This is a genomic window from Frankia canadensis (assembly GCF_900197875.1).
Taxonomy (GTDB): Bacteria; Actinomycetota; Actinomycetes; order Frankiales; family Frankiaceae; genus Frankia; species Frankia canadensis.
Genome location: NZ_FZMO01000290.1, coordinates 1 through 42,401 on the forward strand (window position 1 = coordinate 1; position 42,401 = coordinate 42,401).

Here is a 42,401-nt window from a genome sequence, read left to right on the forward strand (position 1 = left end):
GCCCGGAACTCACCCGCAGGTGATGAGTCGGCGGCGTGGCCCGCCGGAGCGCGGCGCCCGCCGGCCGCGCGACCGGCGGGCGGGCGAGGCTCAGCTCAGGCCGGGGAAGAACAGGTCGATCTCGCGCTTGGCGGACTCGGGCGAGTCCGACCCGTGCACGAGGTTCTGGCCGATCTCCAGCGCGTAGTCCCCGCGCAGCGAGCCCGGCGCGGCCTTGACCGGGTCGGTGGCGCCGATCAGCCCGCGGGACGCCTCGACCGCGCGCGGCCCCTCGGCGACCAGCGCCACCAGGGGGCCCGAGGTGATGAAGTCGACCAGCTCACCGAAGAACGGCTTGGACGCGTGCTCGCCGTAGTGCGTCTCGGCGACCGAGCGCTCCAGCGTGCGCAGCTCGAGCGCGACCAGGGTGAGCCCCTTGCGTTCGAGCCGGCCGATCACCTCTCCGACGAGGCCACGGCTGACGCCGTCCGGCTTGACCAGGATGAGGGTGCGCTCGGCGGACACGGTTCTCCTTCTCGATCAGTGACGTCGTCGTCCTCGGGAACCCGCGGGCCCCTCGTCAACTTACAGGGTGCCCGCGTCATCTCCATGGCCGAACCGGGCCTCCTCAGGAGCGCAGCAACACCCGGGCGCGACCCACAACGGGTGCCGAACCCGTCACCAGGACACCCGCGCCGCCCAGGTCCCCGTCCTCCTCCGCGAGGCGGACGGCGTCGTCGATCGCGTCGTCGAGGCGCACGGCGACCTCCACCCGGTCCGCCCCGAACACCCCCGCCGCGACCGCCGCGAGATCGTCGACGGGCAGCGCCGCGGGCGTCACGCCCGTCGTGACGACAACCGTGGACAGAACCGGTTCGAGGGCGGCGAGCAGGTGGGCGGCGAGCGCCTCGTCGCCCTCGACGGCCAGCACGCCGACGAGGACCTCGAAGGTGAACGCCTCGTCGAGGGCGCTCGCGAGGGCCGCGGCCGCGACCGGATCGCCGGCGACGTCCAGCACGATGGACGGGCTGCGGCGCACGACCTCGAGACGGCCCCGGCCGTCCACCTGGGCGAGCCCCGAGCGGAGCGCGTCGATGTCGAGCTGGTTGCGCCCGCCGCCGAGGAACGCCTCGACGGTGGCGAGCGCGACGGCGGCGTTGTGCGCCTGGTGCGCGCCGTGCAGCGGGAGGAACAGCTCCTCGTAGGTACCGCCGAGTCCCTTCAAGGTGATCATCTGGCCGCCGACGGCGACCCGGCGGCCCACCACGCCGAACTCCAGGCCCTCGCGGGCGACGGTCGCCCCGACCGCGGCCGCCCGGCGCAGCAGCGCCCGCGCGGCCGGCAGCGACTGCTGCGCGAGCACGACCAGCACGTCGGCGCGGATCGCCCCGCCGACCGGAGCCGCGATCCGCTCCAGCGCCGCCGCCTCGCCATCCCCACCGCCGCGGGCGTCCCCATCGGCGGGAGACCCTCCCCCAGGGCGGACATCCCCGTCGGCGCCGAGGGACCCACCGTCGCCAGCGGCAGCGCGCCGCATCGGCTCCGTGCCGTCCGCGAGTACGCCGGCCTCGTCTGCGTCCGCCTCGGACACGGCCAGCGGCGTGATCGCGGCGACCGGCCCGTCGAGCAGGTCGGCCAGGTCACCGAGCTCGGTCGCGCCGTCCCAGCCGGACTCGACGACGGCCAGGTCGACCGGGGCGTCCGCGAAGGCCGCGAAGGTGACCGCGGCGAGCAGCTCGAAGGCGCACAGGCGCCCGTCGTCCTCGATCAGCGGCAGGTAGGGGGCGATGTCGTCATAGGCGCGGTCGAGCACGTCCGCCGGGATCTGCGCGCCAGCGAGCCCCACCCGCGCGGCGGCGCCGAGCCAGTCGGGCGAGCGCAGCGAACCGGCGCGGATGCCGAAGCCGTCGAGGAGCGCGGTGATCGCCGCGACGGTCGAGCTCTTGCCCACCGACCCGGCGACGACGATGCTCGGGAACGCACGCTGGGGATGGCCGAGCAGGTCCAGCAGCCGGCGCAGCCGGGGCATCCCGGCCGGCCGCGCCACCCCCAGCCGGCTCGCGTACGCGGCGGCGAAGGTGGGCACGCCCTCCCCCGCCGAATCGGTCGGCCCGGCCGTGATGCCGGCGTTCGCGGCGGCGCCTGTCACAACCCTGATCCTACGAGTCCGGACGACCCCGCCTCCGCGGGCGGGCGGCCGACCGTGTCACCTGCCTCATTCGCCTCCGCGAGCAGATCAACCGACTCGTCCGGGTTGCGCGAGTCGCTACTGTCGTGCGGGGTGAAGGAGGCGGGAACAGCTGGTGACGTGGACGTACGAGGCGGCGTGCGCCGCGCTGGCCAGGTCGGTGGACCTGGAGAAGCAGGCGATCACGAGCGAGCCGCCGGTGCCGAGCCTGGCGCGGATGCGGGAGCTGGCCCGCCGGCTCGGTGACCCGCAGCGCCGGTTCGACCTGATCCACCTGACCGGCACGAACGGCAAGACGTCCACGGCACGCATCGCGGCCGCGCTGCTCGGCGCCGCTGGGCTGCGCGTCGGGCTCTACACCAGCCCGCACCTGGAGCGTGTCAACGAGCGCCTGGTCGGCGACGGGGTGCCGATCGACGACGACGCCTTCGCCGCCTGCGTCGGCGCGGCCGTCGACGCCGCGGCGCCGATGGCCGAGCGGCCGACCTTCTTCGAGCTGCTCACCGCGGCCGCCTACCACTGGTTCGCCGAACGCGGTGTCGACGCGGCGGTCGTCGAGGTGGGCCTGCTCGGGCGCTGGGACGCCACCAACATCGCCGACGGCCGGGTCGCGGTGATCACCGGGATCGGCGCTGACCACCTGGACTACGCCGGCAGCCTCGCGGGTGTGGCGCGGGAGAAGGCCGGCATCGTCAAGCCGGGCGCGCGCCTCGTGCTCGGCGAGATCGAGGCCCGCTTCGACGACGTGTTCGCCGCCGCCCCGGCGTCGCGGGTGCGCCGCGGCGGTCACGACTTCGCGATGGACGACGCCCACCCCGATCCGGCGGGTCGGCGGGGGGACCTGCGTACGCCGCTGGCCCGCTACGACGGCGTGCTGCTGTCGCTGCATGGCGCCTACCAGGACATGAACGCGGCCTGCGCGCTCACGGCGGTGGAGGAGTTCCTCGACCGGCCGCTGCCCGACGCCGTGGTGCGGGAGGGCCTGGGCGCGGTGCGGGCGCCGGGCCGGCTGGAGATCGTCGGCGATCGGCCGCTGGCCGTGCTGGACGGGGCGCACAATCCGGCGGCGGCGGCGGCACTCGCCCGCTCGCTCGCCGAGGAGTTCCCCGACCGGCGGTGGACCGTCGTCTACGGGGCGCTGCGCGGGCACGACTTCGAGGGCACCCTGGCGGAGCTGCCCGCGGACCGGATCGCCGCCCTGGTGTGCTGTGAGCCGGACTCGCCCCGGGCGATCCCGGCCGAGCAGGTCACGGCGGCGGCCCGGCGGCGGGGAATCGTCGCGGACGCCGTGCCGCCCGTCGCCGACGCGGTCCGGCTTGCCATGGAACGGGCGGCGAGCAGCGGAGCGATCCTCGTGACCGGGTCCTTCTACCACCTCAGCGAGGCCCGCAGGGTCCTGGCTGCCGTCACGCGGCCCTGACACTCCCCAGCGGGCACGCGACCCCGGCTCTCCAGCGACGCGGCCCCGTCACCACGACGGACAGCGGCCGTCTGCCGTGCCGCCGGCGCTCGCCGCTCAGGCAGGCGCCGCCGCGCGGCCTGGGCAGGCCTCGCCGCGCCCCGGGCAGGCCTGCCGTCCGCTCAGGCGGACTTCTCCTGGCGGGGAGCCCGCTTGGAGGCGACATCGCGGGGCACGATGGTCGGGTTGACGTGCTCGAGAACGACCTCCCGGGTGACGACCACCCGGGCGACATCCTTGCGGCTCGGGATGTCGTACATCACCGAGAGCAGCACCTCCTCCATGATCGCCCGCAGGCCGCGGGCGCCGGTGCCGCGCAGGATCGCCTGGTCGGCGATGGCCTCCAGGGCGTCGGAGGTGAAGTCGAGGTCGACGTTGTCGAGCTCGAACAGGCGCTTGTACTGGCGGACCAGCGCGTTCTTCGGCTCGGTGAGGATGCGGATCAGCGCCTCGCGGTCGAGGTTCGACACGCTCGTGATGACCGGCAGCCGGCCGATGAACTCGGGGATCATGCCGTACTTCAGCAGGTCCTCGGGCATGATGTCACCGAAGACGTCCGAGGAGTCCGGGTCGTCCTTGCCGTGCAGCACCGCGCGGAAGCCCAGCGACTTCTTGCCGATCCGCGACTCGATGATCCGGTCGAGCCCGGCGAAGGCACCACCCACGATGAACAGGACGTTCGTCGTGTCGATCTGGATGAACTCCTGGTGCGGGTGCTTGCGCCCGCCCTGCGGCGGCACGCTGGCCGTCGTGCCCTCGAGAATCTTCAGGAGGGCCTGCTGGACACCCTCACCCGACACATCTCGGGTGATACTGGGATTTTCGGACTTCCGGGCTATCTTGTCGACCTCGTCGATATAGATGATCCCGGTTTCAGCCTTCTTGACGTCATAGTCCGCGGCCTGGATGAGCTTGAGCAGTATGTTCTCGACGTCCTCGCCGACATACCCGGCCTCGGTCAGCGCGGTGGCATCGGCGATGGCGAACGGCACGTTGAGCATCCGGGCCAGCGTCTGGGCCAGCAGGGTCTTGCCGCAGCCGGTCGGGCCGAGCAGCAGGATGTTGCTCTTCGCGAGCTCGACCTCGCCCTTGGCGCCCTCACCGCCCGCGGTTCCGCCGGCCTGCACCCGCTTGTAGTGGTTGTAGACGGCGACGGACAGCGTCTTCTTCGCCGTCTCCTGGCCGACCACGTAGCCGTCGAGGAACTCGTAGATCTCCCGCGGCTTGGGGAGCTCATCCCACTTGAGCTCGGAGGACTCGGAGAGCTCCTCCTCGATGATCTCGTTGCACAGATCGATGCACTCGTCGCAGATATAGACGCCAGGGCCGGCGATGAGCTTTTTCACCTGCTTCTGCGATTTGCCGCAGAACGAGCACTTGAGCAGGTCACCGCCATCACCGATGCGTGCCACCGAGGACTCAGTCCCTTCGTCCAGACGATGGTGTCGCCTGCGTGTCAGGGGCGGTTGACACCGCCCGGTCGTCGCGTGTCTGCCTGCAACCATCCCCGTGGGGACGGTACCCCGCCGAGCGACCCGGTGAGTGCCCTATCGCTCGGCTCATACCGGTCAGCCTACGGTCACCTCGGCCGTCCTCGCGCGTCCACGCCGTCCTGTTAGGCCAACGCGTCACGCGAGTGGTCGCGCTGGCCGAATTCGCACCCGTCGGCGCGTCGCACATGATATTTGCCCGTGATGACCGGGGTTGGGCGGAGTCGTCACGTCGCCCAGGTGCCCCTGGCAGGGCGGCGGCGCCACAGTGGACGCCGCAGCGGACCGGCCCGCCGCGGCGCACGGTCCGCCGGGGCCCCGGGCGGGTAGCCGTGTCCCGGGGCCGGCACCTGTACACGGCCGGCCCCGGAGCACGCGTACCGCCGCCCGGTCATCCGCCCCTGCGGGCGGCTCAGTTCGTGGTGGCGAGCCGCGAGGACTTGCGGGTCTTGATCACCTCGTCGATGAGACCGTAGTCCTTGGCCTCATCGGCGCTGAAGATCTTGTCGCGCTCGATGTCCTTGCGGATGTCCTCTTCCTTGCGGCCGGTGTGCGTCGCGAGCATCCGCTCCAGCAACGAGCGCATCCGCAGGATCTCGCGGGCCTGGATCTCGATGTCGCTGGACTGGCCCTCGCCCGACGCGGACGGCTGGTGGATGAGGATCCGGCTGTTCTCCAGCGCGAACCGCTTGCCCGGGGTACCCGCCGCCAGCAACACCGCCGCCGCCGACGCCGCCTGGCCCATGCAGATCGTCGAGATGTCCGGCCGCACGAACTGCATCGTGTCGTAGATCGCCGTCAACGACGTGAACGACCCACCCGGCGAGTTGATGTAGATCGAGATGTCCCGATCCGGATCCTCCGACTCCAGGAACAACAACTGCGCCATCACGTCGTTCGCCGACACGTCGTCGATCTGCACACCCAGGAAGACGATCCGCTCCTTGAGCAGCTTCGAGTACGGGTCCATGCCGTACTCGCCGCGCGACGTCTTCTCGATGATGTTCGGCAGGACGTACCGGCCCTGCGGCGGAGTCGCGGCGGCGGCCTGGCGGGCCTGCTCAAACCGCAGCTGCTGGTAGAGCGTCTCGTGGAACATGGTGGCTGCCTCCGGAAACGGATGACGACGGTGCGATCCGGGGTGAGCGGACGGAGCCGCTCAGCTCACCGGGCCTTCGCTGGGGACCTGGCGGGCCTGCTGGACGACGTGGTCGACGAAGCCGTAGTCCTTGGCCTCCTCGGCGGTGAACCACCGGTCCCGGTCGGAGTCGCGCTCGATCTGCTCGATCGGCTGGCCGGTGTGGAACGCGATCCGCTCCTGCATCATCCGCTTGGTGTAGAGCATCTGCTCCGCCTGGATGGCGATGTCGGAGGCGGTGCCGCCGATGCCACCGGAGGGCTGGTGCATCATGATCCGCGCGTGCGGCAGCGAGTACCGCTTGCCGGGCGCGCCCGCGCACAGCAGGAACTGGCCCATCGACGCGGCGAGCCCGAGCGACACGGTGGCGACGTCGTTCTCGACGAACTGCATCGTGTCGTAGATCGCCATACCGGCGCTCACCGAGCCACCGGGCGAGTTGATGTAGAGGAAGATGTCGCGGGTCGGGTCCTCCGCGTTGAGCAGCAGCAGCTGCGCACAGAGGGCGTTGGCGATCGCATCCTCGACCACGGACCCGAGGAAGACGATCCGGTTGGCCAGCAGACGGTTGAACACCTGATCGTCGAAGGCTGGTCCACCCTGGCCAGGCGAACGGAGCTCCGGACCCGGAACGGGCAGGCGCGGAACTGCGAGGTTACTCACGGTCAGCTCCTCGGCTTCCTCACATGGGGCGGCTGATTGACCGGCTCGACACTATCTGTGACACGCGCGAGTTCCGGCCGTTCAGGCTCGATGTTCGCGCTGGGCGTGAGGACCGGCCGGTTCGGACGGACGGCCGGCGACGGCCCGCGACCTTCGGCGACGGATCGTCGCCGCGGCGCGGCCGCAGGATCCCCCTGCCCAGCCATCCCGTACCCCGGGGAGCACACCGGCCCTCGGACCAGGTCCGAGGGCCGGTGGCCCGGATGACGGGAACGATCAGATGTCGCGGTCCCCGGCGTCGCCCGTGGCGGCCTCGGCCGCTCCCGGCTCCGCCTGCGCGGTGGCGGGCTGCGCGGTGGCGGGCTGCGCGGTGGCGGGCTGCGCGGCCTCGGCGGCCTCCTCGGTGCCGGCCGGCGCGTCCTCGGCGGCCTCGTCCACGTCGTCGGCCTCGGCGGCCTCGTCCGTGTCGGGCGCGGGCCGGGCCGGCAACGCGAGCTCCACCGGCGCGCCGGAGCCGTCGACGACGGTGGCGTTCTCCAGCAGGAGGAACAGTGCCTTCGTCCGCAGCACGTCGGCCATCAGCGCCTGCAGGCCCTCGCCCTGGGCGAGCTGCTGCGCGAAGACGTCGGGCTGCATCCCCGACCGCTGGGCGCGCATGATGACCTGCTCCATCAGCTCACCCTGGTCGATCCCGATCGACTCCACGTCGATGACCGCGTCGAGGATGAACTGCGAACGGATCGCCTTGCCCGCCGACTCGCGGACCTCGGCGTCAAACTCCTCGGCGGACTGGCCGAGGGTCTCCAGGTAGGCGGCGCGGTCGGTGCCGATGTGCTCCAGCTCGTGGGACAGCCGGTGCTCGCGGGCCTCGATCTCGCCGGTGAGCAGTGAGTCGGGCACCGGCACGTCGACCCGCTCGAGCAGACCCTCCAGCAGCTTCTCCCGCGCCTGGCCGACCTGCTCGGCGCGCCGGGACTGCTCGAGCCGCTGGCGCACGTCCGCGCGCAGCTCGCCCAGGGTGTCGAACTCGCTGGCGGTGGTGGCGAAGTCGTCGTCGAGGGCGGGCAGCTCCTTCTCCTTGACCCCGCGGACCGTCGCGGTGACCTCGGCCGGCTGGCCGGCCTGGTCACCGGCGAGCAGCTCGGTGGTGAAGGTGCGCGACTCGCCGTCGGCGGCGCCGATGATCGCCTCGTCCAGACCCTCGACCAGGTTCCCGCTGCCGACCTCGTAGGACAGCCCGGTGGCCTCGGCACCCTCGACGGGCTTGCCGTCCGCCTCCGCGGACAGGTCCAGCGAGACGAAGTCACCCGACTGGACGGGCCGCTCGACCGGCGTGAGCTGGGCGAAGCGGTCACGCAGCGCGCCGAGCTGCTCCTCTACCTGCTCGTCGGTGACCTCGACCGCGTCCACCGTGACCGTCAGGTCGGAGAACTCGGGCAGGGTCAGCTCGGGGCGGACGTCGACCTCGGCGGTGAACACGAGGTGACCGCCGTCAGCGAACTCGGTGATGTCCACCTCGGGCCGCGAAAGGACGTCGACCTCCTCGGCCTGCACGGCCTCGGAGTACAGCTGCGGCAGCGCCTCCTGGACCGCCTCGTCGAGGATCACTCCCCGACCGAGCCGCTGGTCGAGGATGCGCGGCGGAACCTTGCCCGGCCGGAAACCCGAGACCCGTACCTGGCGGGCGAGCTTGCGATAGGTGGCATCGAGCGAGGGCTTGAGCTCGTCGAAGGGCACCTCGACGGTGAGCTTGACCCGGGTCGGGCTGAGGGTCTCCTTGGTGGCCTTCACGGCGCGGCGGTCTCCTGGTACGACGTTGGACGGGGTGACACGCCGAGGCTATCGGTCGGGGCGGGGAGACTCGAACTCCCGATCTCCTGCACCCAAAGCAGGCGCGCTAGCCACTACGCTACGCCCCGAGGCGTCGCACGCTTATCCTACGGGGTAAGCTCGCACCGATCACCCCGCGGGTGTAGCTCAATGGCAGAGCCCCAGCCTTCCAAGCTGGCCATGCCGGTTCGATCCCGGTCACCCGCTCCATCGCCGGACGCCATCCGGCCGCGGTTTCGCCGCGGCCGGCGGCGTTCCGCCCCCGCGTGTCCTTCCGCGCCGCCTCATGCGCCAGACGTCCCGCCCGTGCCGCGTGACCTGGGCCGCATCCGGGTCGGCCGCGTGTCGACATCCGCCTCCCGTCCCGTCCCGCGGGCCCTCGGACGCGGACGCCCGCGTGGACACCGGCGGACGGGCATCGGCCGCCCGGTCTCGCACCGCGGAACCCGGGGGCACCCCCATCGACATGCCCCGCTGGCATGCCTGCCGCGCGTGTCGTGGCCACCGATCCGGCACAGCCCGCGCGACCAGCGGGACGCACCCACCGCATCCCGCCTCCCATGCGCTGAGTCACAGTCGACGGCGGTACTTTCGGGGCTCCCCCGTCCGTTTCCACGTCCCACCCGGTGCCCGAGGAGTGCGTTGCATATGGCCCTGAATCGCCGTGGCTGGCTCCCCGTGGTCGTCGGGGTCGGCATCGGGCTGAACACGGCCCGCCTGCGCGGTCGTCTGCACGCCATCGACGTGGTCCCCACCGAGGTGAGCGGTGCGGCGGCGGTCGGGCCCGCCGGGACCGCCCCCACCCGTCCGGAGGAGGCGCGCGAGCGGTCCCGCTACGTGCTGCTCTCCGCCGCGGGCACCCGCCTCACCGCGGGCCAGCGGCGCGCGGCCGAGGAGCACGCCCGGCGCAACGGCCTCGACGTGCTCGACCTCGTCCCGGCGAACCTGCCGGCACACCGCGTCCTCGACCTGGCCCGCATGGTCGATCCCGCCACCTACCGCGCCCAGCCGCTCACCCGCGGGCGCGGCGCCGGGCTGGCCGTGCTGATCGACCAGGAGGTGCTGGCCCGCATCGGGCTGGCCACAGCCGACCAGCCGCGCTTCCACGGCCGATCCGAGGTGGGCGACCTCACCGAGGCCGAGCTGGTCGCGATCGTGCAGCTGGGCAAGCGGCACGCCGCCGCCAGCACCGACCTCGCGGTGCTGCCCGGCCTGCGCGGGCCGGGCGCCGGTGCCGGTGCCGGCGACGCTCGGCTGTCCGTGCAGCAGACCGCCTATGCCTGGGAGCCGGCCCGGCGGGTACTGCCGGCGCTGCGCGACGGCGCCCTTCTGCTCGGCGCGGCGAGCAATCCGTCGGCGACGCTGGGGGCGCTCGCCCTGTCCTGGGTGCAGCCCGCGCTGGTCGGGGGCGGGCATGTGCGGGTGGATCCCGCCGCGCTCGGCCGCAGCCTGCTCGCCCGCCGCCAGATCGCCGTCGCGCAGGTCCGCCACGCCCGCGCCCGCGCGCGGGAGTTCCTGGGCGAGCCACAGCCCACCGTCACCGAGGCGGCGGGGACGAGCCGGCTGGTCGTGTCGGTCCGCCCGGCGGCCGCCGACGTCGACCGCGCCCGGCCCGGCTATCAGGCTGATCTGGCCGTCGGCGTCGAGCGTTTCCTCGAGGACCGCCGCGACAGCTGCCCCTGGTGCGGCGGCCGCGACCTCACCCTGCGGCTGCGCGGGCGCGACGTCGCCCAGCGCAAGCCCGGCGAGTTCCAGTACGACCGGTGCGGGGACTGCGGCCATATCTTCCAGAATCCGCGGCTTTCACCCGACGGCCTGGAGTTCTACTACCGCGACTTCTACGACGGCCTCGGCGGTGCGGCCCTGGAGGAGGTCTTTGGCTACAGCGTCGACCCCTACCTGCAGCGGGCCCGCCAGCCCATTGCGACGCCGCGGCGGTGGCTGGACGTCGGCGGAGGTCACGGGCATTTCTGCGCCATGGCGAGAACCGTCTGGCCGGCGACGAGCTTCGACGCGCTGGACATCGGCGCCGGCATCGAGGAGGCGGCCCGACGACGCTGGGTGGACCATGCCTACCGCGGTTTCTTCCCCGACCTCGTCGCCGAGGTCAAGGGCCGCTACGACATCATCAGCATGTTCCACTACCTCGAGCACACCCGAGACCCACTGACCGAACTGGACGCCGCCGCGGCGGCGCTGGAGCCGGGCGGCCATCTGCTCATCGAGGTCCCCAATCCGGACAGCCCGGCCGCCCGCTGGTACCGCAGCCTGTGGCCCGGCTGGCTGGTCCCGCAGCATCAGCACCTGATACCCGCCGCGAACCTCGTGGCCGCGCTGGAACGGCGTGGATTCGCGGTGCCCGAGCCCGTCTTCGGCGAGGTGCACCAGAAGGGCGATCCCGTGATGGCCGTCTACGGCCTGCTGCAGACGCTCGCGCCGTCACCCTCAGTCGCCTGGCGGGCCCCCGCCAGTCCCGGCCGTGGCCGGGCCGCACGCGCCCTGACGGCCGGGGCCCTCGTCCCCGCCTTCGTGGCCGCGCTGGTCACCGACGAGGCGACCCGCCCCTACCTGACCACCGGCACGCGCGCGAACGCCTACCGCATCCTCGCCCGCCGCCTCTAGCCCACGTCGCGAGTCCAGATCGTCGCCGTCGGTCGCTGCGGCGGGCCGTGGCAGCGTTCTGGCGACGTCGCGGCGGCCCGTGTCGCGCATTCGGCGACAAGACGGCTCAGTCCCAGCCCCAGTCGTCCTTGCGGTCCTTCGATCCGCGATCGGGGTGCCCGTGGCCGGATGCCCCGTCCCTGTCCCGCGGGCCCTTGTCATCCCAGGAGTCCTTGCCGTGCCAGGAGTCCTTGCCGTCCCAGGAGTCCTTGCCGTCCCAGTCGTCCTTGCTCCAGGAATCCCTGCCGCGCGCGTCCTTGTCCCGGGAATCCCTGTCCCGGGAATCCCTGTCCCGGGAATCCCTGTCCCGGGAATCCCTGTCCCGGTCGTCCCTGTCCCGGTCGTCCTTCTTCCAGGCGTCCTTCCAGTGTTTCCACCAGTCGTCCTTCGACCAGTCGTCGCCGGACCCGCCGTCCTTGTCCGGCCCGCCGGAGACGCGATTCCACCAGTCGTCCTTCGACCAGCTCGACGGCCACCAGTCCTTTCTCGACCAGTCGTCCGACCAGCTTCGGGGCTGCCTGGCCGGCGCCTCGGAATCGTCCGCGCGGGCGCTCGGCGCCACCGGTCCGAGAGTCACGAAAAGGGTCGCCACGGTCGACATCGTCATGATGAAGACCCGCGTCACACCAGGTCTGGACACAGTTCCCCCGTCTGTTCGCCGGATTTCCCGTCTCACCGCCGGACACCCGCCGGCCGAAACCGTGGCCGAGCCTAACCGCGCCGCCGCGCCACGCCCACACGATCACCGGGCCCCGTCCGACGATCGACAGCCATGCGGGGCAGGCAGGCCACGGCGACCGTCGGTCACCTGAAGTAGCCTGTCGGCGACGGAGGGGGTTCGGATGGTCAGCACCATGGCGACGCGCCGAACGGCCGTCCACCTGCCGGACGCCGATCCAGACCGCGCGACACGACGAACGCGACCACGCGGAACCGGCCGCCACCGATGCGCCTGCGGTCCGCTCGCCGCAGGCCTGCTCGCCGTCGAGATGATCGCCGTCGGGATGCTCTCGGCCTGCGCGGGCGGCGACCCACCCGCTCCTCGCCCGCCCACGACGACGACGCCCGCCGCCCACGCGCCCCGCCCCACGGCGGCTCCGGCCGCGGGGCGCCATCTCGTCGCCTGGGCGGTGAACCCCGAGATCACCTGGTACGCGGACCCGAACCAGGACACGGCACGCGGCCGGCTGGCCAACCCGAACGAGCAGGGTGCCCCGCTGGTCTTCGCGGTCGTGCGGCGGTGGGCCGACTGGCTCCAGGTCCTGCTGCCGGTGCGGCCGAACGGCTCGCGAGGCTGGCTGCGCGCGGCCGACGTCCGCCTGAGCGAGACGCCGTACGCGCTGCGGGTCGATCGCGCGGCGCATCGCCTGACCGTGCTGCGTGACGGTGCCGTCCTCGCCCGGCTTCCGGTCGGCATCGGTACGGGCACCACACCCACGCCATCCGGTGAGTTCTACCTGACCGAACTGCTCCGCCCGTCGGATCCGGCCGGGCCGTGGGGGCCGCTCGCCTTCGGCCTGTCCGGCTTCTCCGACGTCATTACCAGCTTCAACGGCGCGGATGGCATCATCGGCCTGCACGGCACGAACCGTCCGGACCTGGTCGGGACCGATGCCAGCCTGGGCTGTGTCCGTCTTCGTAACGAGGACATCATAAAACTGGCGGGAATGGTGCCGGTCGGCACCCCGGTGGCCATCAGCCCGTGATTGCGCGTCGTTCCTGGCGGATGGCGGGGGACATCTCTAGGCTGCTTTCATGACGGGTTACCATCTGGCCCAGGTGAACATCGCCCGAGTACGCGCCCCGCTCGACTCCTCCGCGCCGGATGACCTCGTCGCCGGGCTCGCGCCGGCGGCCGACACCGGCGACGGCCAGCCCGGATTCGTCTGGCGGCGCACGCCCGGTCCCAGCGCGACGGCCGTGCACACCTTCCGTCTCGGTTCGGCCGCCCAGCTGACCGCCATCGTGAACCTGACGGTGTGGGAGTCGGTGGACGCGCTCGCCGACTTCGTGCTTCGCCAGGGGCATGGCGCGTTCCTGCGCCACCGCCGGGACTGGTTCCATCCGACCGACCGGGCGACGAACGCGCTGTGGTGGGTGCCCGTCGGGCACGAGCCGGGTGCCGAGGAGGCCGAGGAGCGGGTCCGGCACCTGCGCACCCACGGGCCGACGGCCACCGCGTTCACCCTGCGGCTCACCTTCCCGCCGCCTGATCGGCGGATCTCCCTGGTACCGGGCGGGGGCGCGCGGGTCGCCGCTGCCCCGGCCGGGGGTGAGCCGGCAGGCCCGCCGGCCGCACGCAGCCTGGCCACGGGCGGCTGACCGCCGGCGGCCCGGGGCGCCCTCACGACACGGGCAGGTCGTCCCGTGCGCCGAGGTCGGCGACGTCGAGGTCGGCCCAGCCGGACAGGATCGTTCCGAACACGGACGGATCCTCGCCCCGGTTCCAGAAGGCGGTGGCGGCCTGCACGGCGACCGCGCCGGCCCGCAGGTACTCGGCGACGTGCCATCCCTCGCCGATGCCGCCGACACCGACGACGTCGACGGTGTCCGGCAGCAGGCGGCGCAGCTGGCGGACCTGGCCGAGGCCGATCGGCCGCAGTGCCGGGCCGCTGAGCCCAGCCAGTTCCACGTCGATGACGGGCCGGTGACCGGCGTCCAGGACGAGGGCGTTCGGGAACGTGTTCACCGCGGTGACGAACCGCGGCCCGGCAGACCCGACCAGCCCGGCAGACCCGACCGGCCCGGCCGCCGCGAGGTCACCGAGCAGCGCCGCGAGCTCGCCGAGCGCCGCCGGATCGGAGAACGGCGAGATCTTCACCCCGTACGGGACGGCCGGGGCGCCCTCGGCGGCGCGGGCACTCAGCGCGTCCCCGACGGCCGCGCAGATCGCGGCCGTCTGGTTCGGGTCGAAGCAGGCGATCCGCTTCTGCGCGCCGCCGTCCCAGACGTTCGGGCAGGCGAGGTTCACCTCGATGAGGTCGACGCCGGTCGGTGCCACGGCCTCGACGAGCTGGCGGTACTCGGCGACGTCGAACCCGGCGACGCTCACGACGAGCGGCTTGCCGGCGGCGTGCGCGGTCGACACCATCCGCGGCAGGTGCTCGGCGTAGTAGTCCAGCCCACGGTTGGGCAGGCCGAGGGCGTTCACCGAGTACGACGGGCCGGGCCAGTAGACGTTGCCGGTGTTGCCGGCCCGTGCGTGCACCGTGATGGACCCGACCATGACCGCCGCGACCGCGCTGCGCGCGAAGGCCTCGACGTCGGCCATCGACTTGCAGGTGCCGGCCGCGTTCATGACCGGATGTTCGAGGTCGATGCCGGCGAGCCCGGCCAGCGCAGTCATGCCGCCGAGCCTAGGCGGCGCGGCACCGGAGCGGGGATGATGATCAGTGCCGGGCCAGCGGCCGGCGGGCCCGCCGCGCGCGATGCCGGTCGACGGCCTTCTGGTAGACGGCGACCCGCAGCTCGGCGATGCGCCGCGGCTCCAGCTCCGCGGTCCCCGCCCGGCCGCGGGCGCCGACGGCGGCGGCGAGCTCCGGGTCGGTGAGGTAGGGCTCGAGCGCGTCCGCGAGTGCCTGCGCGTCCTCCGGCGGCACGACCGCGCCGCCCTCCCACTTCGCCACCCAGGTCGCGACGCCGGTGGTGGCGGTGGCCACGACCGGGCGGCCCGAGGCCATGCCCTCCAGGCCGGCGATGGAGAAGCTCTCGAATCGGCTCGGCACGACGACGACCCGTGCCTCCTCGTAGGCCTTGACCAGCTCGGGCCGGCTGAGGTGGCCGGCGAAGCGGCAGGGGACGCCGAGCTCGACCGCGCGCCGCTCCAGCCAGGTGCCGGTCGCGACGCCGTCGATGGTCCCCGACGACTGACCGGCGAAGACCACGGTCGGGGACACTCCCCGCTCCCGCAGCCGCGACGCCGCGTCGAGCAGGACGTCGAGGCCCTTGCGCCACTCCAGCCGACCGACGACGAGCAGTGTCCGGTCCGTGCCCTGGGGCGGCACCGACTCCAGGTACGGCGAGCGGTCGAACGGGTAGGGGATGACGTCCGCGTCGGTCTTCTTCTTCAGCCAGCCGAAGTCACGCAGCGTGGTGACGATCAGTTCGGATGGTGCGGTCCGCGCGTCGGCGCGCAGCGCGGAGAAGCGGTCGATCCGATCGGCGAGCGCGCCCCGGCCGTGCAGCCGGCCCTCACGCAGCCGGACGTCCATCATCGTCGGCGTGTGCAGATGGATGACGAGCGGCACGTCGCGGCGCACCGCGGTGCGCAGCCCCCGGGTCTCGCCGTCCTGCGTCTCGATGACGTCGGGCCGAAGCCCGAGGCGGCGCAGCCAGAACGCGTAGGAGACGGCGAGGACGAACCGCAGCATCAACGAGTCGCGCGGATGGTTCGCCCCCTGGACGGACCGCCCCAGCGGGCCCAGGTAACGACTGACCGGAAGGCGCAGCAGCGGCCGCCGGTGGACCTGGACACCGTCATGATCCTCGTCGGTCCGATGCCGCCCCTGGGCGCACAGGATATGAACCCTGTGACCGAGTGCGACCAACGCGTGAGCGATGTCGTGCGTGTAGACACCCGCGCCATCCCAGATGATCGGCGGGTACTGCTCGCACAAGAAGACGATCTCCATACCCATCCCCCACGGCGGCGAACTCCGGTCGGCTCACCATAGCGCCAGCCTATCGAGGCACCACGCCGGGTTTCGGGCATTGCGAGCACCCCGACAACATAACCCTCACGTAAACGTAGCGACACCCAAATGACACCACTGACCTGCGCTTTTGCAACACCCGGGCAACCGGCCGACGGCATTGCGGCCATCTTCACGCCATCGCCAACGCACACCCGACGGACATCCAGGCCACACCAGTAGGGCAATACCCCGCGTCATGGTGCTTCCCAGTGGTATCAGATGACCGATTCACGGTCCGGCGAGTGCCTCCGGCGTGCCCGCGCCCACCGCCCGGGCGCCGGCGCCGGACCGCCCGCGGTCCGTCCGGCGGGCACCGCGGACCCGCCCAGCGCCACTCCGGCGACCTGGCGAAACAGCGTCGGCAGGGTCGCGACGGTGGCCAGCAGCGCGGCGGCGGCGAGCACGAACGGCAGCCGCGGGTCGGCGGCGAACAACGCCCCGGAGAGCAGGGCGGCGAGCACGGTCCAGGCGGTCTGCGTCGTCGCGAACACCCCCTGGCCGCGGCCCACCGAACCGGTGCGCGCGCTCTCCTGCGCCAGCAGCGCCTGGCTGGCTGGATAGATGACGGCCAGCACGATCCCCTCCAGGCAGCCGATCACCAGGATGAGGGGCCGGGAGTGCAGGAACGGGTAGGCCGCGACGGCCGCGCCCCGCAGCGTGATCGTCACCATCAGCAGCCGGCGGCGGTCCAGCCGGTCGACAAGCCAGCCGGCGGGCCAGGCGAACACGAGATAGGGCAGCCCGAACAGGGCGAAGGTGACGCCGATGAACGCCGTCGACTCGCCCTCCCGGCGCATCAGCAGGCTCCAGCACGTCTCGTAGACGCCGGTGGCGAACCCGCCGCACGCCGCGATGAGCAGCAGCCCGGCGAGGCCACGCGCGTGCCGCCGCCCGAACGCCGGGCGGTCGACGCGGGTCAGGGCATCCAGCTGAGTCACCGCGGGTGACGGGTGGGACGGGGACCGGGCGGGCAGCAGCCAGACCACCGGCAGCGAGGCCAGCACGGCCGCCGCGCCGCTGGTCAGGAACATCGCGTCCATGTGCCGCTCGCCGGCGAGCCCGCCGAGCAGCGGGCCGACCGTCAGTCCGAGCAGCTGGCCGGTGAACACGGCGCTGAACGCCCGGCCCCGCATGCCCGGCGCGACGGTGGCGGCGACGGCGGTCAGCGTGGCGACCTCGAAGGCCCCTGCGCCGGCGCCCTGCAGCACCCGCATCGCCGCCGTCGCCGCCACCCCGCCGACCGCGACCAGCCCCAGGCAGCCCGCCGCGTACCCGGCCAGTCCGGCCAGCAGGACCGGCCGCGGACCGTGGCGCGCGGCGGCCCGGCCCGCCAGGTACTGCGACAGCAGGGCACCGAGGAAGAACGCCGCCATCACCACGCCGACGGCGGCGGCGGAGACGTGCCGGTCCCGCAGGTACAGCGGCAGCAGCGGGGCGATGGCGAACGACCCGCACCACTGCAGCAGCGTCGCGGCGGTCAGCGCCACGAGCAGCCGCGCGACGGCGGCCCGCGGCGCTCCCGCGGATGCCACCCGCGCAACCGCGCGCCCCCCGTCCACGCGTGGGTCATATCCCGCGAACCGGGTACCTGGCAACGTGGAGCCGCACACCGGGCATGCACCGCGGGACCGGGCAGACCCGGCCCAGGACCGGGCAGCCCGGGCGGACCGGCCGCAGCAGAGGATGCCGACAGATGCCACATGAGGACACCCACCCGGCCCCCGGCCCGAGCGCCGCGACCCGCGCACCTGCGGCTGGCCCGCCGGAGCGAGGAGCTCCGTTCGCCGCGAAGATGGCGTACTACCGCTCGCAGCACACCAGCCGGGGCATCCGGCTGACCCACCTGGTGGGCATCCCCGGCGTGGCGTTCTCGCTGCCGCTGTTGGCGGCGCGGCCCCGGGTCGGCCTGCCGGTGTTCGCCGCGAGCTGGGCGGTGCAGGTCGCCGGGCATCTGCTGGCCGAGCACAACCGGCCGGCGCTGGCCGAGGGGCCGCTCACCTACCAGCTGTGCGGCCTGGCCTTCTGGTGCGAGGAGGTCGTCGACCTGCTCGCCGGCCGCGGCCTGGCGGGCGCCGGGAGCAACCCCGAGCGTTGACGGTGACGGGCGCCGCTCGACCGGGCCGGCGGGCGGCTCAGCCCTGCTGGAGCGGCAGGCGGCCGGTAGGCGGCTGGGCCTGGGCGGACGGCGGGGCGCCACCGCCGGGTCCGCCGGACCCGCCCGCCGGAGCCGGCGCGGCGACCCGGGTGACCTTGGGTTCGATCCGGCGCAGCATCAGCGTGGTCAGCGCGAGCGCGACGACGCCGATGACGATCCCGAGCGTGATGTCGAGCGCCCAGATGCTCGCCCTGTGTTCCCAGAACCGGTCCGGCGGGTCGCTGCGCAGCGCCTTGTTGCCGAGCTTGCCGACGACGTTGAGATCGTCGGTGCTGGCGAGCGCGGCGAACCCCCACCGGGCCGGGGCCAGGTAGCTGATCTGTTCCAGGCCGATCCTGCCCGTCATGGACGTCAGGCCGCCGGAGAAGACCAGCTGACCCATGGTGACCAGGACCAGGATCGGCATCGCCTTGTCGGCGTTGTCGATCAGGGTGGACACGAACAGGCCGATCATCATCGACGCGAGCGCCGCGACGATCACCGCGACCAGGCATTCGAGCAGCGGCGAGCCGATCGCGACGGCCTCGGGCGGCGTGCGGCCGGTCACCGCGATGAGGGTGAACACCACGCACTGCGCGGTGGTGATCGCCGTCAACAGAATGATCTTCGAGCCGAGGTAGGCCGTGCGGGACAGGCCGATCGTCCGTTCTCGCCGGTAGATCGCGCGTTCCTTGACGATCTCGCGGACGGCGTTCGCCATGCCCATGAAGCACGCGCACAGCACGAGCACGACGAGGACCTTCGTCGCGTCCGCGTTCGGTGTCTGGGCCAGCGCGCCGAGGCCGTCCGGTGCTTTGAGCACCCGTGGGACGATGCCGAGAATGAACGGGTAGGCGATGATCAGCCGTAGGTAGGAGCGGTCGGCGAGGACGACCCGCCAGTAGCGCCTGGTCAGTGTCGCGAGCTGGGCGAGCACCGGTTGCTGGCGGACGCTGGGCAGCTCCGGTGGCGCCCTGCGCACGGCGGGCGCCACGACCGCCGAGGGTACGAAGAACTCCGACGCCCGGAAGCGGGCGGCCATCTGCGCGCCCGGGGTCGCCTCCAGCTCACGGAACACCGCGGCGAACTCGCGGAAGTCCTGCTTGCCGAAGAACCGCAGCGCGCCGTCGGCCGGCCCGAAGTAGGCGACATGGCCGCCGGGCGCGAGCACGAGGATGAAGTCGCACAGGTCCAGGAACAGCACGCTGTGGGTGACGACGATGACCGTGCGGCCGCTCTCGTCGGTGGACCCGGCGCCGCCGCCCTTGGCGAGGCCCTGCAGCGTCTCCATCACCGACTGGTCGTTGGCCGGGTCGAGGCCGGACGTCGGCTCGTCGAGGAAGAGCAGCGACGGGCGGGTGAGCAGCTCCAGCGCCACGCTGGTGCGCTTCTTCTGGCCGCCGGACAGGCGCGAGACGCGGGTGTCGGCGTGCGCGGACAGCCCGAGCTGCTGGATGACCTCCTCGACCCGGGCGCGCCGCTCGGCCGACGTGGTGTCGGCGGGGAAGCGCAGCTCCGAGCCGTACAGCAGCGCCTCGCGCACGGTGAGCTGGTCGTGCAGCGGGTCGGCCTGCGGGACGTAGCCGATGCGGCGGCGCAGTTCGTCGAATTCGCCGTAGAGGTCCCGCCCGGCGTAGCGGACCGAGCCGCGGTCAGCGGGGCGGAAACCGGTGAGCGCGTTGAGCAGCGTCGACTTGCCCGCGCCGCTGGGGCCGACGACGCCGAGCAGCGAGCGGCCGGGCAGCCGGAAGGTGATGTCGTGCATGAGCTGCTTGGCGCCGGCGATCACCGACAGATCCTGCACCTCGAAGGCGACGTCGCCAGAGTCGACGTACTCGACGAGCGAGCTGCCCTCGAGCTGGAACAGATGGTGCCCGATCGCGACGACGTCCCGCTGCATCACCGGCGCGCGGCCGACCCGGTGACCGTTGACGAACGTGCCGTTCGCGGACGCCAGGTCCACGAGCTCGACGCCACCGAGGGAGATGTGCAGCTCGGCGTGGTGCCGGGAGGCGAGCAGATCACCCACGGTGATCTCGTTGTCGCGGGAGCGGCCCAGCCGCATCCGGCCCGGTACCAGCGGGTGCACGCGGCGGCGGGCGTGCACGATCGCGCTCTGCGCCGTTGCCGGATCCAGCGCCATCGCGCCGGACGCGGGACCACCCGGCCCCTGCCCCGGCAGGGCGGCGCCCAGCGCGGTCGAGGGGTTCGCCGGCGAGGCTCCGGTCGGCGGCGAGGCGTAGGCGGCGAGGCCGTCGATGTCGATCGGCGCCGAGTCCGGGCCACGGGTGGGCGCCGTCGGCGGGATCGCCGGGCGGGCCGGCAGCAGTACCACCTCCGGGCCGTCGGCCGCGCCGAGGCGCAGCCGCAGCTCGCCCGCGACCTCCAGGCCGCCGACCCGGCGGCCGTCGCGCCACAGTCCGTTCGCGCTGATGTCCTCGACCCGCCAGCCGACCGGGGCGGGATGCAGCACCAGGTGCCGGCGGGACACCCGGCCGTCGTTGATGACGATGTCGGCGGAGCGGGCCCGGCCGATGACGGCAGGGGCGTCGCCGGTGAGCGTCACCTCCCCGGCCGGGGTGCGGACGTGGAGCGGGGTGCCAGGCACGAACAGTCTCCCTAGGTCGCCAGACGCACCATAGTGTGCCCGGCCACGGGCCATATTCCCGGCCCCTTCAGCCACATGTCCGGAACCCGACCGCTCACGCGGCGGTCCGCGACCCCCGGTCGATCAGCGCAACGCGCGCCCCCCGAAGCCGCGCTCGTCGCCTCGCGGCCCGTAGCCGGCATCGTCCCCCGCGTCATACCGGGCGCCCCCGCGGGCGGCATCGCCCGTCGTCATCGAGCCGTAGCCGGACGGCCGCGGGCCGGTGCGTCCCGCGGCCGGCGCCGCAGCGGAGGAATCCGTCGCCCCGCCGACCGCGGTCGCCTCCCGGTCGGCCCCACCGCCGGGGCCGGCCGCCGCGCCGGTGGCGATCTCGATGTGGCGGGGCTGGCTGCGGTGCGCCTTCGGCAGCGTCACCGTGAGCACGCCGTCGGTCAGCGTCGCCTCGACGCGGTCCGGGTCGACGTCGCCCGGCAGGGTGACGCGGTGCTCGAAGCTCCCGGTCCGCCGGGATCGGCGGCGCACGATCCCCGTCCGCTCCCGCTCGCGGACCTCGCCGGCGACGTGCAGCTCGCGCTCACGCAGATCGATGGACAGGTCGTCACGGCGCACCCCGGGCAGCTCCAGCTCGACGATGAAGGCGTCGTCGGTCTCCTCGACATCGACCGCCAGGCTCGTCCCGGCCAGCACCCCCAGCGGCCGACCCGCACCGCCGGCGACGTCCCCGAGCAGGCTGCCCATCCGGCTCCACACCTCTTCGATCTCCCGGAACGGGTCCCAGCGGGCGGGCGGGGCCGATCCCGCGGCGCCCTCGTGCATGGACAGCGTCATGTCGCCACCTCCATCATCACGGTCAACCATCAGCGCAAAGCGTGATTCTCTGCCTACACTGTGGTCAGTACCCGGGCGCTGTGGGACGGCAAACCGGTGGTATCCGTCACCATGGAGCGATGCATCCAGCGGGCGTGAGGCGGGCGTGAGGCAGCCTGGGAGGTCCGGCGCGACGCGCGCCGCCGCTGCCGACGGGCGCCCGGGCACGCCCCATGGGCGTCGCTTCCAGCCGCACAGCCTGCCGACCAGGATCGGCGACGACCCGCACCAGGCCCGCTGGGCGGACGCGATGAAGACGGTGCTCAACCGGGAGCAGATCAGTCTGCCGATGCTCGCCGAACGGGTGGCGGCCGTCCTCGACCTGCGGGGCACGCACAAGCTGCGCCGCTGGCTCGGAAACGAGACGACGGTGCCGGCGCACGCGATCGGTGCGCTCGCGCGGGCGGTCGGCGCGCACGAGAGCGAGATGCTCGCCGCCTACGGACTGCACAGCCCGTCGATCGGGCGGCTGGTGCGCCGGGTGGAGGCGGCGCAGGAGCGGGAGCGGGCACTGCGGGCGCGCGCCGCCCAGGCGGACCGGGCCACCGGCGGCGCCCTGTTCGCGGTGGCGGCGGCGCGCGAGGGCCGGTGGGCGGTGACCGTGCGGCCGCACTGGCGAGGCCGGCGCCACCGCTGCCACTTCGCCGACCACGTGCTGCTCGAACGGGTCGACGCGATCAGCCTGCAGGCGGACGCCGAACGGGACTTCGCCGAGGAGTTCGAGCGCACCGGGGGCAGCTGGGACGTCGCGCCGGTGTCCGTGCGCGGGCTGCCCACCGGCCCGCTGCCGCCGGTGATCGTTCACCGGTTCACCGCGCCGCACGAGCCGACCGCCCACCACGCGCCGACCGACGCCTGCGGGGTCGGCGCGCAGGGGATCGTGGTCACCGGCCTGCAGTGGACCGGCTCCTACACCGTGGCGGCGCTGCTGGCCAGGGCGCTCGGCTGGGGCCTGGGCAGCTTCGCGCGCGACGCGCGGGCGGTGCACGGCGGCGCCCGGCTCGACTTCGCCCTGGCGGACGAGATCATGCGGGACTGGCTGCGCGCCCCCGACGAGACGCCCCGGCGGGTCTGGGCGCACGTGCTCACCGACCCGCCGACGCCGACCGCGCCGAGTGCCCGCCTGCTCGGAACGGCGCATCCGGACGTCCTCGTCATCGTGGTCGTGCCCGAGCCGGAACTCGTCGAGACCATCGCGGGCCTGTCGGCGAATTCGCCGGCCGAGTTCGCCGCCCGCGCGGCCCGCTGGGGCGAGCTGCTCGCGCCGCGTTCCCGTCTGCTGCACGTGACCGCCCGGGCCCCGCGCGCCGCGGACGGCTCGGTGCTCGGGGGCGGCGATCCCCGCTTCCTCGACGCCTACTTCGACTCGTCCGTCGACGCGGCGATGGACGCCCTGCGGCTGCTCGCCGGCGATCGCCCGCTGGGCGTGCTGGTCCCCGAGCAGGCGCGCCGGGAGGACCCGTTCGCCGCCCTCGTCGTCGCCGACGGTCAGGCCGCCAGTACGAGCAGATCGCCCAGCGCCGCTGACGCCTGCCCACCGGCGGCACCCGCGTCCCCGCGTTGATCGCCACCGCCACCCGCACCGCCCCTGCCATCGCCATCGCCATCGCCATCGCCATCGGCATCGGCATCGGCATCGGCACAGGCACCGCCGCCGGCACCGACAGCGGGACCGGCACCGGAACGCGGTCCGGTGGGTGCGGCGGCGTGGCACAGCACGGCGGCGAGGTCGGTGTCGCCGACGCCGGCCGCCGCCGGCCCGAACGCGCCGACCAGCGCGGCGCGCAGCGCGTGCACGCCGGCCTGACCCGTGCCGTGTAGACCGGCGGCCTGCGCCGCGAGCGCGGCCAGCCGGTAGGCGGCGATCCGCCGGTCGGCGCCCGCGCCGTCCGCCGCCGCGGAGAGGTCCGCCGCCGCGGAGGACGGCGGCGTGGGCGCCCACAGCGGCCGGGCCGGCTCCCGGCGCCCGCCACCCGACGCCGCGGCGCGGGCACCGGCCCCGACTCTCTCACCGGCGACGGGCCGCCCAGGGCCGTCGACGGGCACGTCCGCGCCGCGCAGGGCGCTGAACGGCAGCACCACGGGCGCCTTGTCGGCCAGCGGCCGGGCCAGGTAGCGCCGGTACCGCTCGGGCGAGGCAGCTTCGACGGCCCGGGTCACCCGCCGGATCCGGTCGGCCATCCGCGCCGGGGTGGTGCCGTACCGCTCGGCCCAGGCGCGCAGCGGCCACCCGGTGCCGGGCACGGCCGGAACGTCGCTGCCCAGCCACGTCATCAGGTGCGCCAGCAGCGCGCGGTCGGCCGGGTCCGGCAGGGCCCGACGCGCCCAGGCGGCGTCGGGAACGCGCTCGGGCCGCTGCTGCATGCCACTATCCCGCCGGCGCTCGCGGTGCAGATCGCCCAGGCTCGAGCGGACCACCCGGGTGAGGTAGCCGTGCGGGACCGCGCCACCGGCGCCCGGGCGGGTGCCGGGGCCCACCTCGACCAGCCGGGAGAGGACCCGTTCCAGCAGGGTGATGGCGTCGTCCAGGCAGCCCAGGTCACAGCAGCCCAGGACGCCGCCGCGGACCGCGCGGGCACCCTCGGGGCAGGGCAGGCCGCCATGGTGGGCCGAGCGGCGGGCCAGGGTGTCGTTGACGGCACGCACGGCCGCCGCGAACATCATCTGTTCCATATGCCCTCAGCGTGCCGGCCGCGGCGGGCCGGCGGACTCCCGCGGACTGCCGAGTTGGCCGGGTCGGACTGCAGAATCTGCCAGCCTGCCGACGGGCGCCCAGGGCCGCCGCCCGCACGCCCTACGCTGGAGCGGTGTCCAGCGTGCCGGGCGAGCAGGCCCTCGAACGGGTCATCGCCGCCCGGGTCCGCGAGTACCGGCTGGCCGCGGCGCTGTCGGTGGCGGAGCTCGCGCGCCGCTCGAAGCTGTCCAAGGCGATGCTCTCGAAGATCGAGAATGCCCAGACGTCCTGCAGTCTGTCCACCCTGAGCCGGCTCGCCGGCGGGCTCGGCGTGCCGGTCACGGCGCTGTTCCGCGGCGTCGACGACGAGCGGGAGGCGGTGTTCGTGCCCGCCGGGCACGGCGCGCGCATCCTGCGCCACGGCAACCGGGTCGGGCATCTCTACGAGCTGCTGGGCACGCTGCGCGGCGGGCACCGGCGGATGGAGCCGATGCTCGTCACCCTCAGCGAGCCCGCCGAGGTGTTCCCCCTGTTCCAGCACGAGGGCACCGAGTTCCTCTACCTGCTCGAGGGCGTGCTGGAGTACGGCCATGGGGAGGCCCGCTATCTGCTGCGCCCGGGTGACGCGCTGATGTTCGACGGCCTCGGGCCGCACGGGCCCGTCCGCCTGATCGAGCTGCCGATCCGGTTCCTGTCCATCACCGCCTACGGCTCCCACGACGGGCCGTGACGACGCACGGCTCGTCCTCTCGACCCGTCCGGTTGGTCGGCTAGCGCATCTGGCCGGCGCCGACGTAGGGGTGCGGGCTGACCAGCGGGTCGTTCTCCGCGAAGCGGGACAGCCGGAAGTCCGCGGCGGGGATCAGCGGATGGCTCGACTCCCCGTCGACGACGAGGTCGGCGACGAGCTCCCCGACCGCCACCGAGATCTTGAAGCCGTGCCCGCTGAACCCGGCCGCGACGACGAGCCCGTCGACCGACGTCGTCGAGATGATCGGGTTGTAGTCGGGGGTGACGTCGTAGCAGCCCGCGTAGGACGACGACAGCGCCACGTCCGGCAGGCCGGGGAAGCGGTGGGCGAAGCGGCCGACGGCCAGCTCGGTGTACTCGGGATCGGCGCTCTGGCGGAACGCGTCGGGGTCCACCCACTGGGGCCGGCTGTGATCGCTGTTGCCGACGAGCAGCTCGCCGGACCGTTCCGGGCGCACGTACTGCAGGGAGACCAGATCGGACAGCACTGGCCGGCCGATGATCGGCGCGCCGGGCGAGACCAGCAGGATCTGTTCGCGCTGCGCCCGCACCGGCAGCTCGACGCCGACCCCGGCGGCCAGCGCCGCCGACCAGACGCCGGCCGCGAGCACCACCGTGCCGGCCGCGACCTGGCCGCCGTCGGCGAGTTCCACCCCGACGGCCCGGTCCCCGGCGGTGACGATGCGGGTGACGGCCGCGCCCTGGCGGACCCGGACACCGCCGCGGCGGGCGGCGGCCAGGTAGGCGTGGCAGGTCCGGTAGGCGTCGCCGTAGCCGCCGCGCGGCTCGTAGGCGAACGCGGCGAAGTCACCGAGTTCCGCCTCCGGCCACAGCTGCGCGACCTCCTCCGGGTCGGCGAGGCGGGTGTCGACGCCCACCTCGGCGGCGGCCGCGACGTTGGCCGCGAGCGCCGCCGCGTCCCGTGGCCCCACCCCGACCAGGTAGCCGACCGGCTCGAAGCCGACCCCGCCGGCGACGCCGAGAATCTCCGCGGCGTGGGTGAACAGCTGGACGCCGCACCAGGCCATCGCCGCGAGCGAGCGCACCCCGTAGTGGCAGCGGACGATGCCGCTGGAGCGGCCCGTCCCGCCGGAGCCCACCGACGCCCGCTCCAGCACCAGGACGTCGCAGACGCCCCGGCAGGTCAGTGCCCAGGCCGTCGCGGCCCCTTCGATGCCGCCGCCGACGATGACCACCTCGGCGGTCGTGGTCCCGCTCACCGGCCCGGGATCCAGTCGGTTCCGGCGAGCGGCACGCGGGCCATGGCGGCCGCCTCGACGGTGAGCGCGACGAGGTCCTCGGGTTCGAGCCGGTGCACGTCGCTCTTGCCGCAGGCCCGGGCGAGCATCGTCGTCTCCATCGCCAGTGCCCGCAGGTAGTTGGCCACCCGGGTGGCGCCGAGGACCGGGTCGAGCCGGGCGGCGAGCGTGTCGTCCTGGGTGGTGACGCCGACCGGGCAGCGTCCGGTGTGGCAGTGCACGCAGTGGCCGGGTGCCGTGCCGAGGGCCGCGTACTCCGCGGACACGTCGACCTCGACGTATGCGCTGTCGCTGGCGCCGGTGGGGGCGGAGTCCGGAGGTGGGACGGGTCGGCGGCGGTAGGTGGGGGCGTTGCAGCCGAGCGCGACGAGGGGTGCGACGCCGAGGGAGACGGCGTCCGCGCCGAGGGCGAGCGCCTTGGCGACGTCGGCGCCGGTGCGGATGCCCCCGGAGACGATCAGGCCGACGTCGGTGGTGAGCCCGAGGTCGGCCAGCGCGTCGCCGGCGAGGCGGACGGCGGCCAGCGTCGGGATGCCGGTGTGCTCGATGAACGCGTCCTGGGTGGCGCCGGTGCCGCCCTGCATGCCGTCGACGACGACGACGTCCGCCCCGGCGGCGACGGCCAGGCGCACGTCGTGGTCCACCCGGGTGGCGCCGACCTTGACGTACACCGGGATCTGCCAGTCAGTGACCTCGCGGATCTCCTCGATCTTGATCTTCAGGTCGTCGGGGCCGGTCCAGTCGGGGTGGCGGCTCGCCGAGCGCTGGTCGACGCCCTCGGGCAGGGTGCGCATCCCCGCCACCCGCGCGCCGACCTTCTGCCCGAGCAGCATCCCCCCGCCGCCGGGCTTCGCGCCCTGCCCCAGCACGATCTCCACCGCGTCGGCGGCGCGCAGGTCGGTCGGGTTGAAGCCGTAGCGCGACGGCAGGCACTGGTAGACGAGGGTGCGCGACGCCGAGCGCTCCTCCGGCGTCATCCCGCCGTCGCCGGTCGTCGTGGACGTGCCGACCATCGACGCGGCCCGGCCGAGCGCCTCCTTCGCGTTCGCCGACAGCGAGCCGAACGACATGCCGGCGATGGTGATCGGGATGTCGAGCACCACCGGGCGGGCGGCGCGGCGTGCCCCGAACACCGTCCGCGTGTCGCAGCGTTCCCGGTAGCCCTCCAGCGGGTAGCGCGAGGCGCTGGCGGTCAGCAGTAGCAGGTCGTCGAAGTCGGGGACGGCGCGGCGCGCTCCCCAGCCACGAATCGGGTAGCGGCCCAGCTCCGCCCGTTCCCGGATGCCGGCGAGCACGTCCGGGCCGAAGGTGTGGTGGGCGGGGGGCGCCTCGGCGGCGAGCCGGCCGGGGTCGATCAGGTCGGGGCGGTGCGTCATCGTCGGCTCCCGTCAGTAGGCGCCGTCAGTAGGCGCCGTGGTGGGCGGTGTCGAAGTGGTAGAGGGAGCGGACGGAGGCGACCCGGGTGACGTTCTGCGGGTCGACGTGGTCGAAGCCGGCGGCCGCGGCCAGCGCGCCCGCGGCCGCCACGTCGGCCTCGGTGAGGTCCTCGACCCGGGCGTCGGTGCCGAGGCCGCGGATCCGGCCGGCGACGTAGATCACCGCCTCGTACAGGGAGTCGCCGAGCGCCTCGCCGGCGTCGCCGCCGACGAGGATCGTCCCGGCCTGGGCGAGGAACGCGCACGAGCGCCCCACGTCACCGGCGACGGCGAGCTGCCCGCCCTTGAGCGAGATCCCGGCGCGCAGCGACGCGTCCCCCTCGACGACGACGAGACCGCCGTGCGCCGACGCGGCGGCGCTCTGGCTCGCCGCGCCGCGCACCCGCACCGTGCCGGACATCAGGTTCTCCCCGACGCCCCAGCCGGCCGGGCCGTCGACGTCGACCTCGGCGGCGGCGCCGAGCCCACCGACGTAGTAGCCGGCGGGCCCCGCGATGCGCACGTGCACCGCCCGGGTGAGGCCGACGGCCAGGTTGTGCCGCCCGGCCGGGTTGTCGAGGCGGGCACGGGCGCCGTCCGGCAGGGAGCGCAGGGCGGCGTTCGCCTCGCGTGTCGACATCGCGGCCAGGTCGAGCACGATCTCGTCGCGGGCCTCGTCCACCACGGCGGTGGTGCCGCTCAGCTCGCCCACAGGTAGACCTCCTCGGGCTCGGGTTCGAAGACGACGGCGTCGGCGAGGCCGGGCAGGCCGAGCAGCGCCTGGTACTCGGACACGACGGCCACCCAGTGGTCGGTCTCCGCGATGATCGCCGGCTTGCAGGCGATCGGGTCGCGCACGACGGCGAAGCTGTCCGCGGTGGTGACCGCGAGGGTGAAGAAGCCGTCGAAGGTGGTGGTGAGGCGGCGCAGCGCGGTGGTGAGGTCGTCGCCGGCGGCGCGGCGCGCGGCGAGCCAGTGCGCGGCGACCTCGGAGTCGTTGTCGGTCTCGGTGATGATGCCCAGGCCCGCGAGGCGGCGACGGATCGTCGCGTGGTTCGCGAACGACCCGTTGTGGACGAGGCAGAGCCGCTCCTCGCCGGCCACGAACGGGTGGCAGTGCGCGGCGGTGACCGCGGACTCGGTCGCCATCCGGGTGTGGGCGAGGGCGCGCACCCCCGCCCGGCCCGCCAGGCCGATCCGCGCGGCGAACTCCTCCGGGTCACCGACCTCCCTGAACACCGTGAGGCCGGCCCCCGGTGCCGCCGGAACGCCCGGGACCGCCTGACCGGGAACGCCGGGAACGCCGGGAACGCCGGGAACGCCGGGAACATCGGGAACATCGGGAACATCGGGAACATCGTCGTGGATCGCGACGCCCGCCGAGTCCGGGCCGCGCCGCGCGACGCCGCGCAGCATGCCAGCCACCATGGCGCCAAGCCGCTCCCGATAGGTGTGGTCCTTCAGGTGCAGGCCCGCGATGCCGCACATGACGCCTCCCCTCGCCTCGCTTCCGTGCCGCCGGATCCCGTCCGCGCCCGCCGTCGCCGCCTCGATGCGGGACCCGGATCAGAACGCGGTCAGGTAGCGGTCGATCTCCCAGCCGCCCACCTGGCTGTGCCAGTCGAGGAACTCGGCGCGGCGGCGGGCGGCGTAGTAGGCGGGCACGTCGCCGCCCGCGCCCGCGGCCGCGAGCGCCCCGGTGATCACCGGATCGGCGACGAACGCCTCGACCGCGTGCAGCAGCGTCGGCGGCAGCTCGCCGCCGGCCGCTCCCGGCACGGGAGTCGTACCGATCCCCCCAGGCCGGCCCGGGCCGCCGACGGGACCGGGGTCGAGCTTCGCGTCGACGCCGTCCAGCCCGGCCGCGATCAGCCCGGCGATCGCCAGGTAGGGGTTGGCCGCCCCGTCGACGACGCGGATCTCCACCCGGTCGCCGTCGGGTACCCGCACCAGATGGGTGCGGTCGTTGCCGCCGTAGGTGGCGCGGGTCGGCGTCCAGGTGGCGCCGGAGCTCGGCGTGGCCGCGCCCGTCCGCTTGAAGGAGTTCACCGTCGGGGTGAGCAGGGCGAGCAGCGCCGGCGCGTGGCCGAGCACGCCGCCGACGAAGCCGTAGGCCAGCTCCGACAGGCCGAGCCCGCGCGGATCGTCCGGGTCGGGGAACAGCGCCCGCTCCCCCGCCCACAGCGAGACGTGCAGGTGCATGCCGCTGCCGGTCAGGCCACTGAACGGCTTGGGCATGAAGGTGGCGACCATGCCGCGCCGCTCGGCGATCATCCGGACGAGGTAGCGGAAGGCGATGACCCGGTCGGCGGTGGTGAGCGCGTCGGCATGGGCGAAGTTCTGCTCGAACTGGCCGTTGCCGTCCTCGTGGTCGTTGGCGTAGTTGTCCCAGCCGAGCGTGTTGAGCGCCGTGGAGACGTCGGTGAGATGTTCGTACATGCGGGTCAGGTCGCGGGCGTCGTAGCAGGGCCTGGCGGAGCGGTCCGCAGCGTCCGCGGGGACGATCGTGCCGTCGTCGCGCCGCTCGACGAGGAAGTACTCGCACTCGGCGCCCACCCGCAGCGACCTTCCCTCGGTCGCGAGCCGCTCGCACATCCGGCGCAGGATGATCCGCGGCGCGTACGGCCACGGTTCACCCTCGACATGCGGGTCGCACTGCACCATCGCCAGTCCCGGGCGGACGAACGGCAGCGCGACGTAGGAGTCCGGATCGGGCCTCGCGATGAGGTCCGGGTCGCTCGGGACCTGCCCGGTGCCGCCGGCCGCGAACCCTGCGAAGCCGACGCCGTCGGTCTGGGCGCGGTCGAGCGCCGCTGCCGGGACGAGCTTCGCGCACGGCTTGCCGTCCAGGTCGACGAAGGTCGCCAGCACGAACGACGTGCCGTCGGCCGCCGCCCGCTCGGCCAGCGACGCGCCCGACGCCGTCTCGGTCACGGTGCTCTCGATCACGGTCCGCCACCCCCGCCCGCGAGGTCTCACCACAGGAGCCATCGTCAACTGGCATTCGACGAGAACCCGATGACGCCGGAACGGCACCGCCGTAACGATCCAGTAACGACCGGTTCGGGCTGCCCGGCCCACGTCCTTGGCCACCCCCGCCGCTGCCCGCCCCGTCCACCGGCGCCCCGTCCGGCGGGACCTCGCGACGACCCGCCGATTCCGCTCAGACGGGTCGGTCCTCGATGGACTGGGCCGGCGAGCCCTCCTCGGCGGACAGCGCGCGCGGTTCCCGTGCTTCGGGCACGACCGCGGTGGATGCGCCGCCGTCCTGGTCGCCCGCGGGCGAGCCCTCCCGTTCCCGCTCCCGTTCCCGCTCCCTTTCGTGGGCGCGGGTGAGCGCGGCGCGGGCGTCGTAGCGGACCAGCGCCGGCACCGCCACGCACGAGACGGCCAGCGCGCCGATGCAGGCCAGGCCACCGCTGACCACGGAGAAACCCGGCGAGACCGCGGCCGCGGCACCGCCGGCCTCCAGGTCGCCGAGCCGTGGGCCACCCGTGACCACCACCAGGAACACGCCCTGCAGGCGGCCGCGCATCTCGTCGGGGGTGGTGACGTTGAGGATCGCGTTGCGCAGGATCGCACTGACCATGTCGGCGGCCCCGGCCAGCGCGAGCAGCAGCAGGCCGGCGGCCAGGGTGTGCACCAGCCCGAACCCGGCGATCGCCCCGCCCCACAGGGCGATCGCGACGACGACGGCGACGCCCTGCCGGCGGATCTCGCCGAGGGGGCGCGACAGCCCGGCGGCGATCAGCGAGCCGACCGCGACCGCGGAGAACATGGCGCCCGCGGTGGTACTGCCGCCGTGGAAGTGGGTCTCGGCGAGTTCCGGGAACAGTGCCCGCGGCATCCCGAAGACCATCGCGATGATGTCGACGACGAACGTCATCAGCAGCACCTTCTGACCGCGCAGGAACCGCAGCCCCTCCCCCACGCTGGCCACGCCGGCGGCACGCCCACCGCCCGCCGGCGGCATCGCCGCGAGCCGGGCCAGCCCGTACAGCGGGGCGGCGAAGGTCGCGAGGTCCACCGTGTAGGCGCAGGAGAAGCCGCCGACGGCCACCGCGAGGCCGGCGATCATCGGCCCGCCGACCTGGGCGATCGTCCCGCCGATCTGGGACAGCGCGGACGCGGCCGGCAGGCTCTCCAGCGGGACGAGGCTCGGGGCCATCGCGCGCCGCGCCGGCTGGTCGATGGCGACCAGCGCGGACTGGGCGGCGACAAGGCAGAACAGCGGCCAGACGACGGTGTCGACGCCGCCCGTCGCCGTCAGCGCGAGAAACGCCAGTGAGATGGCCGCGAGTCCGCCGGAGGTGAGGATCGCGAGACGCCGGCGGTCGACCGCGTCCACGATCGCCCCGCCGAACAGACCGCCGACGACCAGCGGGACCAGGCCGACCACGCCGACGAGGCCGACCTGGAACGACGAGCGGGTGACGGCGAAGACCTGCAGCAGCACCGCGGTGGCGGTGATCTGGGAGCCGAGGGACGAGATCGTCTCCCCCAGCCACAGCCGGCGGTAGGCCGGATGGTCCCGCAGCGGCGAGACGTCGGCGAGCAGCCGGGCCGCTCGGGACGGCCGCGCGGCCTGGGCCTCCTGCGACGGGCGGGCGCTGACCGACCGCCGCATCGTGCCCCCTCCGCGCTGGCCGCCGACGCCCGTTCACCCGAGGCCCGGGCGTGCCCCAGCACGACGGGCAGGGTGCACGCTACCCGCGGATGGCCGCCCGGGCGGGGCTTCGCCGGTCAGAGCCGGCGATAACGGGCCTCGAAGAAGGAGTAGACGCCGAACAGCGCCAGGCCGAGCGCGCACAGGGCGAGCAGCCACTGGCCGTACGCCTGCCCGGCGAGTGTCCTGAGCGTGCCGTCGAGGCCCTTGGCCTCCTGCGGATCGAACTCGATCGCGGCCTTGGTCACGAACACGCCGACCAGCCCGAACACGACGCCCCGCACGACATACCCGACCGTGCCCGCGGGCTTCGCGATCCGCCGCGCGAACGGGCCCATCCGCCCGGTCTTCAGCTTCTCCTCGAACTTGCGCTTCACCCCGCGGACGATCATCCCGACGCCGATCCCGATGACGACGAGGCCGACGAAGCCGACCAGAACGCGGCCGGTGTCGTTGCGCATGACCCGCGCGGTCCACGGCGCCGGCTCACTGGAGCCCCCGCCGCCGGAGGTGAGGAAGCTGATGGTGCTGCCGGCGATCGCCAGGTAGACCACGCCGCGTCCGGCGGAGACCAGCCGCTTGGCGGTGCGCTTCTTCTGGTCCGACTCGCCCTGCTCGCCGACGGCCGCGTCCAGCAGCCGCCAGATCGCGTAGCCGAGGAAGCCGACGACAAGGATCACGAGCACCACGGACCCGAACGGCTTGTCCTTGATCTGGCCGAGAGCGCCCGACCGGTTCGTCTGCGCGTTGCTCAGCCCGAAGGCGACCTCGACGGCGAGCACGCCGATGAGGAGGTAGACCAGGCCGCGCCCGGCCAGCCCGATCCGGGCGGCGATGTCGAGCGACCTGCTGTGCCGCGCCTCGCGGGCGGCACCCTTGGCCCCGCCCGCGCTCGGCCCGCGCCCGCCGCTCACGGCGTGCCGAAACCGGCCGCCCGTCTGCACCGTCACTGCCATCAACTCCTCGCCGTCACCGGACCGGATTGATCCGGATGAGGCGATGCCCGTGATGGCGGTGAGAAAACCCGGTCGCTCCTGGTTCGGCCGGGCCTGTGACCCGCAGGTCAGGTCCCTGATTCGGCCAGCAGGTATCGGAGCAGGACCACGTCGTCGAGCTGGCGGACCTCCGCGAGCCGCAGGGGCGCGCGGACTCCCTGCGGGTAGTCGCCGGGCGCCACGAAGGTGGGCGCCTCGGCCACGCCGACGAAGAACGGAGCGACGACGAGGTGCAGCTCGTCGACAACGCCGGCGGTGAGAAACGCGGTGTGCACGGAGGTGCCGCCCTCCACGAGCAGCCGGCGCACACCCCGGCGGGCGAGGTCGGCGAGCACGTCGGCCACGGCGAGCCGCGGCCGGGCTGGCAGGTCGACGACGGTCACCGACGCCCTGCCGCCGGCGGTCGCCACAGCGCCCCGGCCCGCCCAGGGACTCTCCGCCGGTCCGCCGACGGCATGCCGGTAGAGGAGCACCTCACCCGGGTCGGCGGTGAACAGCCGCGCGGCCGGATCGAGGTCGGCCGCGCCGGAGAGCACGACCCGCAGCGGGGTCGGCGGCCTGCCGGCGGCCACCCGGGCGGCGCGGCGATGCTCGGCACGCACCACGAGGCGCGGGTCGTCGCGGCGCACCGTGGCCGCCCCGACGAGGATCGCGTCGCAGCCGGCGCGCACCTCGTCGACCCGGTCGAGGTCGGCCGGGCCGGACAGCATCAGCCGCTCGTCGGAACAGTCGTCGATCCGTCCGTCGAGCGACATCGCGCAGCTGCACAGGACGTAGGGGCGCTCCGCTACCGCTGGGGTCCGCACGGCGGCCCGCAGGCGTGGGTCCACAGCTCGCAGCATCGCATGTCGGGTCCTCTCGGTACCTCGTGGTGTCCTCGGCGCGGGCCTGTCGGAGCGCGGTACTACCGTCACACCTGTGCGGATCGCGACCTGGAACATCAACTCCGCGAAGGCCCGCCAGGCCCGGCTGATCGAGTGGCTGGACCGGGCGGCGCCGGACGTGGTGTGCCTGCAGGAGACCAAGCTCTCGGACGACGCGTTCCTCGAGCTGTTCGACGAGGATCTGTTCCGCCGTGGCTACCGGATCGCCCACCATGGCGACGGGCGGTGGAACGGGGTCGCGATCCTGTCGCGCGGCAGCCTCGACAACGTCGTGCGCGGCCTGCCCGGCGGGCCGGGATTCCCGGGGCCGGAGCCACGCGCCATCGCCGCGACGTGTGACGGCATCCGGGTGTGGTCCCTGTACGTGCCGAACGGCCGCACGGTGGACGACCCGCACTACGCCTACAAGCTGACCTGGCTGGCGGCTCTGCGCGATGTGGTCGTGGCGGAGTCGGCCCGGGGACCGCTGATGACGCTGGGCGACTTCAACATCGCTCCCACCGATGCGGACGTGTGGGACGTCGCCCAGTTCGAGGGAGCCACCCACGTCACCCCGGCGGAACGCTCCGCCCTCGCGGCACTGGTCGACGCCGGCCTCACCGACGTCCTTCGGGCTCGCTGGCCCGACGACGTCGTCTACACGTACTGGGACTACCGGCAGCTCTGCTTCCCGAAGAACTACGGGATGCGCATCGACCTCACGCTGGCGACGGCGGACGTGGCGGAACGGGTTTGTGCCGTGTGGGTGGACCGGGCGGCTCGCAAGGGCACCGGCACCAGCGACCACGCCCCGGTCGTCGTCGACCTGGACACGGCTCCCGACGGCGACGTCGGCCCCATGGTGCCGCCGCCGTCCAGTCGTGGTTCCTCCAGCCGGGGATCGTCGGGCCGCTCGACATCCAGCGACTCACTGCGCCAGCGCTGAACCGGCATCAGGTCCGGGCCGGCTGTCGGGTCCAGGCCGCGGCCGGCCCGGACCCGATCCGCCGGATGCCCGTCGGAACGCCCCGCCGACGTCCCGATCCGCGGGCTCACGCGGAGGGAGTGGCCTCGGCGGAGCTTGCGGCGTCGTTGCGCCCAGGCGCCGACTCCGTGGCCGCGGGCGCCGGGGCGTCGCCAGACCGCACAGGCGCGACCTCGGGGATCGCGCCGTCACGCGCGGGGGTCACGGCGATCCTGGTGGCCTTGGGCTCCACCGCCGCGCCCGCGAGCCGGACGCTTAGCACGCCCCGCTCGTAGCCGGCGGAGATCCGCGCGGCGTCGACCCGCTCGGGGAGCCGGAACTCGCGACGGAAGCCGCCGCTCCACCGCTCGCGGTGCACCCGCCCGCCGCGCGCCTCCTCACGCTGCCCGCCGCGCTGACCGCGGACCACCAGACGGCCCCGGTCGATCTCCACGACGACGTCACGCTCGACGTCGACGCCGGGCAGCTCCAGGTTGATCACCACGTCCTCGCCGTCGGCCACGACGTCGGCGGACGGGACGGCGAGCTCCGCGTCCTGCGCACGAGTGGCGAGCGCCGGGCGGCGCGTCCCCCACGCACGTCGGACGATCTCGTCGAACTCCCGGTCCATCCGGCCCAGCGCGGCGAACGGGTCCCACAGGTAGGTAGCCACAGCGATCTCCCTCTATGTGCTCAGTAGTTCGGAACTCCGACCGGACGCGCCACCCACAGGGCCCGCAGGTCGACCTGCGCCGACCACCCTGTGGCTTGCAACCTCCTGTCGTTCACAGTTCATGAGTCTAGGCCACTCAACCTTGCGAAGGCAAGTCGCCTCAGCAGTCGTGCGGACAGGAGACGGCGATCACGCGGCGGCGAGGCAGGCGGCGCGTCCACGGCGACGCCTGGCGGAGGAGATAGTCGCGGGCACGACACGCGGGCGGGGGGTGCGTACGCCGGACACGAGCCCGGCCAGGCCGGAATGGCACCGTTCGGACCTCGAAGTCGGCGGCCGATCACGGTAAAAGACGCCGTACCCAGGTAATCATCGGCGGGGATACCCGCCGATGATTACCGGCCGACAAACCGGCATGCCGGGCGGGCTACAAGGGGTGGCGATAAGTCAGCCACACCATCGTGGTATAAAGTTCCACGCTACACGGAACTGGATGCTGGGGAGGCAGTTCGTGTACATCGAGCGAACGGTCGCCGCGCCGCGCCCGCCGTCGGTAAGAGGAGATCACCTCGCCCGGCCCACTTCTGCCAGGCGGCGACCCGCCCGCGGTCGCGCCTGCCCGTCGCCTCGCCGGCGACCCAGCAGAGCGTGCCGGGTGCTTCGCTGCCTGGTCGCGCACGACTGACGAGCCGACGACCGGCGCGCCTCGTGACCGCCTGTCGCGGAGCGTCGCGCCGACAGCGCCGGCAGCACAGAGGACGAAGGAGCGGCATTGAACGAAAGCGATCGGCGCGCGGCTGTGGCGGTCGAGGCCCCCGCGGGCGGTGTTCCCCTTCCCGCGCTGGATCTCGACGATCTGCCCGCGTCCGTGGTCAGCCGGTTCCGCGAGGTGGCGACCCGGCTGCCGGACACCCCCGCGCTGGTGTCCCCGGGGGTGGCTATGACGTTCGCCGAGGCCGACCGGCGCACCGACGCCATCGCCGTGGCCATCCTGGGCCGCCTCGACGCGAGCGAGCTCGGCCCGGTCGCGACGCTGCTCCCGCACGGGGTCGCCGGGCTGCTGGGCCTGCTGGCCGCGATGAAGACGGGACGGCCCGTCGTCCCGCTCGACCCGATGGTGCCGGCGGAGCGGATGGCGCAGATCGTCCGCCAGGCCGGCTGCGTCGCCCTGCTCACCGACCTCGGGGACGCCGCCGTCGCCCGCTCCACGGTGGGCCTGCGCGCCGTCGGCGCCCAGGGTGCCGACGCCTCCGCGGTGGCCGAGATCAACCCCCGGCCGGTGCTCGACGCGCTCGGCGACGACGCCCCGCGCCTCGTCCTGGACCTGGCCTGCGCCGCCGGCGACGGAGCCGAGTGGATCGCGGCGAACGGGGCGGACGCCGTGTGGTGGCCGGAACCACGGCTCGACGAGCCGGCCTGCGTCGTGTTCACCTCGGGGTCCACCGGCACGCCCAAGGGCGTGGTCTGGAACCACGGGACCTTCCTCTGCGAGGCGTTCGCCGGCGCCGAGCGGCTCGGCTTCGCCCCGGGCGACCGGCTGGCGCTGGTGCTGCCGTACTCGTTCGCCGCCGGGATCACCGTGGTCGTGTTCGGGCTGCTCAACGGGGCGGGGCTGTACGCCTACGACCCGCGCGCGGCCGGTCTGCGCGGCCTCGGCGACTGGATCATCACGCAGAACCTCACCGCCCTGCAGACCACGCCGAGCCTGCTGCGGGCCCTCGTCGGCGCGCTCGAGGTGGACGAGGTACTGCCCGACCTGCGGCTCGTCACCACCTGCGGCGAGGCCGCGTACGGCCGCGACGTCGCCGCGCTGCGCGCGCACGTGCCCGCGACCTGCACCTACGTCAACTGGTCGGGCGCGTCGGAGATCGCCTCGCTGGGCTTCCACGAGATCGGGCCGAGAGCGCCGATCCCGCACGGCACGGTGCCCGCGGGCCTGCCCGCGCCCGGCAAGGAGGTGCTGCTGCGTCGGGAGGACGGCAGGGTGGCCGGGCCCGGTGAGTCCGGGGACGTCGAGGTGATCTCGGAGTTCCTGTCCGCCGGCTACTGGGACAACCCCGAGCTCACCGCGGAGCGGTTCCTCCCGCTGGCCGACGGGCGGACCAGCTGCCGCACCGGCGACCTCGGCCGGATCGAGCCGGACGGCACAGTCATCCTGCTCGGCCGCCGCGACGCCGCCGTGAAGATCCGCGGCTACCTCGTGGAGCCGAGCGAGGTCGAGGCGGCGCTGCTGCGCTCCCCGGAGATCGCGGAGGCCGTGGTCACCGCCGTCGCCGACGAGGACACCGCACAGCACCGTCTGATCGCCTACGTCGTGCCGGCCGTGAACGGGAACACGCTGTCCCCCGTGCGGATCCGGCGGGCGCTGCGCGAACGGCTACCGGTCTGGATGGTGCCCACCATGGTCGTCCCGCTGGCGGAGCTGCCCCGCAACGAGCGGGGCAAGATCGACCGGCGGGCCCTGCCTCCCCCGCCGGCGCGCACCATCTCGAAGCGTCCCCGGACGCAGTGGGAGATCGTCGTCGCCGACATCTGGACCCGCGTCCTGGACGTCGAGGAGGTCTTCGTCGGCGACGACTTCATGGAGCTCGGCGGCGACTCGCTGGCCGCGAACGAGCTGCTCACGCTCGTGCAGGAGAAGCTCGGCGTGTCGATGCCGTCGTCCGCGCTGGTGGACGCGCCCACGCTCGGCGCGTTCTCGCACGCGGTGTCGGTGGCCCAGCAGTCCGGGCCGCGCCACCCCACGGTCGTCCCGTTGCGCACCACGGGGTCGCGCCCGCCGCTGTTCTGCTTCGCGGGGGCCGGGGCGCTCGCCCTCGGCTTCCACTCGCTGGCCCGCCGGCTCGGCGACGACCAGCCCGTCTACGCGTTCCAGGCGCATGGCCTGGAACGGCGCGGCTTCCCGGACTGGAGCGTCGAGAAGACGGCGCGGCGCCACCTCGAGGTGATCCGGGTCCTCGCCCCGCGGGGCCCGTATCTGCTCGCCGGGCACTCGCTGGGTGGCCTGATCGCGATGGAGATCGCGCAGCAGCTCGCGGCGGTCGGCGAGGAGGTGGGCTTTCTGTCGATCATGGACACCTACCTGCCGTCCTCCCTGCGCATCGGCCCGAACGAGGACGGTGAGAACGCCCCCGCCGCCCAGGGTGTCGACGGCAGCGCCGTCACCGGCAGTGGCAGTGGCAGTGGGACCGGCAGTGGCAGTGGGACCGCGGGCGACAGCGCGCAGGAACACGCCCGCGGCTACCGCGGGCGGCTCGCCCGGTTCACCCAGCGGCTGCTGCCGGAGCAGCGGGCCAACTTCACCAACATGGCAACTCTCAAGAAAATGGTGCAGATTCCCCTGACCGGCGTGGTGCAGTTCGGGGGACTGGAGCAGTTCGATGTCTTCTTCAATCACGGCCGACTGCTCGAACGGTTTTACCGGCCCCGCCCGTGGGCCGGGCGCACGATTGTCTACCGCTCCGCGGAGAATCCCGACTCCGAGAATGCCTGGTCGACGTATCTGACCGGTAGCCATGACACCCACTACGTCCCGTGTGAGCATTTTTATCTGCTTCGCGAGCCGCATGTCATCAAGATCTCGGAGCATTTCCGGACCGAGATCGACAGGGTCGTCGCCGAGCAGGCGTCGCGAGGCTGAGCGTCGATGCCTCCGGTCCCGGCGGGGTGTGCTGAGCACACCCCGCCGGGAGGCACGTGCGGCCGAGGAGACGCCACGCCGCCCCGGCCGTGGGCCTGGCGCGCCGGCCCTGGGCCTGGGCCTGGACCGGCGTCGCGGGCGGGAGGGCCGGGTCAGCGGCGGTCGGCGGCGTAGGTGACCTGGACGTTGGTGAAGCCCAGGGCCCCGAGCAGGCCGCGCAGCATCGCGGTGGTGTTCTTCTTGCCCAGCTCGAGGACCTGGCCGTCGGTCTGGGCGGCCTGGGCCATCTTCGTCGAGGCCTTCTGGTAGAGCGCCTTGTCACTGCTGACGCCGCCGACCAGGCCGCCGACCCGGTCCAGCACCCCGCGCTGGCGGGCGACTACATAGCTGTGGTCGAGGTCGAGCTGCGGCTTGGACAGGGTCGGGTTCGGCAGCTCGATGCTCACCGAGCGGCGGTCCGGCGACACCTTGACGGCGCCGGCGTCCAGATGACCGAAGTCGACCATCGCGTCGACCGTGCCGACCCCGACGAACAGGGTGCGCTCACCCTTCAGCGCCGACGGCAGCCACTTCGTGTCCTGCTCCAGGTCGACGACGACCTCGAAGTGGGCGCCCGCGGCGTGGTACTGGCTGAGATCCTCCAGCGAGCGCAGCACCGCCGGGGAGCTGCGGTCGATCGTGCGCTGCGTGAACGGGTTGAGACTGGGTCGCCAGCCGGCCACCACCGCGACGAGGCCGACGACGAGCACGGCGAGCAGGATGGTGGCGATCAGCCGCAGCGGGCTGAAGCGGGAGACCAGGGCACGCGGGGACCGCGTGGAGCGGGTGGGCCGGTCCGTGCCGGACTCGTCGTTCATGGTGGGCGATGTACCCGAAAATCCCTGTGACCACGCTAGTAGTCGCCATCACGACGAACCGTCCGCGCTCTGGGGCGGCTGATCGGTGCGGGCGAGGATGATGGCCGTCCGGTCGTCGCCCTGCCGCCCCGGCGCGTGCCGGCGCACGGCGTCGAAGGCGTCGTCGAGCAGGGCCAGCGGAGTGCGGCCCGGGTCGCGCAGGATCTCCGCGATCAGCCGGTGCACACCGAACTGGCGGCCGTCGCCGTCGCGGGCCTCGACCAGCCCGTCGGTGTAGGCGATGAGCACGTCACCAGGGTCGAGGCGCAGGGTGCGGCTCTCCCAGGCACCAGGGCCGGTCAGCAGGCTGGACATCAACGGGCCCGTCGGCGGCAGCCGGACGATCTGCGCGGCCGCCGGCGCGGACGTGGATGGCGGCGCGGACGACGGCTCGGCGGGAGAAACCGGCCCGGACGGGGACTCCGACACGGGCGCCGACGCGGACGGGGATGGGGACGCTGGAACTGCGGGAGGCTCCGGCGCGGGCGACGGCCTCGGCGCCGACGGAGCCTCGGAGGCGGACGTGGACGCGGGCTCAGGCGCGGACGTGGACGCGGGCTCAGGCGCGGACGCGGGCGTGGCGGGAGGGGCGGCCGCGGAGGTCGTCCGCTCAGGCCACGCCGCACCGGCCCGGCGCAGCAGCAGGACGTCGGGGTGGCCCGCGTTGACGTAGGTGAGTTCGCCGCTGCCGGGGTCGACGATGGAGATGATCGCGGTGGCGAACATCTCCTCGGTGTCGCCGAGGTTCTCGACGACCCATTCCACGGCGATGGCGGGCGTGGCACCGGTGGACAGCGCGGCGTCTAGGAGCTGCTTGAGCCGCAGGGCGAACACGCCGGCGGTGGCACCGTGGCCGGAGACGTCGCCGACGATCACCGCGACCCGGCCGTCCGGCAGGTCAAGGGCGTCGTACCAGTCACCGGCGAGCTCGCCCTGGGCGGGATCGACCCGGCCGTGCAGCATCACGCCCCGGGCGCGCAGTACCGAGGGGGTCAGCGCGTCGCGCAGCGCGATCACGGCCGGCCCCTGTTGGGCGAGCGCTTCCCAGGACCGCTCGTTCTGCCGGACGAGCCGGACGAGCTGGGCGCGCATCGTCTCGACGTCGGTGGCCAGGGCGACGATCTCGGCCGGGCCGACCGAGGGGATGCGCGTGTCGTAGCGCCCGGCGGCGACCGCGTTGACGGAGCGCTGCAGGGCGCCGATCGGGCGCAGCAGCCAGCGCCGGGACACGATCATGACCGTCACGAGCACGCCGAGGATGACGGCCATCGCGCTGACCAGCGAGCTCAGCAGCAGCACCGCGGCGTTCTCGACCCGGTTGGACGCCTCGGTCTGCTCGCGGTCGATCTGGCCGGCGAGCCCGGCGACCTGGCGGCGCAGCTCGTCGAAGTCCTCGCGGGCGCTGGAGCGGACGATCGACGAGGCGCGGGCGACGTCCCCGCGGGCCATCGCGGCGAGTTCCGGCTGGACGACCTCGCTGCGCCAGGTGCGATACGCCTCGCCGACCTTGTCGTGCTGTGCACGCAGGTCGGGGAACTGGGCCAGCAGGTCGGCGAGGCGGGCGTCCAGGCCCGGCAGCTCCCGGTCGGAGGCATGAAAGGGGGCGAGGAAGCCGCGGTCGCGGGTGACGATGTAGCCGCGCAGGGCGCTTTCCTGGTCCACGTAGGCGGCGAGGAGCAGCGCCGTGGTGGTCGCCGCCGGGTCGAGATGGCGGCCCCGCTCGCCCGCGGCATGCCGCGATCGCAGCGCCGAGAAGACGGCGAGCACCAGCATCAGGATGACCGCGAGCCCGGCGAACAGGGTCAGCACCCGGATGCCTCGCCGGAGGCCAGCCGTCTCACCCACGTCAGGATTGTCGTCCACGACCTGCGGCGGACCAGGGGCGGGGGCGGGGG

At 73.7% G+C, this 42,401-nt stretch carries 33 protein-coding genes and 2 tRNA genes; 10 read left to right on the plus strand and 25 right to left on the minus strand.

Translation table 11 applies throughout. From position 1 onward, the window contains the following. Window positions 1–90: 90 nt before the first annotated feature. Window positions 91–504 carry a nucleoside-diphosphate kinase gene (ndk, locus tag C1A33_RS20815; protein ID WP_101833100.1) on the minus strand — a complete coding sequence of 138 codons (414 nt, stop codon included), beginning with the start codon at window positions 502–504 and terminating at the stop codon, window positions 91–93. Window positions 505–607: 103 nt separating this feature from the next. Further along, complete coding sequence (locus C1A33_RS20820; protein ID WP_101833101.1) at window positions 608–2,128, minus strand: glutamate ligase domain-containing protein; 1,521 nt, start codon at window positions 2,126–2,128, stop codon at window positions 608–610. Between the two features lie 154 nt (window positions 2,129–2,282). On the opposite strand from C1A33_RS20820, the gene C1A33_RS20825 reads away from it, so the two are divergent. Next, window positions 2,283–3,587, plus strand: a complete 1,305-nt coding sequence (locus C1A33_RS20825; protein ID WP_101833102.1) for a bifunctional folylpolyglutamate synthase/dihydrofolate synthase — start codon at window positions 2,283–2,285, stop codon at window positions 3,585–3,587. A 161-nt stretch (window positions 3,588–3,748) separates the two neighbouring features. Here the strand turns inward: C1A33_RS20825 and clpX are convergent, their stop codons facing one another. From clpX to C1A33_RS20850, 5 genes are all read right to left on the minus strand, one after another. Further along, window positions 3,749–5,038: an ATP-dependent Clp protease ATP-binding subunit ClpX gene (gene clpX / locus C1A33_RS20830; RefSeq protein ID WP_101833103.1), complete on the minus strand. Its 1,290-nt coding sequence runs from the start codon at window positions 5,036–5,038 to the stop codon at window positions 3,749–3,751. A 490-nt stretch (window positions 5,039–5,528) separates the two neighbouring features. Next, window positions 5,529–6,215 (minus strand): ATP-dependent Clp protease proteolytic subunit, encoded by a 687-nt coding sequence (locus tag C1A33_RS20835; protein WP_101833104.1) that lies wholly within the window; start codon window positions 6,213–6,215, stop codon window positions 5,529–5,531. Window positions 6,216–6,275: 60 nt separating this feature from the next. Continuing rightward, window positions 6,276–6,917, minus strand: coding sequence for an ATP-dependent Clp protease proteolytic subunit (locus C1A33_RS20840; RefSeq protein ID WP_101833105.1), 642 nt, complete (start codon window positions 6,915–6,917; stop codon window positions 6,276–6,278). A gap of 276 nt (window positions 6,918–7,193) precedes the next feature. Then, on the minus strand, window positions 7,194–8,708 hold the full coding sequence (tig, locus tag C1A33_RS20845; protein WP_101833106.1) for a trigger factor: 1,515 nt from the start codon (window positions 8,706–8,708) through the stop codon (window positions 7,194–7,196). A gap of 55 nt (window positions 8,709–8,763) precedes the next feature. Beyond that, window positions 8,764–8,836: transfer RNA gene (locus C1A33_RS20850), tRNA-Pro, on the minus strand. Window positions 8,837–8,883: 47 nt separating this feature from the next. Here C1A33_RS20850 and C1A33_RS20855 point away from each other — a divergent pair. Beyond that, window positions 8,884–8,957, plus strand: a tRNA-Gly gene (locus C1A33_RS20855). 438 nt (window positions 8,958–9,395) lie between these two features. After that, entirely contained in the window at window positions 9,396–11,369 is a 1,974-nt protein-coding gene (locus C1A33_RS20860; RefSeq protein WP_207770406.1) for a class I SAM-dependent methyltransferase, read from the plus strand. Window positions 11,370–11,475: 106 nt separating this feature from the next. Here C1A33_RS20860 and C1A33_RS35875 read toward each other — a convergent pair whose 3' ends face one another. Then, window positions 11,476–12,000 carry a hypothetical protein gene (locus tag C1A33_RS35875; RefSeq protein ID WP_207770407.1) on the minus strand — a complete coding sequence of 175 codons (525 nt, stop codon included), beginning with the start codon at window positions 11,998–12,000 and terminating at the stop codon, window positions 11,476–11,478. 250 nt (window positions 12,001–12,250) lie between these two features. Between C1A33_RS35875 and C1A33_RS20870 the strand changes: the two genes are divergently transcribed. After that, complete coding sequence (locus C1A33_RS20870; RefSeq protein WP_101833107.1) at window positions 12,251–13,114, plus strand: L,D-transpeptidase; 864 nt, start codon at window positions 12,251–12,253, stop codon at window positions 13,112–13,114. A gap of 49 nt (window positions 13,115–13,163) precedes the next feature. Further along, a complete protein-coding gene (locus C1A33_RS20875; RefSeq protein WP_101833108.1) occupies window positions 13,164–13,730 on the plus strand; it encodes a DUF3291 domain-containing protein in 567 nt (188 codons plus the stop codon). A 22-nt stretch (window positions 13,731–13,752) separates the two neighbouring features. Here the strand turns inward: C1A33_RS20875 and C1A33_RS20880 are convergent, their stop codons facing one another. The 3 genes from C1A33_RS20880 to C1A33_RS20890 all read right to left on the minus strand — a co-directional run bounded on the left by C1A33_RS20880 (window position 13,753) and on the right by C1A33_RS20890 (window position 17,634). Continuing rightward, on the minus strand, window positions 13,753–14,754 hold the full coding sequence (locus tag C1A33_RS20880) for a beta/alpha barrel domain-containing protein (RefSeq protein WP_423748114.1): 1,002 nt from the start codon (window positions 14,752–14,754) through the stop codon (window positions 13,753–13,755). A 43-nt stretch (window positions 14,755–14,797) separates the two neighbouring features. After that, complete coding sequence (locus C1A33_RS20885) at window positions 14,798–16,039, minus strand: glycosyltransferase family 4 protein (RefSeq protein WP_101833109.1); 1,242 nt, start codon at window positions 16,037–16,039, stop codon at window positions 14,798–14,800. Between the two features lie 278 nt (window positions 16,040–16,317). Beyond that, window positions 16,318–17,634: an MFS transporter gene (locus C1A33_RS20890; protein WP_101833110.1), complete on the minus strand. Its 1,317-nt coding sequence runs from the start codon at window positions 17,632–17,634 to the stop codon at window positions 16,318–16,320. Between the two features lie 161 nt (window positions 17,635–17,795). Here C1A33_RS20890 and C1A33_RS20895 point away from each other — a divergent pair, with 161 nt between their 5' ends. After that, the gene (locus tag C1A33_RS20895; RefSeq protein ID WP_101833111.1) at window positions 17,796–18,197 is read left to right on the plus strand and encodes a DUF962 domain-containing protein; all 402 of its coding nucleotides are present in this window, start codon (window positions 17,796–17,798) and stop codon (window positions 18,195–18,197) included. 37 nt (window positions 18,198–18,234) lie between these two features. Here C1A33_RS20895 and C1A33_RS20900 read toward each other — a convergent pair whose 3' ends face one another. After that, window positions 18,235–20,844, minus strand: coding sequence for an ATP-binding cassette domain-containing protein (locus C1A33_RS20900; RefSeq protein ID WP_101833112.1), 2,610 nt, complete (start codon window positions 20,842–20,844; stop codon window positions 18,235–18,237). 123 nt (window positions 20,845–20,967) lie between these two features. Further along, the gene (locus C1A33_RS20905) at window positions 20,968–21,672 is read right to left on the minus strand and encodes an Hsp20/alpha crystallin family protein (RefSeq protein ID WP_243407772.1); all 705 of its coding nucleotides are present in this window, start codon (window positions 21,670–21,672) and stop codon (window positions 20,968–20,970) included. A 145-nt stretch (window positions 21,673–21,817) separates the two neighbouring features. On the opposite strand from C1A33_RS20905, the gene C1A33_RS20910 reads away from it, so the two are divergent. Beyond that, window positions 21,818–23,275 (plus strand): hypothetical protein, encoded by a 1,458-nt coding sequence (locus C1A33_RS20910; RefSeq protein WP_207770408.1) that lies wholly within the window; start codon window positions 21,818–21,820, stop codon window positions 23,273–23,275. Here the strand turns inward: C1A33_RS20910 and C1A33_RS33810 are convergent. Continuing rightward, the gene (locus tag C1A33_RS33810; RefSeq protein WP_207770409.1) at window positions 23,200–24,384 is read right to left on the minus strand and encodes a hypothetical protein; all 1,185 of its coding nucleotides are present in this window, start codon (window positions 24,382–24,384) and stop codon (window positions 23,200–23,202) included. The two genes, C1A33_RS20910 and C1A33_RS33810, sit on opposite strands and share 76 nt — an antisense overlap. A gap of 134 nt (window positions 24,385–24,518) precedes the next feature. On the opposite strand from C1A33_RS33810, the gene C1A33_RS20915 reads away from it, so the two are divergent. Further along, window positions 24,519–25,115 (plus strand): helix-turn-helix domain-containing protein, encoded by a 597-nt coding sequence (locus C1A33_RS20915; RefSeq protein ID WP_101833113.1) that lies wholly within the window; start codon window positions 24,519–24,521, stop codon window positions 25,113–25,115. Between the two features lie 40 nt (window positions 25,116–25,155). Here C1A33_RS20915 and C1A33_RS20920 read toward each other — a convergent pair whose 3' ends face one another. From C1A33_RS20920 to C1A33_RS20955, 8 genes are all read right to left on the minus strand, one after another. After that, window positions 25,156–26,355, minus strand: a complete 1,200-nt coding sequence (locus C1A33_RS20920) for an NAD(P)/FAD-dependent oxidoreductase (protein WP_101833114.1) — start codon at window positions 26,353–26,355, stop codon at window positions 25,156–25,158. After that, complete coding sequence (locus C1A33_RS20925; RefSeq protein WP_101833115.1) at window positions 26,352–27,770, minus strand: FMN-binding glutamate synthase family protein; 1,419 nt, start codon at window positions 27,768–27,770, stop codon at window positions 26,352–26,354. Before C1A33_RS20925 ends, C1A33_RS20920 begins: the two co-directional genes overlap by 4 nt. A gap of 25 nt (window positions 27,771–27,795) precedes the next feature. After that, window positions 27,796–28,521, minus strand: a complete 726-nt coding sequence (locus C1A33_RS20930; protein ID WP_243407773.1) for a GltB/FmdC/FwdC-like GXGXG domain-containing protein — start codon at window positions 28,519–28,521, stop codon at window positions 27,796–27,798. Then, on the minus strand, window positions 28,509–29,297 hold the full coding sequence (locus tag C1A33_RS37520) for a class II glutamine amidotransferase domain-containing protein (RefSeq protein ID WP_101833116.1): 789 nt from the start codon (window positions 29,295–29,297) through the stop codon (window positions 28,509–28,511). The genes C1A33_RS20930 and C1A33_RS37520 overlap by 13 nt, the downstream gene beginning before the upstream one ends. 78 nt (window positions 29,298–29,375) lie before the next feature. Continuing rightward, window positions 29,376–30,758 (minus strand): type III glutamate--ammonia ligase, encoded by a 1,383-nt coding sequence (gene glnT / locus C1A33_RS20940; RefSeq protein WP_243407774.1) that lies wholly within the window; start codon window positions 30,756–30,758, stop codon window positions 29,376–29,378. A gap of 214 nt (window positions 30,759–30,972) precedes the next feature. Beyond that, on the minus strand, window positions 30,973–32,436 hold the full coding sequence (locus tag C1A33_RS20945; RefSeq protein WP_101833118.1) for an MFS transporter: 1,464 nt from the start codon (window positions 32,434–32,436) through the stop codon (window positions 30,973–30,975). Window positions 32,437–32,552: 116 nt separating this feature from the next. Next, complete coding sequence (locus C1A33_RS20950) at window positions 32,553–33,425, minus strand: DUF1206 domain-containing protein (RefSeq protein ID WP_243407775.1); 873 nt, start codon at window positions 33,423–33,425, stop codon at window positions 32,553–32,555. A gap of 113 nt (window positions 33,426–33,538) precedes the next feature. Beyond that, window positions 33,539–34,312, minus strand: coding sequence for a RibD family protein (locus tag C1A33_RS20955; protein ID WP_101833120.1), 774 nt, complete (start codon window positions 34,310–34,312; stop codon window positions 33,539–33,541). Between the two features lie 76 nt (window positions 34,313–34,388). Here C1A33_RS20955 and C1A33_RS20960 point away from each other — a divergent pair, with 76 nt between their 5' ends. Beyond that, on the plus strand, window positions 34,389–35,279 hold the full coding sequence (locus tag C1A33_RS20960) for an exodeoxyribonuclease III (protein WP_101833121.1): 891 nt from the start codon (window positions 34,389–34,391) through the stop codon (window positions 35,277–35,279). A 106-nt stretch (window positions 35,280–35,385) separates the two neighbouring features. On the opposite strand, the gene C1A33_RS20965 is transcribed toward C1A33_RS20960, so the two are convergent. Next, entirely contained in the window at window positions 35,386–35,970 is a 585-nt protein-coding gene (locus tag C1A33_RS20965; RefSeq protein ID WP_101833122.1) for an Hsp20/alpha crystallin family protein, read from the minus strand. 772 nt (window positions 35,971–36,742) lie between these two features. Between C1A33_RS20965 and C1A33_RS20970 the strand changes: the two genes are divergently transcribed. Continuing rightward, a complete protein-coding gene (locus tag C1A33_RS20970; RefSeq protein WP_101833123.1) occupies window positions 36,743–39,610 on the plus strand; it encodes a non-ribosomal peptide synthetase in 2,868 nt (955 codons plus the stop codon). 152 nt (window positions 39,611–39,762) lie between these two features. On the opposite strand, the gene C1A33_RS20975 is transcribed toward C1A33_RS20970, so the two are convergent. Together C1A33_RS20975 and C1A33_RS20980 are read right to left on the minus strand one after the other, a co-directional pair. Then, complete coding sequence (locus C1A33_RS20975) at window positions 39,763–40,467, minus strand: DUF4230 domain-containing protein (RefSeq protein ID WP_101833124.1); 705 nt, start codon at window positions 40,465–40,467, stop codon at window positions 39,763–39,765. Window positions 40,468–40,515: 48 nt separating this feature from the next. Continuing rightward, window positions 40,516–42,401 (minus strand): PP2C family protein-serine/threonine phosphatase (locus tag C1A33_RS20980; RefSeq protein ID WP_243407776.1); only part of this gene is annotated, 1,886 nt, incomplete at its 5' end.

Bases quoted from the DNA above. Each gene is read 5' to 3' on its own strand.
- C1A33_RS20835 (WP_101833104.1), bottom strand. From the start codon at position 6,215: ATGTTCCACGAGACGCTCTACCAGCAGCTGCGGTTTGAGCAGGCCCGC.
- C1A33_RS20860 (WP_207770406.1), top strand. From the start codon at position 9,396: ATGGCCCTGAATCGCCGTGGCTGGCTCCCCGTGGTCGTCGGGGTCGGC.
- C1A33_RS20870 (WP_101833107.1), top strand. From the start codon at position 12,251: ATGGTCAGCACCATGGCGACGCGCCGAACGGCCGTCCACCTGCCGGAC.
- C1A33_RS20875 (WP_101833108.1), top strand. From the start codon at position 13,164: ATGACGGGTTACCATCTGGCCCAGGTGAACATCGCCCGAGTACGCGCC.
- C1A33_RS20880 (WP_423748114.1), bottom strand. From the start codon at position 14,754: ATGACTGCGCTGGCCGGGCTCGCCGGCATCGACCTCGAACATCCGGTC.
- C1A33_RS20885 (WP_101833109.1), bottom strand. From the start codon at position 16,039: ATGGAGATCGTCTTCTTGTGCGAGCAGTACCCGCCGATCATCTGGGAT.
- C1A33_RS20895 (WP_101833111.1), top strand. From the start codon at position 17,796: ATGCCACATGAGGACACCCACCCGGCCCCCGGCCCGAGCGCCGCGACC.
- C1A33_RS20905 (WP_243407772.1), bottom strand. From the start codon at position 21,672: ATGACGCTGTCCATGCACGAGGGCGCCGCGGGATCGGCCCCGCCCGCC.
- C1A33_RS33810 (WP_207770409.1), bottom strand. From the start codon at position 24,384: ATGGAACAGATGATGTTCGCGGCGGCCGTGCGTGCCGTCAACGACACC.
- C1A33_RS20925 (WP_101833115.1), bottom strand. From the start codon at position 27,770: ATGACGCACCGCCCCGACCTGATCGACCCCGGCCGGCTCGCCGCCGAG.
- C1A33_RS37520 (WP_101833116.1), bottom strand. From the start codon at position 29,297: ATGTGCGGCATCGCGGGCCTGCACCTGAAGGACCACACCTATCGGGAG.
- C1A33_RS20945 (WP_101833118.1), bottom strand. From the start codon at position 32,436: ATGCGGCGGTCGGTCAGCGCCCGCCCGTCGCAGGAGGCCCAGGCCGCG.
- C1A33_RS20955 (WP_101833120.1), bottom strand. From the start codon at position 34,312: ATGCTGCGAGCTGTGGACCCACGCCTGCGGGCCGCCGTGCGGACCCCA.
- C1A33_RS20975 (WP_101833124.1), bottom strand. From the start codon at position 40,467: ATGAACGACGAGTCCGGCACGGACCGGCCCACCCGCTCCACGCGGTCC.